The sequence below is a fragment of the Candidatus Pantoea edessiphila genome, assembly GCF_002933355.1.
Lineage (GTDB): Bacteria > Pseudomonadota > Gammaproteobacteria > Enterobacterales > Enterobacteriaceae > Pantoea_C > Pantoea_C edessiphila.
In genome coordinates this window covers 57,672-115,342 of record NZ_PDKU01000001.1, presented here as the reverse complement: position 1 = coordinate 115,342, position 57,671 = coordinate 57,672, and the positions used below count along the sequence as shown (strand labels likewise).

The following is a 57,671-nucleotide window of genomic DNA, read 5'->3' as shown; positions in this document are numbered from 1 at the left end:
ATAAACCATCTAAAATAAACTTAATACTAACATTAAAATTATTGATATGTATCCAATTCCACAATACTTGTGTATATGGAATTTGATTGTTAATAAAAAAACTATACCCTATTAATATAGTTACTATACTTGATAAGCCTATAGAACCTACACCAATCAATGCTGATGTTTTATCTGACCAATATCCACAAGAGAAAGATAATAATAAAAAACCTAATAGCGGAAAAAGTATAGTTAAATAAATAAGATTCATCCGTGCATCTCACTCATAGAATCAATATTTAAAGATTTATATCGATGAAGTTGTATTAATAAAGCTAAACCAATACTGGCTTCAGAAGCAGCAAGACTGACAGCCATTATATACATTATTTGACCATCAACTTGTCCCCAAGAACTACCAACACATACTAATGCTAATGCTGCAGCATTAATCATTATCTCTAATCCAACTAAAGTAAATAACAGATTACGACGTATTATTAGGGAAGTTAATCCAATTATAAATAGTATTATGGCAAGGATTAATCCATGTTGTAAATTAATCATGAAGACTCCTTGTGATTTTTTAATCTAAAAATTACTTATTAAACAATTTATATTCTTTTCTTCCAATATGTAATGAAACTATCAAACTAGCTAAGAGTAATATTGATACTAATTCCACCACTAACATATAGTGATTAAACAAACTAATACCAATTTCTTTTGCATTAAACACTTTTCTAACGATCATTTTATCGTCAGTTATGATTATAAAAAATATAAATACAGATAATAATAAAACAGATACAACAGTTGGAATGATCCATTTAGAAGATTTTAACCATTTACGTTCTTTTTGTTCAGTAATTTTACCTAAATTTAACATCATTACAACAAAAACGAATAAAACCATAATTGCACCAGCATAAATAATCACTTCTAAAGCACCAATAAAATAGGCTCCTATTAAAAAATAAATACAGGAAATTGACAACAATGAAGTGATTAAATATAATAGCATATATATTGGATTCGTATGAAAAACAGCACACAAAGTAGTTGTAACTGCTAAAATGCTAAAAAAGTAAAATATTAATTGCTCCATTACCTATTACCCCCGTTATTAAGGTAATAAATTTTTAATATCAATTGGAATTTCCTCATTTTCAGCTTCACCTTTACTTTTTCCCTTTATTGATATACCTGTCATTCTATAAAAATTATACTCTGGATATTTACCAGGACCAGAAATGAGGAGATCATCTTTTTCATATACTAAATCTTGACGTTTAAATTCACTTAACTCAAAATCAGGTATTAATTGAATTGCAGTTGTTGGACAGGCTTCTTCACATAAGCCACAGAAAATACATCTTGAAAAATTAATTCTAAAAAATTCTGGATACCATCTACCATCTGAAGTTTCATTCTTTTTTAACGCAATACAACCGACAGGACATGCAACTGAACATAAATTACATGCAACACATCTTTCTTTACCATCAGGATCACGAGTTAATACTATTCTTCCTCTATAACGAGGTGGTAAATATACTTTTTCTTCAGGATACATCTGTGTTTCTCGTTTTGCAAACGCATTCATGGCTGTCATAAATATACTTCGTATTATCGTTCCTAAGCCAACGATAATATTTCTAAAAGTCATTTATTATTATCCTTCTTCTATATTACCGTGTATAAAGAACTAATGCACCAGTTGCCAATAAATTTATTAAAGTTAAAGGTAAACACAGCTTCCAACCAAATGATAATATTTGATCATACCTTGGACGTGGTAAGGATGCGCGAATCAAAATGAATATAGTTGTACAAATCATAGTTTTAATTATGAACCATAAGCAAGGTAACAAGTATGGACCTTGCCAACCACCAAAAAACAAAGTAATTATCATAGCTGAAATAGTAGTCATTGATATATATTCACCAATAAAAAATAGGCCAAATTTCATACCAGAATATTCAATATGATAACCATCAGCTAATTCTTGTTCAGATTCTGGTTGATCAAAAGGATGACGGTGACAAACTGCAGTACCAGCAATAAAGAAAGTTAAAAAACCAAAAAATTGAGGAATAATATTCCAAATATTTTTTTGATTGTTAACTATATCATTTATATTAAAGGAACCTGACTGTATAATTACACCCATAATTGATAAACCAAGAAATACTTCATAACTTAATATTTGTGCACAAGATCTTACTGATCCAAGTAAAGAATATTTATTGTTACTTGACCATCCTGCAAATAAAATTCCATAAACTGATAATCCGGCCATCATTAAAAAAAATAAAACACCAATGTTTAAGTTAATAACTACCCAATCAGGTGAAATAGGAACTATAACAAAAGTTAGCAGCATAGACGCAAAAGTAATAATTGGTGCTAATATAAAAAATAGTCGATCACAAAAAACTGGAATCCAATCTTCCTTAAAAAAAATTTTGATCATGTCTGCAAACAATTGTAGCGAACCACCCCAACCAACCCTATTAGGCCCATAACGATTCTGAAATAGACCCAATACTCGGCGTTCATAAAAACTCATAGATGCACCATAAACCAGCACCATAAAAAAAATGATAGTAGCTTTAATAACAGAAAATAGTATAACAGAAATATTAGTTGAAAAAACCATCACTCTATTTTCCTTAAATTAGAAATTTTCTTGTTTATTAAAAATAAGGGTATTCCAGGCATACCTAAAGGCAATCCTACTAAACCAGATGGCAAAGTAGAAGAAATTTTGATTGGGAAACGCCATGTTTCATTTATACAAATAAATTCAACAGTTATACCTTGATGGAAACCTAGTTTAATAGCATCTTTTTGACTAAAAATAAGCATAGGTTGTACTTGAATCTTATTAAAAATTGAAGAACGCTGAGACATTTCCTGGCTTAATATAAGTTGATAAGTAGGGGTCAACCGTAAACTATCAGTAATAAATGAATCAGGTATGATATTAAACCAACGAATCTTTTTACTATTATCATTATTAAATAGACGTATACCAGGATTACCGTTAAGCAAATTTCCCCATATTTTATCTTGAAATTTATTCCAAGCTTGAGCAGAATTCCAACCAGGAGACCAAGCAAAAGGAATTTGAGAACTTGATGTTTTTAATTGATTATTTCCTTCCATGGAAAAAGTAAACATAGTATCTAAGTCTTGAGGTTGACGCGGTTCGTGAATACTTATATGGGCTCTTGTTGCTGTACGTCCACTAGCACGGCATGGAATTCTTGCTATTTTTTGCCCTTGAATACGAAAATTAGAATCAGGTGCTGCATTTTTAATTTTATTCAAATGAGGTAATTCAGTAGTTATTGAATCAATTACATCATCTAAGTTTGTCCAGGTTTTATCTTTATTTTGAATTTTACTATGTATAGAATGCAACCAATTCCAACTTGTGGGAATTATGATTTTATCATCATCATAATAATAAGATGGATTATAAACTTGAAAAAAACGCTGTGCTCTACCTTCATTATTAATTACAGTTCCACTACTCTCAGCATAACTAGCTGTAGAAAGTACTAATCCAGCTTTTTTTACTGTAAGAGTATTTTGATGATCAACAACAATAACATTACTAGGGTTTGCAAGTACAGTTTCTAACAATAATTTTGGTGCATAACGATATAAATCATTTTCCATCACAATTAATAAATTAGCTTTATTATGATTAAATTGTTCCAAAGCCTTATCTAAAGTATTTCCGCCTAATAATTGAAGACCAATACTATTCACGTTACTAACTAATAATGTTATTCCAACTTCACTACCTCTACACTTTAAAGCTTTGGCTATATTAGCAGCAGCTTCTATTATTGCCGTATTACCCGAATGAGTACCAGAAATAATTAACGGTTTTTTTGCGTTTATTAACGCTTTTACTACCTTATATATTTTATTTTGTAAATTTATTTCTAAATGATCAACTGATGGAGCATTTGAATTTAACGCATTAGCAACAGCAAATCCAAAACGCGCTTGGTCTTCAATAGATGCGTAATAGCTCCAATCTGCAATATCGTCAAGTTTTGTTCTTTTTATATTAGTTAAAAATAAAGGATATTTACTGTTTTGACCAATATTAAAAACTGCTGCCATATGCCAATCAGGTATTTTATAATCTTTAGCTAAGCTTCTAACTTTACCTTTAACTGCTTGACGTATAGAAAGAGCAAGTCTTGCACCTACTTGAGTAATATCTTCTCCCAATACCAATATAGCATCATAACTTTCAATTTCGCGTAGAGAAGGAGTATGAATACCTCCATCACGTAATATCTTTACCACTGTTTCAACACATACTTGTTCAATATCTAAAACACCAGTAGAAAAATTTTCAGAACCCACTAATTTTTTCAATGCAAAATTACTTTCAATACTAGCACGTGAAGAACCAATACCAATGACTCTATTAGCTTTTTTTATAAGATCAGCACTTATATTAATTGCTTGTTCTAAATCAAGTGTAATCCAATTGTTTTCTCTTAAGTATTTAGGTTGGTAAGGTCGATCTTTACGATTTATATAATCGTATCCAAAACGTCCAAGATCACAAATAAAATAATGATTTATAGAACCATGGTAACGATTATCAATTCTACATAATTTACCATAACGCTCTCCAACGCTAATATTACAACCAATACTACATTGTTGACATATACTCGGTGCAAATTGTATATCCCATTTACGATTGTAATTTTGTGAACTAATTTTATCTGTAAACACACCAGTTGGACATACTTCAATTAAATTACCAGAAAATTCATTTTCAAGAACTTTACCTTCTACACAACCAAAATAAATATTACTATTAGCTCCATAAACTCCTAAGCATTTTCCGTCAGCATAATCGTTGTAATAACGTATGCAACGATAACAAGTAATACATCGATTCATTTCATGAAACATAAAAGGACTTAAATTTTGATTATTATAAGTACGTTTTTTAAAGCGATAACGGCGTAATTTATGACCAGTCATGACTGTCATATCTTGTAGATGACAATTTCCACCTTCTTGACAAACAGGGCAATCATGCGGATGATTAATCATCAATAATTCGATGATATCTTTGCGAAATTGTTTTACTTCAATATCATCAATTGAAATGATACTTCCATCACAAGCTGGAGTCATACAAGACATTACAACTCGGCCAATTTTATCATCAGTATTTTGGAATTGTTTTATAGCACATTGACGACAAGCACCAACACTTCCAAGAGCAGGATGCCAACAAAAATAAGGAATGTTAAGACCAACAGATAAACAAGCTTGTAATAAGTTGTCTGTTTCTTTAACATTATATTTTTTACCGTCTACATGGATTATAGCCATAGTGACGTTCTTCCATAAAGATTATTAGAATAATTATTCATAATATTTTTGTTTAAAAAACATTGAAAAGATATTTATTTATATAAAATATTATATTAAATACCAATAATAGATTTAACGTTACTAAAAGATTGTAATGAGATTCCTTCTTCAAATTCTTCACGAAAGTATTTTATTGCACTTTGTAACGGTTCTATAGCACCTGGAGCATGTGCACAAAAGGTTTTACCAACGCTTAGTTGATGACACATCTGTTGTAACATTTCTATGTCTCCTGGTTGACCTTGTTTATTTTCTATAGCTATTAAAACTTTTACAATCCATGGCAAACCTTCTCGACACGGTGTACACCAACCACAAGATTCTCTAGCAAAAAATTTTTCAATATTAATTAATAAAGAAACCATATTAATTTTATCATCCACAACCATCGCTATAGCAGTTCCTAAGCGACTACCAGCTTTACTTATACTAGAAAACTCCATAGGTAAATATAGATGTCTTTCAGTTAAAAAATCTGTACTAGCACCACCAGGTTGCCAAGCCTTACAATTTAAACCATCTTGCATGCCTCCTGCATAGTCTTCAAGTATTTCTCCAGCTGTAATACCGAAAGGTAGCTCCCAAAGACCAGGATTTTTAAGTCTTCCAGAAAATCCCATTATTTTAGTACCAGTATCTTCACTTTTAGAAATATTTCTATACCACTTAACACCATTTAATAAAATTGCTGGTATATTTGACAATGTTTCAACATTATTAACACAAGTTGGTTTACCCCAAACACCTACGTTTGCTGGAAAAGGTGGTTTAGATCTGGGATTAGCACGTTTTCCTTCTAATGAGTTAATTAAAGCCGTTTCCTCACCACAAATATAACGACCTGCACCTGTATGAACTATTAATTCAAAACTAAAATCAGTATAAAAAATATTTTTTCCTAAAAAATTTACTTCATTTGCTTCAATAATTGCACGGCGTAAATTAGCTGCTGCTTCAATGTATTCAAAACGCAAAAAAATATAACCTCGATATGCTTTTAATGCAAAAGCAGCAATAATCATACCTTCTATCAATTGATGAGGAATTTGTTCCATAAGTAAACGGTCCTTATAAGTACCAGGTTCCATTTCATCAGCATTACATATTAAATAGCGTATATTCATTAACTCATCTTTTGGCATTAAACTCCATTTTAGACCAGTAGGAAAACCAGCTCCTCCTCGTCCCTTTAAACCAGATTCCTTAATTAAGGATATTATATCCTCTGACGTCATGTTTTTTATAGTATTTTTAGCAGCTAAATATCCATTTTTATTACAGTATTCATTAATCCATACCGGTTCCCTATCTTTACGTAAGCGCCAAGTTAAGGGATGTGTTTCAGAAGTATAAATAACTTTTTTTGTGTTCATTGATATCGTTCCAATAAAACATCAATATCTTCTGGTTTTAACTTAATATAAGTTTCTTCATTTATCATAATAGTTGGTCCTTTATCACAGTTTCCTAAACAACAAACAGGTAATAAAGTGAAACATTTATCTAAAGTAGTTTGACCAGGTTTAATATTTAAATTTTGTTCTAACTTTAATTGAATATCTTTATAACCATTAATATAGCAAACTACACTATCACAGTAACGAATTATATTTCGACCAACTGGCTTTCTAAATATTTGACTATAAAACGTAGCAACTCCTTCTACTTCACTAGATGGAAGATTTAGTATTGCAGCTATAGACTCAATTGCGCTATCACATATCCATCCTCTTTTTTGTTGCACTATTTTTAGTGCTTCAATACATACAGAGCGGCTAGTTTCATAATATTTTTTTTCTTTTATAATAGCATGATATTCTTCATCACTTAGTATCAGTGATTTATCAGTATGAATTGTCTTAACAGATATTTTTTTATTATGCATAATTATCTATCCACATCTGACATAACAAAATCAATACTACCTAAATAAACAATTAAATCGGATATTAAACTACCACGAATTACTGAAGGGATCTGCTGAAGGTGAGCGAAACTAGGAGTACGTATTCTAGTGCGATAACTCATTGTTCCACCATCACTTATTAGATAATAGCTATTAATTCCTTTAGTAGCTTCAATCATTTGAAATGATTCATTTGCAGGCATAATAGGTCCCCAAGAAACATGAAGGAAGTGCGTAATAAGAGTTTCTATATGTTGCAAAGTATGTTCTTTAGGAGGTGGTGTAGTAAGTGGATGATCTGCTTTAAAAGGTCCTTGCGGCATTTCTTTTAAGCATTGCTCTAAAATAGATAATGATTGCCACATTTCTTCTATTTTTAACTTAACTCTAGTATAAGCATCACTAATTCCGTTTCCAATGGGAATTTCAAAATTAAAATTTTCATATCCTGAATATGGACGCCATTTTCGCACGTCAAAATCAAGTCCAGTAGCTCTTAAACCTGCACCTGTCGTACCCCATTCTAATGCTTCTTTTTTATTATATGCAGCAATACCTTGAGATCTTTGCATCAAAATTTTGTTGCCTAATGCAACTAGGCTGTATTCTTTTAGTCTTTTTGGAATCCATTTAAGAAAGTTTTGTAAAAGTTGTTCCCAACCCTTAGGAAGATCATGAGCTAAACCACCTATGCGAAACCAGGCAGGATGCATACGAAAACCAGTAATAGCCTCGATTATATCATATATTTTTTGTCGATCAGTAAATGCTAAAAATACAGGTGTCATTGCACCAACATCTTGAATAAAAGTAGAAATATATAATAAGTGGCTATTAATACGGAATAATTCTGAAAGCATTATTCTAATTACTTTTACTCTATCAGGTACTACAATACCTGCTAATTTTTCTACTGCAAGTACATAAGGCATTTCATTAACACATCCACCTAAATATTCAATACGGTCTGTGTAAGGAATATAACTATGCCAAGATTGACGCTCTCCCATTTTTTCAGCTCCACGATGGTGGTAGCCTATATCAGGAACACAATCTACAATTTCTTCTCCGTCTAGCTGAAGAAAAATACGAAAAGCACCATGAACAGAAGGATGATTAGGACCTAAATTTAAAAACATAAAATCTTCATTATCAGTACGGCGCTTCATACCCCAATCTTCTGGATTTAATGCAAGAGCTTCCATTGCTAAATCTTCTTTATTTTTAGTTAAAACAAATGGTTCAACTTCAGTAGCACGTGCTGGATAATCTTTACGTAGAGGATATCCTTTCCAATTTTGCGGCATAATAATTCTAATTAAATGTGGATGTCCATCAAAAACAATACCAAACATCTCCCATGTTTCACGCTCATACCAGTTAGCATTAACAAAAATGCTAGTAATAGTAGGTAAATGTAAATCTTTTTCAAATAAAGCTACTTTTATTATTATATCTCGATTACGTTCAATAGATAATAGATGATAAAAAACACAAAAATCAGCATCAGGTAAGTTATTACGTTGCATACGTAATCTTTCATCTATACCGTGCAGATCATAAAGCATAACATACCCATCAGATATATTATTTAAAAATTCAATCATTTTCAATAAATTATCTCTATTAATCCAGATTACTAAAGATCCAATAATAGTAGATTGAACATTAAAAGAATTAAATCCAAATTTATTACATAACTCATTAATGATAGGATCATCTAAATGATCAGGGGTTTGTCGCATAGGAAAAAGCGAGCTATTTTTGGCTACATGTATCATGTTCCAATCACCATTTTACCTATAAATAGAATAATTTAATAAGATTATAGTTGTACATAAAAAAACAAAATATTATTAATTTATTTTTTTAAATTTCATCAGGTGATCTTAAATTAACAACTGCAATATTTTCTTTTTGTTTTCTCTCTTTTTCAGATTTCATATTAGGACGGTAAATTCCTTGATCTCCTATTTTCCATGAAAGAGGTCGACGTTCTTTTCCAATAGATTTTTGAAGTAATCTTAATGCATGTATATAAGCTTCAGGACGAGGCGGACAACCAGGAATATAAATGTCAACAGGCAAAAATTTATCAACACCTTGAACTACTGAATATATATCATACATGCCACCAGAATTAGCGCATGATCCCATAGAAATAACCCATTTTGGTTCTAACATTTGATCATATAAACGTTGAATCACAGGAACCATCTTTATAAAAGGTGTTCCGGCAATAACCATAAAGTCAGCTTGACGTGGAGAAGAACGCATAACTTCAGAACCAAATCTTGCTACATCATGTACTGCAGTAAAAGATGTGGTCATTTCCACATAACAACAAGAAAGACCAAAATTATATGGCCATAATGAATTTTTTCTGCCCCAATTAACTATATTATGTAAAACTTGTTTAAGCTTGCCCATATATACATTACGATCATGTTTTATAGGATCACTAACAATTTGTCGTTGTTGTAAAGGGTAATGATCATTTTCATTACTATGTGGATTGATTTTAGTTAGTGTGTAGTCCATATATATTCACCTTTATCCAATTTTTTCATATTTATAATCATTATTCGAAATCATAATATAATTTCAAATTTAACGATATTTTGGAGTCAAATTAAACACTCCGAATCTAATAATATATATTAAACTTATTAAAAGTGTTGTAATAAACATTAAAGCTTCTATAAAACCATACCAACCGTTTTCTCTTACCGAAATAGACCATAAATATAAAAAAAGAGATTCAACATCGAAAATCACGAACAACATAGCAACTAAATAGAACTTTATTGATAATCTGATATGTGAATTACCAACTGATTCAATGCCTGATTCAAAAGGTTTGTTTTTATAACGACCATTTGATTTACCACCCAGTAACCAACCTCCAAGTAGCATTAAAAAACAAAAAAAGCATGTAAGAAAAATATAAAAAACAAAACCACAGTACTTAGATATAAGTATACTATTAATCAACATCTTATTTTACTCCTCATGTTATATGTGAGGACATTATTTCTGCTTAATTTCTAAAATCAAATTTGAATATAAACATACAAAATATGTTAAGCATTTATAATCTATATTAAAAGGAAAACATTATTGTTATGGATTATGAAAAACTATTTTACAGTATTAATCATTAATAAAAATCTAATAATATTTTTATATCATATAACATATGTTATTATCTATTTCTAATTCATAAAAAAACAAAAAATGTTACTGAAAGTTATTTTTCTCAACTCAATAGATTAAAATCTTAATTTTTTATTTAAAATCGTTTTTTTATATCTAATAAATATCATTCATTATTATAAATATTATAACTTATAAAAAAATTGATTAAATATTTGAATAATATATTTTTATCAAAAAATTTCAATACATATTAAAGATGTAAAATATTTTTTCATGTTAAGTAAAACTATAAAGGTATAGTTTAATAACCAATGTTTGTTTTATTAAATAATAATATTTATAATTAAGAATCTTACAAATTAAAAAAAATGCATTAGGATGTACGCGGAGTACTCTTAATAAAGAAGCTATGTATATTGAAAAGAAAGTAATAATATAATAAAGTTAAACATAGGAAAATCCTGTTCATTTTGATTTTAAGAATCTCGTTGATATTATAATAGACACAGCTAGTAATTTATCAAATGCTTAAGGTTATTGTGATTCTAAAGGTTTATATTCAATAAGCAAAAAAATTATGCACTATTACTATAAACATGATATCAATGATATTACAATTGAAGATATATATATTGGCAATGGAGTTTCTAAATTAATTATCCAATCAATACAAACACTTTTAAATATCATTGATGCAATGACTAGCACCAGCTCCAGATTATCCATGTTGGACGACTGCAATATCTCTTGCAAATGGTACACTAATATATTATTTATGTAATGAAGATTCAGATTGATTTTCTGATCTTAATTATATTATTAATAAAATAACAAAATACCCTAACTAGGGATTATAATTATTAATCCTAATAATCCTACAGGATCAGTATATAGTAAAGAATTACTGCCGAATATAGCAACAATAGCACGTAAATAAAATTTGATCATCTTTTATGATGAAATTTGTAATAAAACGCATTATTACTCTATTGCTTTTTTAGTATCTGATATTCTTATCTTTATATTTAGTGGATTATCAAAAAATTATTTTATAGCTGGATTTCGTCAATACTAGACAGTTATGGACGGACCTAAAAATATGCTAAAGATTATATTTAGATAGATTGGAAGTTTTGACTGCAATGTGAATATATACTTGTGAATATATGCTAATGTTCTTTCACAGTATGCTATTAAAGCAGAATTGACAAAGTGCTAAAATGTTAATGATTCCATCCTGCCAGGTAGGCTTCTTGATGAATAACTTAAAATTTCTTGGAATTTAATTAATAATATACCTGGTATTACTTGTGTAAAACCAAAAGGATCATTTTATATGTTGCTACGCATTAATATTAAAAATTTTAATATTTATAGCTATTTTAAGATGATATTAGATTTGTTATTGCAGGAAAAATTTTACTAGTATACAGAACTGTATTTAATTAGCTATTGCATGATCATATAAGTATAGTAATACTGCCATGTATTATCGATTTAGAATTCGCAATTAATAGGTTTTATTGTTTTTTAAACAATTATCGACAATAATATAATTATTGTATTTTAAATAAATACTTCATGTATAACTTTATAAGTTTGAGTGTATTTATATGGTTGTTTTTTATTAATAGCAACCAGTAATTATATTAAAAATATGATAAAAATAAATATCTTAATAAAAATTAAGATCATGTTATATACATCAAATAAATATAAAAAAATACTAATTATATAAAAACTTTTTAATTTGTTATATTCAATCTTGTTTCATTAATTATTAAAAATTTTTGTTTTTGCATAAAAAATTTTATTTAAAATTAATTGATTTTTTTATAAAAGGCAATGCCATGTCAAACAAATTAATATTGGTTTTGAATTGTGGAAGTTCTTCAATTAAATTTACTATAATAAGTGCTAGTACAGGTAACAAGTATCTTACAGGTATAGCTGAATTTAACAATTTATCTAAAATAAAAATTACATGGCAATCTAATGACCAAAAACAAGAAAAAACATTTGATGTCAATGTTCAATATGAAGCAATTCTTGAATTTATCATTTCAGTTATATTAAAACAAAATAAAAAAATTGTAGATAATATTATTGCAATAGGACATCGTATAGTACACGGCGGTAAAAATATAGTTCAATCTGTGATAATAAATGAAACAATTATTCAGAATATTAAAAAAGCTACTGCATTTGCCCCTTTACATATTCCAGCCCATTTAATGGGAATTGATGTTATAATGCAAAAATTTCCTCATCTTTGTCAAAAAAATGTTGCAGTGTTTGATACTACTTTTCATAGAACTATGCCTGAATCTTCATATTTATATGCATTACCATACAGATTTTATAGAGATTATGGAATCCGTCGCTACGGAGCACATGGTATTAGCCATTGTTATGTAATGCAGCAATCAGCAAAAATTTTAAAAAAAAGAATAAAAAATATTAATATAATTACTTGTCATTTAGGAAATGGTAGTTCTATCTCTGCTATCCGTAACGGTATGTGTATCGATACATCAATGGGATTAACACCATTAGAAGGATTGGTAATGGGTACTCGTAGTGGTGATATTGATCCTGCAATTATATTTTTTATGTATAATTCATTAGGAATGGATATTGAAGAAATAAATAAATTATTAACGACAGAATCAGGTTTACTAGGTCTAACTGAAATTACAAGTGATTGTCGTTATATAGAAGATAATTATACAACAAAGAAAGAAGCTAAACGCGCTATGGACGTATTCTGTCATCGTGTGGCAAAATATATTGGTAGTTATAGCACATTAATGAATGGTAGACTTGATGCTTTGATTTTTACTGGTGGCATCGGAGAAAATTCTGCAATGGTACGTAATTTTGTTTTAAAAAAACTAAAAATGCTAAATTTTAAGATAGATAATGATCTTAATTTAATTAATAGATTTGGAAAAACTGGATTCATAAATAGAAAAAATTTTTGTCCAATATTAGTAATTCCTACAAACGAAGAATTAATAATTGCTAAGGAGACATTAAATTTAATACAATAAAAATTTCTCAATTTTAAATGATAAATGTATAATACCTAAAATTTAAGGATTCGATGTTGTCACGTGCAATCATGCTTGTTCCCATCTGCAATAACGTAGGTCTTCAAAGCGTTGGCCTAGGAGTAATTAGGGGTATGGAGCGGGAAGGCATTAATATAAAATATTTTAGACCTGTTTTACAAAATGATAAATATAGCATATCTGATGATATTTTTAGCAAATATAACTTAGTTCCTATAGATCAATCGTTGAAAACAACAATTGTTGAATTAGCATTAATTGCTAAAAAACAAGATATGTTAATAGAAGGAATAATAGATAAGTATTATTTACATTCACAAAACACAGAAGTAGTGTTAATTGAGGGTATAATAACAAAATATCAATTTTCTACTTCATTAAATTATGAGATAGCTAAAGCGTTAAATGCAAAAATTATTTTTGTACTTAAAATCAATAGCAATGATTTATTACAAGCACAAGATTATATTAAATTAACTCAAAATAGTTTTGGTGGAATGAAGAATAAAAATATAGTTGGTGTTATATTTAACAAAATAAATGCTCCTATTGATCATGAAAGTTATATTTTTTCTAACGTTTTAAAAATTATTGATAATTGCCAAGTTAATAAAGGTATTGATAATAATTTAAAAAAAACATTTATTGATAGTCCATTACCCATAATTGGTAAAATACCCTGGAATTCTAATCTAATTAAAATTAGAGCAATAGATATATATAATTATCTTAATGCACGCATTATTAATCAAGGTGATATTAAAACACGCAGAATTAAATCCATAGTTTTTTGTTCCTATAGCTTACATAATATAATAAAATATTTTAATCCTGAAACCCTACTAGTTATTTCTGCAGACCGTCAAGAAATAATTATTGAAATATGTTTGGCTGTCATGAATAGGATTAAAATTTCAGCTATCTTATTAACCGGAATATATAAAATTAATAAATATATTAATAAATTATGTAAGCATGCCTTCCAAAATGGATTACCAGTTTTTATGGTAAATCATAATATTTGGCAAACATTTCTTCATTTGCAAAAATTAAATATAACAATACCAAATGATGATGTTTATCGTATAGAACAAACTCAAGAATATATAGCTAATTTTATCAAACCAAGTTGGATTAAGTCATTAACGTTAACTTCCAATCATTCTATTTATTTATCGCCAGCAGCATTTCGTTATAAATTAATCGAATTATCACGTAAAGCAAAAAAATGTATAGTTTTACCTGAAGGTAATGAACCACGTACAATTCAGGCAGCAATAATTTGTGCTGAACGAAAAATAGCAAATTGTATTCTATTAGGATGTCCACAAGAAATAAGACGTGTATCTATTTCACAAGGAATTAATTTGAATAATGCTATCAAGATCATTAATCCAGTTACAATAAAGGAAAAATATATAGCAAGGTTAGTTGAATTGCGTAAACATAAAGGAATGAATTCACTAATCGCAAAAACACAACTTGAAGATAATGTAGTACTAGGTACTATGATGTTGGAAAAAAATGAAGTAGATGGTTTAGTTTCTGGTGCTATTCATACAACTGCAAATACTATTAGACCATCATTACAAATTATAAAAATGTTACCTAATAGTTCATTAGTTTCGTCAATATTTTTTATGTTGCTTCCTGATGAGGTACTTATCTATGCAGATTGCGCAATCAATCCAAATCCTAATTCTATACAATTAGCTGATATAGCTATTCAATCTGCAGATTCAGCTATATTATTTGGTATTGAACCACGTGTTGCAATGATATCTTATTCAACTGGTAATTCTGGTGTAGGTAGTGATGTTGAAAAAGTACGTCAAGCTACACTGATTGCTCAAAAAAAACGCCCAGATTTAATTATTGACGGTCCCTTACAATATGATGCAGCAATCATTGAAGATGTAGCAAAACTCAAAGCACCAACTTCTAAAGTAGCTGGTAAAGCAACAGTACTTATTTTTCCAGATCTTAATACAGGAAATACTACTTATAAAGCAGTACAACGCTCAGCTAATGTAATATCGATTGGTCCAATGTTACAAGGAATAAGAAAACCAGTAAACGATTTATCAAGGGGTGCTTCAATTGATGATATAGTTTACACTATTGCTTTAACTGCAATACAAGCGGCACAAAATAAAAAATAACGATTCATTTTTATATACCATTCCAACGCACAAATAAATCTTGAGATAGTATGATATCAAATTGATCAATAATACGGTTAACTGTTTGGTTTATTATTTGATCCAAATTATTAGGATAATGATAGAAAGCCGGAACTATTGGCATTATAATAGCACCTAATTGAGCAGCAGTTATCATCATATTTAAATGTCCAATATGTAAAGGGGTTTCTCTTAAACATAATACTAATTTTCTTTTTTCTTTTAGTACAACGTCAGCAGCACGAGTTAAAAGTGAATCACTGTAGCTATTAACTATGCTTGATAAAGTTTTAATTGAACAGGGTAGTACAACCATACCAATAGTTTTAAAAGAACCTGATGAAATACTAGATGCTATGTTTTGTACATTATGTACTACATCTGCTAATTCTTGAACGTGACTTAAACTAACATTACTTTCTATTTTTAGTGTTGTATATGAAGACTGGCTCATTATAAGGTGAGTTTCTATTTCTTCTACTGTTTTTAAGATCTGTAGCATACGTATACCGTATATTATACCACTAGCTCCTGAAATACCAATAATTAGTTTTTTCATTGATAAACCTTAAATAAAAAGTATTTTCGGTATTTATTAATTTTCTTCATTATATAACTCAAGATTTTCTACTTCATGATATGAAGAAGAAATTCCAGTGCCTTTACTACCTTGGTAGTGGTTGTTATTTAAATAATTATTATCAATATCTTTAGTAATATAAATGCCATTAAATACTGAACATTCAAATTGAGTAATATTTGGATTTTCTTCTTGTAATGCTTCAATCAGATCGTTAAGATCTTGAAAAATTAACGCATCTGCTTTTATTAACTTACATATTTCTTCTACTTCTCGTCCATGTGCAATAAGCTCTGTTGCAATTGGCATATTAATACCATAAAAATTTGGAAATCTAATTTCCGGTGCAGCAGAAGCAAGATAAACATTTTTTGCACCAGCTTCACGTGCCATTTTTATTATTTGTTTTGAAGTAGTTCCTCGTACAATAGAGTCGTCTATTAACAATACATTTTTATTAATAAATTCAGCGCGATTTGTATTTAGCTTACGTTTAACAGCTATTCTTCTTGAATTATTACCTTGCATAATAAATGTACGGCCAACATATCTATTTTTTACAAATCCCTGACGATAAGGTTTATTAATAATATGTGCAATTTCTAATGCAATATCAGTAGAAGTTTCTGGAATTGGAATTACAACATCTATATCTAAATTATTCCATTCTTTAGAAATTTTTTTACCAAGTTTAGTTCCCATCCTTACTCTTGCACTATAAACAGATATTTTATCTAAACAAGAATCTGGTCTAGCAAAATAAACATACTCAAATAAACATGGATTATTTTTTGGATTTTCAGCACACTGATAATTAAATAATTGTCCTTGTTGATTTATGTAAATAGCTTCTCCTGGTGCAACATCTTTAACAAATTCAAAACCAGTTGTATCTAAAGCTACACTTTCAGATGCAACCATGTATTCAATATAATTACTAACAATGCGTTTACCTAGTACAAGAGGGCGAATTCCATTTGGATCTCTAAAAGCTACTATTCCGTGACCAATAATCATTGAAACTACTGCATAAGCACCTCTTATTTGCTTATGGACAAAAGTAATTGCTTTAAATATATCATTAGCTGAAAGTATAGAGCAGTGTTGAAAACGACTCAGTTCTTGGGCAAAAATATTTAATAATACTTCAGAGTCTGAATCCGTGTTAACATGACGTCTACTGTTTTCAAATAGATGTTTACGTAATTCATTAACATTTGTTAAATTCCCATTATGTGCCAAGGTAATGCCGTATGGTGAGTTGACGTAAAACGGTTGTGCTTCGGAAGCACTAGAATTACCTGCTGTTGGATATCTTACATGGCCAATTCCTATATTTCCTTGTAAGTATTGCATATGTTTCATTTTGAAAACATCTTTTACTAAACCATTAGCTTTTCTCAAACGAAAACAACTTGACTTGTCTATTGTACAAATACCTGCAGCATCTTGTCCGCGATGTTGTAGTACTGTTAATGCATTATATAAAAACTGATTTATTGGTGTAAAACCAACAATACCAACAACACCACACATTATATTTTTTCCTTAATTAGGATATGTCTTCAATTTTTTATCAATACGAAAAATTCTATATGCTTTAAAATAGTCAAAAAAAATCTTAATTACATAATTAAAATGAGGAATTAATTGAGATTTTCTCCAATCTGTACATTTAGAAATGTCAGTAAAAATATTTAAACAAAAAATAACTAATGCTATTATTAGTATACCCCGTATTGCTCCAAAACAAATTCCCAGAACCTTATCAGTACCCGATAACTTATTTTTTACTACTAAAGTTCTAATGAAATAATTTAATATTGTTCCTGCAATCATAGTAAGAATAAACGGTAATAATATAGAAATAAACTTTCTAATCAAATTGTTTCCATAAGTAAGCGGAAGTAACATCATAACATACTTATGAGATTGATTTGATACAAAGAAAGCAGATATCCAAGTAGTTAAAGATAAAGCTTCGTATACAAAACCAAGATAAAAACTTCTAATCATTGAAAAACCAATTACAATAAGGATAATATAGTCAATCCAAATCATTTTATTATATAACCTCGATTTAAAATTTTTATTACTTGCTAAATCACAAAAATAATATTTAAAAATAGATATTTAATATAAAAATTAAAAAATTGAATATATTTTCTTACCACTCAATATAAGTTCTTCAAAATCCGTATGCCTTAACCTTATATCATTTAATAATTAATTTTGAAAACTCTATAATAAAGTTATATTAATTTATTAGACTTAGTTTTAGTGAGTTAGAAAAAATAAAAATTTATCGTTTACAATAATACACATAAGTTATATTATTTATATTCTTTTTCAAGTTAAATTTAATTTTTTTTAATAAATTAAATTATTAGATATATAATTAAAATTGATATATGCTATAGACAAACTTGAAATAATACTTTTATCAACAAAACATATTTTTAATATTATTACACTATGAGTCATACAATTATCTGTAATAATTAAATATTATTAGTTTTGAGTTCAATGCTATTTATTTTATTAATTGATTTTGATATTTAAGTTAGTATCAAAAATTTTATTGATTGATAATAATTTCATAATTTGAGATACAGTAACAAATGAACCACATACTAAAATAATATCATATGCTGTTACATTTTGAATCACTGTTTTCCATGCCATTTGAATATTTGGAAAAGAATAAGCATTTTTCAAATACAAGGTCAGTTGTTCAGCTTTAGCACCTCGAGGAGGAGATAAACTTATACAATACCAATAATCTACTTGAGGAGTTAAAGCCATTAATGTTCCTTTAATATCTTTATCTCGTAACATGCCTATCACTGCATGTACTTTTCCTTTTCTATGTAAATTTTTTAACCTATTGGACAAATAATGTGCTGAATGTGGATTATGTGCTACATCAAGAATAATGTGTGGAGAATAACCAACTGTCTGAAATCTACCAGGTAAGTTTATATTAGGTAAGTTTTCATAAATATTTTTGTTTGTTATTTTAAATCCTGCAGCTTTCAGGGCTACCAAGGCAATAGCAACGTTAGATACCGGAATATATGGGTATGGTAAATTTTCTAACAAATTAAATCCATTATATAAAGACCATGTATCATTTTTTTGATAATAAGACCAATTTTTATTTATTTGTAATAGTTTTACTTTTTTTTGTTTTGCGATCATTGAGATATTCAAAGAAGTATCATCTTCACCTACTATTGCTAATTTACCTTCACGAAAGATTCCAGCTTTTTCAATTCCAATTTTTTCTCGATCTGTTCCTAACAGATCTGTATGATCAAGAGCTATATTAGTAATAATTGCAGTATCTGCATCAATTATATTAGTAGCATCAAGTCTACCACCAACACCTACTTCTAAAAGTATTACATCAAGATTTGAATGTTTAAATAATTCTAATGCTGAAAGCGTACTAAATTCAAAATAACTTAATAAAATATTATCACGTTGTTTTTCAATTTTTTTTAAACTATCAATGTGTTCTATTTCTGTTAACATTTTTCCTTGAACACGTACTCTTTCTATGTAACTTAAGATATGTGGTGAACTATAAACGCCAACACGATAACCAGCTTTTATGAGTAAAATTTCTATTGCACGGCAAGTAGTACCTTTACCGTTAGTGCCTGAAACAATAAAAACAAATTCTTTAGGTTTTAATAATTGCAAACGTTTTGCTACTAATTTTATTTTATTTATATCTAGACATATTGTTTTATGCCTGTGTTGAAGATAATCAATCCAGAATTTTAACGAGTCTTTTGGATTAGAAGAACTAAAACTATTCATTATTATTGATTTTTAAATGAATTAATAAAATTGAATTTTTCACCTTCATCAATAGAAGGTGCAGGTAAATTCATCATTTTTGATAAAATATTTGCCAATTTGTAACGCATTTGCGGTCTTCTAATTATCATGTCAATTGCGCCTTTTTCGATTAAAAATTCACTACGCTGAAAACCTAACGGAAGTTTTTCTCTTACTGTTTGTTCAATAATACGAGGACCAGCAAATCCTATTAAAGCTTTAGGTTCTGCTACATTAAGATCACCGAGCATTGCAAAACTAGCAGAAACACCACCCATAGTTGGGTTAGTAAGAACCGATATATAAGGCAATCCTAAAGTTCCCATTTTAGCTAACGCAGCACTAGTTTTAGCCATTTGCATCAATGATATTAAAGATTCTTGCATTCTAGCACCACCACTAGCAGAAAAACAAATTAACGGGCAATTATCTTTCATAACCTGTTCGACTGCACATACAAACCTGGATCCAACTACTGAACCCATGGATCCACTCATAAAATTAAATTCAAAGGCTGCAGCTACAATTGGAATATTGTGTAATTTTCCTTTCATAACAACTAGTGCATCTTTTTCACCAGTTTCTTTTTGAGCAGCTTCTAATCTATCTTTATATTTTTTAGAATCATTGAATTCAAGTATATCTTTAGGTTCAAATTCTTTGCCTAATTCTGTTACAGAATTAATATCCAATAAACTCTTTAGACGATCTCGAGCTTTAACTTGCATATGGTAATCACATTTTGGACATACTCTTAAATTACGTTCTAGTTCAATTCTATATAATATTTGATTACAACTTTCGCATCTAGTCCATACACCATCTGGTATATTAGTACGACGTAAAATAGGGGTAATCTTACTTTTTTTAAGTATACGTTCAAGCCAGCTCATTTATGACTTATCCATCTATAACCCATAAACATTTAATGTTATACCCATAAACATTTAATGTTATTAAAAATAATTATTGTTCTTTTATATAAATATTTTAAACCAATATATTTTTTTATTAAAGTATATAAAAATAATAATATAATAATAAATAACTTTAATAGCAAATTTAACAAACCACTCTCATTCTAAATGAATATTAAAATTTTTCATATTATGAAGAAAAAGCGGTCCTATTGATAATTTAGGTAAACAAAAATGTGCAGGATAATCTACTTCTACTAAATATAAACCATTAGCTTTAGCCGTAGCTGATCCGAGTTTTCTATTTTTTGATTCAAGAAGTGTTTGAATCCATGATATTGGTTTTTTACTAAGACCGATATCGATTAAGTTTCCTACAATATTACGTACCATATGATACAAGAAAGCATTTGCTTTAATATCAATAATTATGTAATGTCCTTGACGAATTATATTAATATGCATCAAATTACGACAATAATTTTGTATTTGAGAAGACGAATCACAAAATGATTTAAAATTATGTTCTCCTAGTAAGCACGTACTAGCATATTGCATTTTTTGAACATTTAAAAGATTATAAGAATGTGTTAAACCATGAATTAAAATAGCTGGACGAAGAGGATAATCATAAATAATGTATCTGTACCTACGTGCTATAGCACTAAATCTAGCATGAAAGTTATTAGATACAAATTTTACCCAAAGTATAGAAATACTATCTGGTAAAATTGAATTAACTCCCGAAGTCCAAGCGTCTATAGTTCGAATTTTGTTTGTTTCAAAATGTACTACTTGACCAGTACTGTGCACTCCTGTATCTGTCCGTCCAGCACAAAATACACTAATTGAATGGTCAGCTATTTTCGACAAAGCATTTTCTAATTTTTGTTGTATACTAGGTACTTTTTGTTGACGTTGCCATCCATGATATTTACTACCATCATACTCAATACACATTGCTATTTTTAACACTACTATAGATACCTTATTTATTTAATTCATTTATTGTAGTATTGAATTAAAATTAAATTAATTTTTAATAGACATTAATCTCTTTTAATTTCAAATTTTATTAAAAATTTTTTGATAATATCAATAATTTAATTTGAGAATAGCATTAAAACCAATTCCTTTTAAAATCTTATGAGATTTATAATTATCACAAACAACCTTTAAAGAATACCATTCACGTCGTTGTCTGTAGTTATTCCGTAATTTTTCAAATGAAAAAGATTTTGATATTATTGCATTCCGTAATAAACTATCATCTATGTGAATATCATAAATTAAATAAACTAAGTTTTTCAATACTGATTGGTTAACTTTACCATGCAAATAGATATTATTAAATATCGGCATAGGTAATAACTTATTTAATTTTGTTTTTTGAGGTTTATTAACTATTTTACACCATTCCTGATATAGCTTAATTATTGCACGCATTTTCCCTTCTAATGTATGTCCTGCAATATGCGCAGTACCGATACTTATTTTATTAAGTAAACGAGAAGATAATTTTGGTTCTTTTTCCCATACATCCATTACCACCTTTATATCTTTCCTAAGATGCAATACTTCTAGCAATTCTTTATTATTAATTATTGGACCACGGCTGGAATTAATTAAAATAGTATTTGGTTTTAAAGATAAGAGCAGATTTTTATTGATCATGTGTAAAGTTTTATATTTACCCTCATACAATAGTGGTGTATGCAACGTTATTATATCAGCTAATTTAATTATTTGAGTTAATGAATAAAATTTATCGTTTGCACCACAATCAAAACGTGGAGGATCACATAATAAAGTTTTAATACCCCAAGCTTTAAATATTTTATTTAAATACGAGCCAATATTTCCAACACCAATGATACCTACAATTCGATCTTTAATTTGGAAATTATTATTTTCAGCTAAAAAAAGTAAGGCAGAAAATACATATTCCGCAACTGCAATAGCATTACATCCTGGAGCTGAAGAGAAAAATATACCCGATTTTTTTAACCACTCTTGATCAATATGATCTATACCTGAAGTAGCTGTACCAATAAATTTTACTAAACTTCCTTTGATTAAGTTTTTGTTAATTTTAGTAACAGAACGTATTATTAGACATTCTGTATCAATTATTTCTTTACCTAAGATTTGTGTATGCGGAACTTGAAATATATTACCTGTATTTTTAAATAATTCATATACGTAAGGGATAGCTTCATCAGCTAAGATTTTCACAACATTTTCCTAAATGTATAAAATTAAAGTTATTATAATTTATATCAGTATTAAAGTATTAAATTAAAGGGAACATAATATATATTATGTTTTATACTTAACCATTAACCAATAAAGAACAAGTAACAAATTAATATTTACGCATTATTAAAGTAGCGTTAGTACCACCGAATCCAAAACTATTTGACATAGCTGTTTTAAGGTTGTTTTTTGTAGTTTTAGTTATAATATTTAACCCTTTAGCGAATGAGTCTAAAGATTCAATATTGATACTGGGTGCTATAAATCCATATTTTAACATTAATAAACAATAAATGACTTCATGCACTCCAGCTGCACCTAATGAATGCCCAGTTATAGATTTAGTTGCTGATATTTTTGGTGTAGTTGTACCGAAAACTTTACGAATTGCTTCTAATTCTATTTTATCACCAATGACTGTCGAAGTACCGTGGCTATTTAAATAATCTATAGGATTTTTAGCATATTGTAGTGCTTTATTCATACAACGGACCGCACCATCACCTGAAGGATTAACCATATCTACACCATCTGATGTAGCTGCATAACCAATAATCTCAGCATAAATAGGAGCATCTCTATTTAATGCATGCTTTAGTTCTTCGACGACAATTATGCCTCCTCCTCCGGCAATTACAAAACCATCTCTCTTTGTATCATAAGTACGAGATGCTTTTTGGGGATTATTATTATAGTTTATAGATAAAGCACCCATTGCATCAAACTCACATGCCATTTCCCAACTTAGTTCCTCTCCACCACCTGCAAAGACAACATCTTGTTTTCCAAATTGGATTTGTTCTACTGCATTGCCAATACAATGTGCAGAAGTAGCACATGCAGAACTAATAGAATAATTTACACCATAAATTTTAAATGATGTAGCAAGACAAGCGGATATACCTGAAGCCATAGCTTTAGTAACAATATATGGACCTATTGCTTTCAATCCGCGCGGACTTCTCATGGCATCAGCTCCAAATACTTGAAAACGTGGAGATCCTCCTCCAGAACCAACAATTAAACCTACACGAGGATTATTTTGATATAACTGATCTTTCAATTGGGAATCTTGGATTGCTTCTTTCATTGCAAGATAAGCATAAATAGATGCATCACTCATAAAACGTAAAATTTTACGATCAATTAAACCTTTAGTTTCTAACTTAATATCACCCCAAACATGACTACGCATGCCTGAATCTTTCATTTCTTGCGAAAAAGTTATACCAGAACGACCTTCAAGAAGAGAATTCAATACTTCCCGTTGATTATTTCCAATACTAGAAATTATTCCTAAACCAGTAATCACAGCAGATTTCATTAAATAAACCTTTACTTTAAATAAGTTATAATTTTTTTTAAAAAATCTAAGTCATTAAAAATGATTTCTTATCTTTCTTGGGAATACAATGAACAATCCAATTTCATAAATTTAATTATAATATTATTTTATAAATTATTATAACTACATTTAATATGAATTAAAAATAAGCATGTATTGATACATTTTTAAATAAATATGATTTTTATAATCAATATTATATGCTTTATGGAAAGCACTTGAATTAATGAAAAAACTCAATATTTATTGAGATTATCATAGCTGATAAATAAGTATTTTACATTATGTAAACATCAGCAAAACAATTTTTAATATTTAAAGTATTTTTCAATAGAAAACATGTATAATAAATCAGTCAATATTTTATAAAAAATAAATTAATTATAAATTTATTTTTTAATTATATTAATATCAGGACATTGTGCTTGATATCTTAATAAATGATCCATTAATACAATAGCAGTCATCGCTTCAGCAACGGGAACAGCACGAATACCAACACAAGGATCATGACGACCTGTAATTGTTATTTGTACTTCTTTACCATCTTTATTAATAGTTTTTCCTGGTTTTATAATACTAGAAGTAGGTTTCATTGCCAATTTCAAAGTGATAATTTGACCACTGCTAATACCTCCTAAAACCCCACCAGAATGGTTACTTTTAAAACCATTAATTCCCATTTCATCTCTATGTTGACTCCCAAGTTGATTCACTACTTCAAAACCATCTCCAATTTCTATGCCTTTTACTGCATTTATGCTCATAAGTGCATGTGCTAAATCTGCATCTAATTTATCAAAAACTGGCTCACCTAAACCAAGAGGTACATTTTCAGCAATTACTGTTACTTTAGCTCCAATGGAATCTCCATCTTTTTTTAGAGAACGAATTAATTTATCTAATAACTCTAATTTATTAGGGTCAGGACAAAAAAATGGATTGCTATCAACAACACTCCAGTTTGTAAATTGACAATTAATATTTCCAATCTGTGATATATAACCTCTTATTAATATACCATATTTTAAGTTTAAATATTTTTTTGCAATTGCCCCTGCTGCTACACGCATAACAGTTTCTCTAGCTGATGAACGTCCACCACCTCGATAATCACGTATTCCATATTTCTTTTCATAAGTATAATCAGCATGTCCAGGACGAAATAAATCTTTAATATCAGAATAATCTTGTGAACGATAGTCAGTATTTTCAACTATCAATCCAATAGGAGTTCCAGTAGTAATATCTTCAAATACACCTGAAAGTATTTTTATTTGATCTGATTCTTTACGTTGAGTAGTAAAATTAGAAAAACCTGGACGACGACGATCAAGATCATGTTGGATAATAGCTTTATTTAATGGAATACCAGGGGGAATACCATCAATGATACACCCTAAGGCTGTTCCATGAGATTCGCCAAATGTAGTTACTCTATAAAGTTGACCAATACTATTTCCAGCCATGTTATTTTCCTGTGCAATTATAATCTATAAAAGAAAAATGATGTTCTACATTAATAAGTTGTTTTCGTGTGATCATAAATACTCCTTCACCACCATTATCAAATTTTAACCAAGTAAAAGGTACATCTGAGAATTGTTCGATCATTTTAACCATATTGTTACCTACTTCACAAATAAGAACACCATTATCATTAAGATATTTAGTAGCACTAGCTAAAATACGAATTATTATCTTTAAGCCATCACTTCCAGCTACCAATCCTAGTTTAGGTTCATAATGATATTCGTTAGGTAAATTGGCTATTTCTTCCTCACTAACATATGGTGGATTAGCAATAATCAAATCATATTTTATATCAATCAATCTATTAAATAAATTAGATTGAATAAAATTTACATTTTGAACTGAATGATATTTTTTGATATTTTTTTTAGCAACCGATAAAGCTTCTTCAGAAATATCTACTGCATCAATTTTAGTATGTGGAAAAGCATAAGCACAAGCTATCGCTATACAACCACTACCAGTACACATGTCGAGAATACAATCTGGTTGGTTTTTAATGATACCTACAAAATGATTTTCTATCAATTCACCAATTGGTGAACGTGGAATAATCACGCGATTATCAACATAAAATTCATAACCACAAAACCATGATTTATTTGTAATATAAGCAGAAGGAACACATTCTTTAACACGCCGACTTACGTATTTAATAATACGCTTACGTTCACTAGTAGTTAAACGCGCATCTCGGATATCTTCATTAAGATCCATTGGTAAAAATAAAGAAGGTATAATCAATTGAACAGCTTCATCCCAAGGATTATCTGTGCCATGTCCATAACAAATATTAGCAGATACAAAACAACTTACTGCCCAACGAAGCATATCTTGAATAGTATAAAGTTCGTTTAAAGCCTCCTCAATAAAAATCTGGTCCATTTAAACTCCTTTTTTCGAGTTATTTAAATATATATAGATAAAATACAAAAACAAAAATTATCTATTTTTATAAGCAATAGTAATTAATACATTAATATTATCCTTAAATTATATTAAAATTTTATATATATTTTTTATTAATATCAGATGAATTAATATCCCAAAGTAATTTACATTGATCATTAAAAACGGAAAAATGCATACAGGTAATAGAAGAAGTTTGAAATAAAATAACGCGTTCTTCATTAGGACAGAGAATTTTAACTAAGTTACTCATAAAAGGTAAATGTGAAATCAATAATACCGATTCTGTTTTATTTAATACCATAGTTTTTAAATATTGAATAACTACCGAAGGTTTACCTTGTGGCTTTAATTCAGATAATATATTACGGTATCTAATATTTAGAATACTATTTATTTGTAATAAAGTTTGTATTGTTCTTCTGTAAGGACTGGTCAATACACAATCAATATAAAATTTTTTATCTTTGAGCCATTTTGCAATTTGACGTGATTCATTAATTCCGTTCATTGTCAATGATCTATTTATATCATCTTTTGTTTCTCTTACAGAATCACCATGACGCATCATTAAAATTTTCATGGAACCACCTAATTGTAAAATTATATAAAAATTTTTTATAAACATTTTTGTATAATATGATAATCATCTTTGTATAATATGATAATCATCTAAGATGATATAAAAATACAACAATTTTGTAGTTGAAATAAAATAACGAACATTATTAATGTTTGTCTCTTCCAATACATTAATTTATATATATGATTTGTTAAATAATATAATTGATACAATAACGATACAAACATACTTGATATATTACAAATATACTTGATATAGTAAGAAAGCAGTCCCCTTAGTTAAACGGATATAACGAACCCCTCCTAAGGGTTAATTACAGGTTCGATTCCTGTAGGGGACATATACATAATAAACACTAACTCTGCTAATTGATAAATCTTACAAATAATAAGCACCTAGCTTTTAATAATTTTTTAAAAATTATAAAATTAAAAAACAATTTGCTTAAAATCAGTGTAATTTATATCACAATAAAGGATAAAAATCAAAAATCCTATTTTTTATGTTGGAATTATATTACCCATACATTCTCCTACTATAAGATAAACATTTAATACAAATACAATTACAGTAATCAATTTGGCTATGTTTTGTAACAAGCATGAATTGACCATTTTATCACCCATGATTTCACGGTTTCCTGTAAAAACAATCAAAGGTACTAATGCTAATGCAATGCCAAAACTTAAAACAACTTGACTTAATATTAAAATATGTGCTAAATCCCAACCTACACAAACAACGATAAAAGATGGAAGCATAGTTATGATTCTTCTCAACCATAATGATATTCTAAAATGAACAAATCCTTGCATTACAACTTGACCTGCCATTGTACCCACTACAGTTGATGATAAACCAGCAGCCACTAAACTTAAACTAAAAATTGTCGCAGCAGCCTGTCCTAAAACTGGTTTTAAAATTAAATAAGCTTGGTCTAATTGGGTTATTCCAGTATATCCACCAGTATGAAATACTGCAGCTGCAGTTGCCATCATAGATAAATTTACAAAACCAGCAATAGTCATAGCAATAATTACATCTAATTTAGCAGCTGCATAACGTTCTTTTACACTACTTTTACCATCACTTACTTGAGTTAAAGCCGAATGTAAATATATTACATGAGGCATAATCGTTGCACCTAATATAGCAGCAGCCAAAAATACTGTCTCAAGATTAGGTAAAACAGGTAAAGCAACACCAATCATTAGTTCATTAAATTTCGGTTTTGAGAGAAATAATTCCATAGCATAAGCACCTGCTACGAAAATTAGTAAAGCACCAACTATTATTTCAATAGATTTTTGACCATAATTTTGAAGTAATAGAATTAGAAAAGTAGCTAACGCAGTTAATACTGCTCCCTGAAAAAGAGGTATGTTGAGGAATAGCTTAAAACCAAGCGAAGCTCCAAGAAATTCTGCTAAATCTGTTGCTATTGCAATAATTTCAGCTTGAATCCAATAAAACCACACTGCAGGACGTGGAAATCTATCTCTGATGTGTTCAGCTAGATTTTTACCTGTTACGATACCTAATTTGGCAGACATTAACTGGATTAGCATTGCCATAATATTTGCCCATACTATCACCCACAATAATTTATAACCATAAGCTGTACCAGCTTGAATATTTGTTATAAAGTTACCAGGATCGATATAGCCTATTGCAGCAATAAATGCTGGCCCCAATAGAGCTAATTTTATTTTTTTTGCTCCTTTAATAAGGTTTTCAATCACACTCATTTCAAACATATTCAGTTTCCTATCTGAACATTTATTAAAATTTAAAATGTTATATTATAGTAATTATTTTATTTTTATATAAACTATAAACAATTAATCATTGCTATAAATTTTAATTAAAATAAAAAGTTATAGTTTTTGTTATAGTATTTATACACGAAAAAATACTCGTTAATTAATTTTATTAAAATTATTAAAATAATTAACGGTATTACATTGTTTTAATTTTTTTATTTTAAAAATCTTATCATTAACATAATGAATAACACATCTAAGTATAGTATAAAAAATATATAAAATTTAAAATTAAAAAATTTGATTTTCTGGAGCTAAGCGGACTTGAACCGCTGACCATTTACATGCCATGTAAATACTCTACCAACTGAGCTATAGCCCCTTTATCAATCAATTTAATACACTATAATTTTACACCTATTATTACATATTAATCTAATGATATAATAATTTAATTATTAACTCAAAAATATAACAATCTTGATAAAGATTGATTTGTACTTTTTAAAAACTAAATAATTATTATTAGAATACAATAATAATATAATTTTTGCTTAGATTTGTATATATTGATCTAATAAAATTTATTTTAAATTAAAATACATTGTTATTAATAAAAGTAAGAGCTTTTTCAATTCTTGATATTGTTGTATTTAAACCAATTATTTCAATGATATCATTAATAGCAGGTGAGTAATGAATACCAGTAATAGTTAAACGTAGAAGCATGTATATTTTGTTTACATTTACATTAAATTTATTAGCTGTACTTAAGATTGTATTTTGAATGTTTTCACTATTCCAATCGGAAATTAAAAGTAATTGATTACGAATATATTCTAATAATGGATAATTAATATTATTTAAATATTTTTTAGCATGATTACTATCAAATTGAGAAAATTCTTCATAACAATAACGACAAGAAATAGCTATATCTTTTAAAGTATTACATCTTTTACTGAATAACTTTACTACTTTTGTTAAATTTAGACCGGCATTAATGTTAATTTTTTGATTGTTAATGTGTTTATGTAAACATTTCGCTATATATTCTACAGGTAATCTATTAATATATTGATGATTCATCCATTTAAGTTTTTTTATGTCAAATATACTAGGAGATTTGTTTACACTACTTAATGTAAATAAATTTATCATTTCAGATATACTGAAAATTTCTTTATTATTGTGAGACCACCCTAGTCGGACTAGATAATTTAACATAGCCTCTGGCAGATAACCTTCATCTCGATATTGTAAAATACTTAATGCAGCATTACGCTTAGACAATTTTTTTCCATCAACACCAAAGATCATAGAAATATGTGCATAAATTGGTATATTGGCACCAATAGCTTTCAGTATATTAATCTGTCTTGGAGTATTATTAATATGGTCCTCACCACGTATTACATGCGTAATATTCATATCATAATCATCTATTGCTACACAAAAATTATATGTATATGAACCATTAGTACGTCGAATGATTAAATCATCTAATTCTGCATTATTAAACGTGATTTTACCTCTAATTTGATCATGAAAAGTTGTGTGTCCAGATATTGGATTACAAAATCGTACTACATAAGATTTATTTTCCAATGATTTAAAATTTTTTCTACAAAATCCATCATATTTAGGTTTTTTTCCAGCTAAAATTTGAGATTTACGTAAACACTCTAATCTTTCTTTAGAACAAAAACATTTGTATGCTGTACCATTTTTTAACATATTATTCATTATGTCATTATAACGATCAAATCTTTCCGTTTGATAGTATGGACCTTCATTCCAATCTATATTCAACCATCTCATAGCATCGATAATAGAATTAATAGATTCTTTTGTAGAACGACCTAAATCTGTATCTTCTATTCGTAAAATAAATATACCGTTATTACGACGTGCAAACAACCAAGAATATAGAGCTGTACGGACACTACCAAGGTGTAAATTACCAGTAGGACTTGGGGCAAAGCGAGTTTTTATTTGCATTAAATAAAACCTTAAATTAATTTTTGTTAAACAATTATTTTATATTAAAATTTATTTTTCATAACAAAATTTAAAAAATATATTTTAATACAAAAAACTTGTTTTTCTAAAAAAACCGTTATATTATATGCACACAGAGGTTTTTAAAATAAATTGTATTTATTAAATCTCAATTGACAGTTATGGGTGATTAGCTCAGTTGGTAGAGCACCTCCCTTACAAGGAGGGGGTCGGCAGTTCGAGTCTGTCATCACCCACCATAGCCTGGGTCGTTAGCTCAGTTGGTAGAGCAGTTGACTTTTAATCAATTGGTCGCAGGTTCAAATCCTGCACGACCCAAAAAGTATAAAAATGACCATATATTTCTTAATTGTGTTTTTTCATTAAAACTTGTTTTAGTGCCATCAATATAATCTTCGCCTACAACTTTTATAAAAATTTTCTTAGATAACAATCATATTTAAACTCATCTTTGTTTTGTTAAGTTCATAACAATTAATATAATGAAATTTTTAAAATTTGATTCAATGCTTTTTAAAATTATAATCACCGTAGTATTAGCTTCATTTATACCACTAAAAGGTATTTTTATAACTTTATTTAAGTACTTAACAGGTATATCTATTGCTATACTTTTTTTTATGCACGGTGCTAAACTATCTCACAAAAAAATCATACTAGGAAGTAATAACTGGAAACTCCACATTTGGATAATGTGTAGTACTTTTATAATTTTTCCATTTTTAGGATTAATTTTAGTATGGTATGATCCCTTATCAGTAAGTTCAGAAATTAATAATGGTTTTTTGTATCTATGTAGTATGCCTGCTACAGTACAATCAGCAATTGCTTTTACATCAATAGCTGAAGGTAATGTTGCAGCTTCCATATGTAGTGCATCTGCGTCAAGTTTACTTGGAATATTTATTTCCCCATTAATTATTAATTTGATATTAGGTCTACATATTAATATCATAAACATAGATAAAGAAATACAACAAATAGCTAAAATAATATTACAGCTTTTTATACCATTTTTACTAGGTCATATATCTCGTTATTGGATAAGTCAATGGATTGACCAAAATAGTAATTTAATTAATAAAATTGATCAAATATCAATTTTGTTTGTAGTTTACTCTGCTTTTAGTAAAGCAGTAACAAATGGAATATGGTGTCAAGTAAGTGCATTTACCATTTTATGGATTGCAATTCAATGTACGATATTGTTGTTTTTTGTATTGATGATCAATTATTTTGCAGCAAAATTATTAAATTTTAATAGACAAGATGAAATAGTAGTACTATTTTGTGGTTCTAAAAAAAGTTTAGCAAACGGTATTCCTATGGCTAATGTTCTATTTCCTACTAGTACAGTCGGAATAATAATATTACCTTTAATGATATTCCATCAGGTACAGCTAATGGTTTGTTCATATATAGCTCAATGTTATAAAAGAAATAATAAAATTTAAAAAATGTGATAATTTATGGAAAAGAATTAACTTATATCTGATTATTAATCATGTCGATCATTTCTTTTTCATTTATAATTTTAGTGCCCAATGCTTTTGCTTTAATAAATTTGTTACCAGTTATTTTATTAGAAATTAAAAAATCAGTTTTTTTAGATATACTATCTCTAATTAGTGCACCTAATTTCATTAACTGTAATTTAAATTCATTGCGTTTCATAGTAAAGAAAGAACCAGAAAAAACTACAATTTTTTTATGAAACAAATTACTTTCATTTTTCTTATATATTATTTTATTATTTAACCAGTGAATACCGATTTCGTTAATAAGTTGGTATATTATTGTACGATTACTTTCTTCTTGCATAAAATTCAAAATATGATTGGCTGTTTTACAACCAACATTTTCTACATTAGTTAATGTATTCAAATCGGCTTTTATTAATTTATTTAAATCACCGAAATAATTTGCTAAATTTACAGCAGTTGATTCACCAACATCTCTAATACCAAGTGCATAAATAAATCGTGGAAGACTTGTACTTTTAGCTTTATTTAAAGAATTCAATATATTTTGAGCTGATTGCGATCCTAAACGATCAATATTTACTAAGTCTTGTTTTTTAAGCAAAAATAAATCAGCAGCTGTTTTAATGCATTGTTTCTTTATTAATTTATTAATCAATTGACCACCTATTCCTTTTATATCCATAGCTTTACTAGAAACAAAATGCTTAAGTGAATTATTTTTTTGAGCACTACATATCAAGCCACCTGTACAACGTGAAATTACTTCTCCTTGTAAACGTTCTATAGAAGATCCACAAATTGGACAATTGACAGGCAATACAATTTTTGCTGCATTTTTAGTTCTTTTAGATAAAATTATTTGCATAATCTGTGGAATAACATCTCCGGCTCTACGAACTACTACTGTATCTCCTATGTGTAATCCAAGACGTTTAATTTCTTCAAAATTATGTAAAGTAGCTCTTTTAATGTTAACTTCAGCAATTTTAACTGATTGAAGAATAGCAACTGGTGTAACTATACCAGTCCTTCCTACTTGGAATTTTATGTTTTTAACAACAGTTAGTTTTTCCTGAGCTGGAAATTTAAATGCTACTGCCCAACGTGGCACTTTTGTGATATATCCTAAACGCTCTCTTAATTCTTGTGAATCTACTTTTACAACTATACCGTCTATGTCAAAACCTAAATTGTAACGAATTTTTTTGATTTTTTGATAAAAATCTAATACTTGGTTAGTATTATTAGCAGTACACACGTAATCATTGATAGGTAAGCCCCATTCTTTTAACTGATATAAGTTCTTGATATGACTAGATGATAATTTACCTCCTTGTATATATCCTAAACCATAGCAAAAAAAGCTTAAGGAACGATTAGCAGTAATACAGGGATTTAATTGTCTTAAGGAACCAGCAGCAGCATTACGAGGATTTGCAAATGTTTTTTTATTACTGTTTCTAGCTTCTTCATTTAGCTTTTCGAAATCTATTCTATTCATGAACACCTCACCTCTTACTTCTAATATTGTAGGCAAGTTATTACCATAAAGTTGTAAAGGAATAGATTTAATTGTAAGGATATTAGAAGTTATGTTTTCTCCATTAGTACCATTACCTCTAGTTGCAGCTTTAAATAACACGCCATTTTTATATGTTAAATTCACTGCTAAACCATCAATTTTTAATTCACAGCAATATTTTAATATATTATTATGGTTTAATCTACTTTGTATACGTTGATCAAATAACAAAAAATTTTTTTCGTTGTAAACATTATCTAATGATAGCATTGGCATTATATGTTCTACTGTATTAAATTTTTTTGATATTCCTCCCCCAACTTTTTGTGTAGAAGAATTCAATGTAATCAATTCTGGATGATTTTGTTCTAATTTTTGTAATTTAGTCATCATTTGGTCATAATTTATATCTGGAATCTCTGGTGTATTTTCTACATAATATAAATGTTCATGATAACTTAAAGCTTTTTTAAGTTTAGAAATTTTCTTTTTTATTGATTTCATAATTCTCTACTGTTTTTAAAATTTTAAATGAACTCATAATAAATAATATACAAAACCATTAAAACAATATTGTTATTAATACTAATTCATTAAGTTTGTGATTATATATAATCATTCACTATTAAAAACAAAATTTAACAAATTTGATTATATATCTTTAATACTATTAATTTTTTGATTTGAAATCACTGATCTATTTTTTATAAGCATTTACAAATGTATATTAAATTTATGTTACAATATCTAGTTATCAAAATATGTATCATTAAACCTTGTAATATTACTATTACTCATAAATATTATAAATAAAAATATAAATAATATAAATTAAATTATTATTCATAATTGGTATTAATCTAAATATCAATATAAATAATTTTATATTAATCATTGATTTTAATATGACTTTTTTCTAAAACAGCAATTGTTTATCTGATAATTGTTTTTTATATAAAGATTAATTTTTTATTTAATATTATGTAAAATCAGAACACAATAATAATGTGTTATTAATATTTTTATTATTACTTTGTCTATACATAGATAATATTTTTCCTTTATGATAGGAATATAAAATGTATGCTAAAACTTTTAAAACATCATTATTGTTTAATTTAATTGAATATACTATATGAATAAAATTTATAGTGATAACTCTTTTACAATTGGTAATACACCATTAGTGAGATTAAATCGCATCGGAAAAAGTTCAATATTTGTAAAAATAGAATCAAGAAATCCTAGCTTTAGCGTAAAATGTCGAATAGGCGCTAATATGGTATGGGATGCAGAAAAACGTGGGATTTTAAAACCTAATACTGAATTGGTAGAACCTACAAGTGGTAATACAGGTATAGCATTAGCTTATGTTTCGGCTGCCAGAGGTTATAAATTAACTTTAACTATGCCAGATACTATGTCAATAGAACGTCGTAAATTGCTCAAAGCATTAGGAGCTAATCTTGAGTTAACAGAAGGTATTAAAGGAATGAAAGGTGCCATTGCTAGAGCTGAGGAAATTGTTGCAAGTAATCCAGATAAATGTTTATTACTTCAACAATTTAGCAATCCAGCTAATCCTGAAATTCATGAAATAACTACTGGTCCTGAAATTTGGAAAGACACTAATGGAGAAATAGATGTTTTTATAGCTGGTGTAGGTACTGGCGGTACTTTAACTGGAGTGAGTCGTTATATTAAAAATAAAAAAAACAAAAAGAAATTAATATCTGTTGCAGTAGAACCAACTGATTCTCCAGTAATAACGCAATTTTTATCTGGTAAAAACATTATAGCTGGTGCACATAAGATTCAAGGTATTGGTGCTGGTTTTATCCCAGAAAATCTTGATTTAACCCTTGTTGATCGTGTTATTACTGTTTCAAATGATGAATCTATAAAAATTGCTAGAAAATTAATGGAAGAAGAAGGTATTTTATCTGGAATTTCTTCTGGTGCTGCTGTAGCTGCTGCAATAAAACTTCAAGAGGAAAATAAATTTACTAATAAAAATATTGTTGTTGTACTTCCATCTTCTGGAGAAAGATATTTAAGTACTACCTTGTTTTCCGGAGTATTTAATGAAAAAGTATTAATTTAATACGATATATTTGTTTGTTATGTTAACAATGTAATTATAAATATCCTTAATAAACATTTATTTAAAAATATGATAGTTTATTTGAAAGTAAAGAAAACATAATTAAAAATTAATTTTATTATCTAAATTAAATTAACAATTAAATTTAACCAAAATATTAGGGAAGTATGATGTTCCAACAAGAAATTACTATTAATTTGTTAAACGGTTTACACACCAGACCAGCTGCTCAGTTTGTAAAACATGCTAAGAATTTTCTATCTGAAATAACAGTTATATCTGAAGGTAAGTCCGCAAATGCAAAAAGTTTATTTAAATTGCAAACATTAGGTTTATCTCATGGTACTGTTATTACTCTCACTGCAGAGGGTGTAGATGAAAAAATAGCAGTTGAACATCTAGCAAAATTAATCAATGAATTAAAATAAATTTTCCATGATCACAAAAATCATTTTTTATAAAAAGTAAATTTTTATCGCAATTTGCTTTAAAATATTCTGACGATGGTGCAATACCTACAATAAAGTTAGTCACCCTCGTGATAAAAAGGTAAGATTATGATTTCAGGTATTGTAGTTTCACCAGGTATCGCTTTTGGTAAAGCTGTTTTACTAAAAGAATATGATACAGATATCAATTATAAGAAAATTCCTCAGAAGCAGATAAAACAGGAAATTCAGACTTTTTTAACAGGCCGTAGTAAAACAGAAAAACAATTGCAAACAATTATGAATAAAACTAATAAGTCTTTTGGTGAGGAAAAAGCAGCAATCTTCGAAGGACATATTATGCTGTTGAAAGATGAAGCTTTAGAGCAAGAAATCATAAATTTAATAACTCAAGATAGTTTAAACGCGGCTGCTGCTACGAAAAAAGTTTTGGATAATCAGATAGAAGCATTAGAAAAATTAAAAGATGAATATCTTAGAGAACGCATTATTGATGTCAGAGATATAGGTAAACGTTTGTTAAAGAATATTTTAGGATTAAATTCTGATAGTTTAATTGAAATACAAGATAAATCAATTTTAATAGCAAGAGATTTAACCCCTTCAGAAACTGCACAGTTAGATTTAAATATGGTATTAGGATTTATTACTGACTTAGGAGGATTGACTTCTCATACTTCAATAATGGCTCGTTCTCTTGCAATTCCCGCCATCGTTGGCACTAAAAATGCCACTTCATCTATTAAAAACGGAGATTCAATAACCCTTGATGCTTTAAATAATTGTATTTATATTAATCCATCTAAAATAATCATAAATCAAGTTAAAAAAATTCAAACAAAATATACTAATGAAAAAAGTGAATTAAATAAATTAAAAAATTTATCAGCTGTAACTTTAGATGGCCGTAAAGTTAAAATATGTGCGAACATCAGTACACTTAAAGATTTAATAAATGTTGAGTTAAATGGTGCATCAGGAATTGGATTATATCGCACTGAATTTTTATTTATGAATCGTAATTCATTCCCAACTGAAGAAGAACAATTTGAAGCATATAAATCAGTTACAGAAGTTATGGGTTCTCAGTCAGTTATAATACGTACTATGGATATAGGAGGAGATAAAGCTTTACCTTACATGAATTTACCAAAAGAAGAAAACCCTTTTCTCGGATGGCGTGCGATTCGTATTGCAATGGATCGTAAAGAAATTTTACATACTCAATTACGTGCTATCTTACGTGCTTCTGCCTTCGGTAAACTACGTATAATGTTTCCAATGATAATATCAGTTGAAGAAGTGCGTATTTTAAAGGTAGAATTAGAAAATTTAAAATTAAAATTGCGTGAAGAAGGTAAAAGTTTTGACGAATGTATTGAAATTGGGATTATGATTGAGACTCCTGCATCTGCAGTAATTGCAAATCACTTAGCCAAAGAAGTTGATTTTTTTAGTATTGGAACTAATGATTTAACACAATATACATTAGCTGTTGATCGTGGTAATAGTTTAATTTCACACTTGTATAATCCAATGACACCATCAGTACTGAATTTAATAAAAAAAGTGATTGATGCTTCTCATGCTGAAGGTAAATGGACAGGTATGTGTGGTGAGCTTGCAGGAGATGAACGTGCTACATTATTGTTATTAGGAATGGGATTAGATGAATTTAGCATGAGTTCAAATTCCATTCCAATTATTAAAAAAATTATTCGTAGTGCTAACTTTAACGATTTAAAATTGTTAGCAGAAAGAGCTTTGAGTCAACCTACATCAAAGGATTTGATAAAACTGCTTAATCAGTTTAAAAAATAAAATTTCTATTATGATGTATGATACTAGCCTAAAATTGTTATCTAGGAGAAAATCATGGGTTTGTTTTCTAAACTTTTTGGTGAAACAAAAAATAGAGATATAATAATTAATATTGTTGCACCTCTATCTGGTCAGATTATTAATCTTGAAGAAGTACCAGATGTAGTGTTTTCCGAAAAGATTGTAGGTGATGGTATCGCAATTAAGCCCAGTGGGAATAAAATTGTTGCTCCTGTTAGTGGAAAAATAAGTAAAATATTTGAAACTAATCATGCTTTTTCAATGATATCTAATGATGGTATTGAATTATTTGTTCATTTCGGCATTGATACAGTTGAATTAAAAGGCGAAGGTTTTAAACGTATTGCCACAGAAGGTCAGGAAATTAACATTGGAGAGGTTGTTATTGAATTCAATTTATCATTACTGGAAAAAAAAGCAAAATCTACAATTACTCCTATAGTAATATCTAATATGGATAGAATTGTAACATTGGCTAAAATGTCTGGACAAGTAATATTAGCTGAAACAACAATAATGCGTGTTAATATGAAATAATAAAACAAAAGACGATAACATTATTTAAATAATGTTATCGTCTATTCTAATATAATATACAGTAAATTTTCATTATAATAACTAATAATATGTATAATATATCTAATATAAAAAGTTTTCTACTAAAATTACAAGATGAAATTTGTGCTTTTTTAGTTCAAGAAGACAATAATATAGAAATTAAAAAAGATAAATGGAATTATAAAGACTATAATGGTCTGAGCTATATATTTAAAAAAGGTACAGTATTTGAACAAGTTGGGGTTAATTATTCTTTCATCAATAATCGTAAAATGCCAAAATCAGCAACCGTATGTCATAAAAACCTATCGGGTTATACTATTCAAGCATTAGGTTTGTCAATCATAATTCATCCACTTAACCCTTATATACCAACTAGTCATGCTAATATACGCTTTTTTCTGGCAGAAAAATTGTATGAAAAACCTGTTTGGTGGTTTGGTGGAGGATTTGATATGACACCTTTTTATGGTTTTAAAGAGGATGTAGTTCATTGGCATAAAACAGCATTTGATATTTGCTTGCCATTTGGTAAATGTGTGTATAAAAAATATAAAAAATGGTGTGATGAATATTTTTATATTAAACATCGTAATGAACAGAGAGGAATTGGAGGTTTGTTTTTTGATGATCTTAACAAACCAGATTTTAAATATTGTTTTGAATTTGTACAAGCAATAGGCAATGGTTTTTTAATTGCTTATCAACCAATTGTAGTACGTCGCAAAAATTACCTATGGGGAGAAAGAGAACGTCAATTTCAACTTTATAGAAGAGGTAGATATGTTGAATTTAATTTGATTTATGATCGTGGTACAATTTTTGGACTTCAAACCAATGGTAGGATTGAATCTATCTTAATTTCAATGCCTCCTTTAGTTCGTTGGGAATATGATTATAAGATTGATGAAAACTCGGTAGAAGCCTCTTTATACAGAGACTTTCTACCTGTTAAAAATTGGTTGCTCTAAATTAATATAAATTATACAATCAGGGTTTTTTCTGAGCTTGTACCACTGATAATGCTACCATATTTACAATTCTTCTGACAGAGGCGATATTAGTTAATATATGTACCGGTTTTTTCATGCCTAATAAAACAGGACCAACAGTTACTCCTTCAGAACATGATACACGTAATAAATTATAACTTATTCTTGCTGCTTCTATATTAGGCATAATAAGTAAATTAGCTGCATTTTTAAGAGGGCTATCTGGCATTATTTCATGACGTATTTTTTCAACCAGAGCAGCATCTCCATGCATTTCACCGTCTATTTCTAGTTGAGGAGCAAGTTGTTTTATAATTTTTAATGCATTTCGCATTTTTTTAGCACTAGGTGCATTAGAGGTTCCAAAACTAGAATGAGATAATAATGCTACACGTGGTTCTATACCGAAAAATTTAACTATTTCTGCTGCCATTAAAGTAATATCTACTAATTGTTCTGATGAAGGATCTTCATTAACGTAAGTATCTGCAATAAAAATATTACCGCTAGGTAATAATAAAGCATTTATCGTAGCTGCTACTTTAACATTCTTTCGTAAACCTAATATATTTTCTATTATGCTGTAATGTTCATTATAGTTACCGATAGTACCACAAATTAATGCATCTGCTTCTCCTCTACGTAACATAATTGTTCCAATTAAAGTGGGATTACTATTTATTATGTATTTGGCTTGTTCTAGAGTAATACCTTTTCTTTTCATAATTTGATGATATTCTTTCCAATATATTTCAAAACAAGCATTTGATTCATTGTTAACTAAGTTAAAATCCTTTTCTATTTCAATTTTTAATCCCTGTTGTTGCAAAAGCATTCTAATCACATGAGGACGACCAATTAAAATTGGCTTAGCTAAACCCAATGTTACTATTTCTTGCGTTGCATGAAGTACTCGTATATTTTCTCCCTCTGCTAATATCACACGTTTTTGGAGTTTACATGCTTGAGAAAATATAGGTTTCATCAATAAATTAGTTTTGTAAATAAACTCAGTAAGTTTTTCTTGATAAGCTATAAAATCTTTAATAGGTCTGGTAGCAACACCAGATCTCATAGCTGCTTTAGCAACAGCAGGTGCTATCTGAACAATTAAACGAGGATCAAATGGTTTAGGAATTAAATATTCAGGACCAAACACTAATTTTTGGTCTTCATATGCTGATGCAACTATTGCACTTTGCGCAGCTTGAGCAAGTGCTGCAATAGCATGAACTGCAGCAATTTTCATTTCTTCATTAATAGTTGTAGCTCCTACATCTAAAGCGCCACGAAAAATAAAAGGAAAGCATAAAACATTATTAACTTGATTCGGAAAGTCCGAACGTCCAGTACAAACGATTGCATCAGATCTTATAGATTTAGCTAATGGAGGCATAATTTCTGGTTCAGGGTTTGCTAGAGCTAAAATAAGAGGATTTTTTGCCATTTTTTCAACCATCATTGGTGTAAGTACTTTAGGACCGGAACAACCAATAAATATATCTGCACCATGAATGATTTCATCTAATGTTCTTGTACCATTATCTTGAACAGCATATTCAATTTTAGTTGCTGTCATATTTTTTTCGCGTCCATGAAAAATTAATCCTTTAGAATCACATACTTGTATGTTATTTTTGGATAAACCCAAAGTAACTAATAGATTCATGCAAGCAATAGCTGATGCACCAGCTCCAGAAACAACTAATTTAACTTTAGAAATACACTTGTCAACTATTTTTAATCCATTGATAACTGCTGCAGCACAAATAATTGCAGTACCATGTTGGTCGTCATGAAAAACAGGAATTTTCATGCGATTACGTAATTCTTTTTCTATATAAAAACATTCAGGTGCTTTAATATCTTCTAAGTTAATACCGCCAAAAGTCGGTTCTAATGAAGTAATGATATCTATGATTTTATCAGGATTTTCTTCATTTATTTCAATATCAAATACATCTATTCCAGCAAATTTCTTAAATAAAACTCCTTTACCTTCCATTACTGGTTTTGCAGCTAAAGCACCAATATTTCCTAATCCTAATACTGCTGTACCATTAGATATGACAGCAACTAAATTACCGCGAGCAGTATATTTATATGATTCTAATGGATCAGAAGCTATTTTGATACAAGGTGCAGCAACTCCTGGTGAATACGCTAGAGCTAAATCACGTTGAGTTGATAAAGGTTTAGTAGGTGATATCTGAATTTTTCCGGGTACTGGATATTGGTGAAAATCAAGTGCATTTTGTTTTAATTTGTCATCCATTTGATATCCTTAATTTTAAAATAATAATATGGTAAAAATAAACATTTAAAAATTTATCTTATGAAATATAAATATATCATTTAAAAATATTATTTTTACTTAATTACTATTAGATATACTTTTTAAATTGAAAATTAATAATACATAAGATATGTAATAAGATAGTATTTAGATATTTTATATAATTTATTTTATTTTTAAAGGATTTTACATGAATCAACTAGAAGCTATAAGACAATTTACTAAACTAGTTTTAGATAGTAGTGATATAGAATCCATCAGAAGTTATCGTCCAGAAGACGCAACCACTAATCCTTCAATTATACTTAAATCTATTAACACAGATAACTATAAACATTTAATTGATAGTGCAATGAATTATGCTGAAAAACAAGGTGGTAGTAAAGAGATTAAAATTATTAATGCAAGTGATAAAATTACCGTTGATATTGGTACAGAAATATTGAAATATATACCTGGTCGTGTATCTACTGAGATAGATGCTAGACTTTCTTTTGATACAATAGGATGTATTAAAAAAGCAAAAAAATTAATTAAATTATATAAAGAAAATGGAGTTGATTGTTCTCGTGTTTTAATTAAATTAGCATCAACTTGGGAAGGAATTTGTGCTGCTGAAATTTTGGAAAAAGAAGGTATTAAATGTAATTTAACATTAATATTTTCGCATACACAAGCTTGTGCTTGTGCTCAAGCAAATGTATTTCTAATCTCTCCATTCGTTGGTAGAATTTATGATTGGTATAATAATCATAATAAAAATGTATTTGATAATTATTCACCTGATAAAGATCCAGGAGTCATGCTAGTTCAAAATATTTATAACTATTACAAAAAATATGATATTCAAACTATTATTATGGGAGCTAGTTTTCGCAGAATAGAACAGATAACTGCCTTAGCTGGTTGTGATTATCTAACAATATCTCCTAATCTATTTAAGGAATTACAGAATAGTCATGAACCTTTAGAAAGAAAACTTAAACCACTCATGAATCAAAATGCATGTAAATTAAATTTGCTTTCAGATGCTGAATTTCGTTGGAAACATAATCAAAATCAAATGGCTGTAGAAAAATTATCTGAAGGAATTCGTACATTTTCTGATGATCAAGATAAATTAGAAATTATATTTAAATCTAGATTATAAATTTTAATATTAAGGCGGATTTAGTGCTCCGCCTAGTAATGCAATTAGCAGTTTGCAATTAGCAATTGTGTAGTAAATTGTAAAAATATTTCATTATTCTATAAAATATATATACAGTGAAAACAAGTACTTATATTTTATATATTGTTTAATATAAATTAATATTCGTTATACTACAATAGAAAAATAAATCAAAAATTTTTATTAATCTATTGATCTAATTTTGCTTCATATATATTAATTTCTTTTGATTGTTCTTTAGAAATTTCTTGAACACGTTTTCGTACTCCAAACCATCCAAGTACTAAAATTAATGCAATCAAAGGAATAGATGCAATAGTGTAAGTTCCATTTGGATAATCAAAAGCCATGAGAACTAAAACACCAAATAAAAACAATAGTGTTAACCATGAAGTAAAAGGGTAACCTGGTAATTTAAAACTAACATCTTCTGCTTTACCTTCTTTAATAGCCTTACGTAGACGTAATTGACATATCATTATAAAGGTCCAAGAAGAAATAATTCCAAGTGAAGCATAATTTAATACAATTTCAAAAACTTTTGAAGGTAGACTATAATTTAACAATACTCCAATTATGTAAATGCAAATAGTTGATATAATACCAGCGTATGGTACTTTCTGATCATTCATTTTTGACATAAATTTAGGTGCTGATCCCCCCATAGACATAGATCTAAGAATACGTCCTGTAGAATATAAACCAGAATTTATACTAGAAAGAGCAGCACTTAAAACCACAATATTCATGATACTACAAGTATAGGGGATGCCTAGCTTAGATAAAAAAGTAACAAAAGGACTTTGACTTTCATGATAAGCATTCCATGGTAATAAAAGGACTAATAATAATATTGAACCAATATAAAAAATGCCTATTCGCCATATTATACTATTAATTGCTTTTGGTAATATGGTTTTTGGATCCTTACATTCACCTGCAGCAGTACCAACTAATTCAATTGATGCAAATGCAAATACTACTCCTTGTATTAACACTAAAGCAGGTAATAGTCCATGTGGAAAAAATCCTCCTTTGTCAAGGATTAAATGAATGCCAGTGACATGACCATCTATCATTTTTCCACTAATTAAAACTACTAAACCAATAATTAAGAAAATGACAATTGCTAACACCTTAATTAAAGCACACCAAAACTCCATTTCTGCAAACCATTTAACTCCAACCATATTCATAACACCAACAATTGCTAGAGCTGTAAGAGCAAAAATCCATTGTGGTATACCATCAAATATTTTCCAATATTTCATATATAGTGCAACAGCTGTTATATCAACTATACCAGTCATAGCCCAGTTAGTAAAATACATCCAACCTGCAATATATGAAGCTTTTTCTCCAAAAAATTCTCTTGAGTAAGACACAAAACTACCACTAGAAGGACGATTTAAAATTAATTCACCTAATGCTCGTAAAATAAAGAAAGAGAAAATCCCACATATGATATAAATGAGTACTAATGCAGGTCCTGCTACTTGTAAGCGACCACCAGTCCCCAAAAATAAACCAGTTCCTATAGCACCTCCGATAGCAATCATTTGAACGTGTCTACTACCCATGGATTTATGGTAACCAGTATCATGAGAATTTAACCAACGTCTTTTTGCTTCTCGAGCTTCAGTTAATTTTTTTTTTTCATGTATCATAATTTTCCTGTCTATCCTAATGAATACAATCAAATTTTTTATTAAATTATTAGGAATATAGCCTTTTTATTTATTTATCTTTTAAGATATAAATAAGTAATATAAAATTTAAATAATAACAATTTTTCAAATTATTTATGTAACATATTAATTAATTCAATATTTTATTACTGTTAATAAAAAAACTAATAACTAAATAATAAAATTAGAAATAATTATTTTTTAAACTTTTAATTCTAATTAATCTGTAATATAAATTTAGATGATTTTTATAATTATTATCAGAAAACTTAGAATGAAAATGATATTAAACATGTGGTTTTATCAATATTGATACGGGTTATTAATTGAATTAATAAATATTGTGATATAGTATATGATATATTTAATCAATCAAGATTATCCACTAAAAATTTTTGATTGATATTAATTAAATAATATATTTTTATCATAATTAAATAATAACGTTTATTAATTAATAATTTATTTTTATTGATCATTACTAAAATAAATATATCATAATATATAATGATTAACTATTAATTTAATAATTAGTTTAAATATTACATTAAATACTATGTGAAAATAATTAAATTGATAATTATTGGTATTAAGTTTTCAAATAAAAATAATTATTATTTATTTTTACTAAATTTTATATTTATAATATCCATTCTGTTATAATGTATTATCTCTAGTACAAACATAGAAACAAATAAATCATCCTTAATAAAAATTCAAGTTAAATATTATCTTAAATAAATAAATCTATGTAAAGTAATATAATTATATTACTTAATGTTCGATCAGAATAAAATTACTTGTTATTAAATGCATATCATTTTACCTTATTACTAGTAATTTTACTATTAAAATGAAAAAACACAAAGGAGCAATAACTAATGTTATGTCCAATTGTTGAACTTACAAAACAACTTATTCGATGTCCTTCCATTAGTCCTCATGACGCTGGATGTCAAGATTTGATAATTGCTCGTCTGGAATCAATCGGTTTTTGTATAGAACGTATTGATATTAATGATACCAAAAATTTTTGGGCAACACGTCGTGGTGGAGAAAAATTAGTATTTGCTGGTCATACAGATGTAGTACCACCTGGTGATCTGAATAGTTGGCATCATTTTCCTTTTGAACCGTTTATTTATAGAGATATGTTATTTGGTCGTGGTACTGCAGATATGAAAGGTGCATTGGCTGCAATGGTAGTGGCAGCTGAACGTTTTGTGAAAATATATCCAAACCATAAGGGTTGTTTGGCCTTTCTTATAACTTCAGATGAAGAAGCTACTGCAAGTAATGGTACGGTAAAAGTGATTGAGAGATTAATTGCAAGAAATGAACGATTGGATTATTGTTTAATAGGTGAACCTACAAGTGATGAAATAATAGGAGATGTAGTAAAAAATGGGCGTCGAGGGTCAATGAATGCTAGTTTAATAATTCATGGTATACAAGGACATGTTGCCTATCCTAATTTAGCAAACAATCCTATACATAGTGGAGTGAAAATATTAAATAAATTAATTAATATGGTTTGGGATAAAGGAAATGACTTTTTCCCTCCAACTATTATGCAAATTACCAATGTTAAAGCAGGTGATGGTAGTAATAATATTATTCCTGGAGATTTTATTATTAAGTTTAATATTCGTTTTAGTACCGAGTCAAGTTATTCAACAATTAGGAAACGTATTGAATTACTTCTATCAAGTAGTCAATTAGACTACTCTATTGAATGGGAACTTGCTGCTAAACCTTTCTTAACTGCAAATGGAAGATTAATTGATACTGTTATAAATACAGTTCTACATTATAATAAAATAAAACCTAAACTTTTGACAACAGGTGGAACTTCAGATGGACGTTTCATTGCCTGTACAGGAGCACAAATAGTTGAATTGGGTTCAGTAAATCATACAATCCATAAAATTAACGAATTTGTCAGAATATCTGATTTACAAATCTTAAGTAAGATGTATCAATTTATAATGGAACAGTTAATTGCTTAAGATTATAGATGAATGTTGAATCTATTTTTTGTATTAATTAAATTCTATACCTAAACGATATCCAACTGATTCATATGCCTGAATTATTTCTCCAGAATCTTCCCTAAATAAATCTTTATCCATTTTTTCCATGTTTTCTTTATTCCATAAACGTGCGGTATCTGGAGAAAATTCATCTCCTAATACTATTTGATTATCTATCATCCCAAATTCTAACTTAAAATCAACTAATATAATGCCAATATCACTAAATAATTTGCTTAAAACTTTGTTAATTTTTAAGGTAATCATATGTATATCAATTAAAGTATTTTTGTTAATCCAACCAAAAGTCTCACAGTAAGACTCATTAATCATTGGATCACACTGAACATCATTTTTTAAAAAAAGCTCAAATATTGGAGGATTCAAGATAGTACCTTTTTGTATATTTAGACGTTTTACTAAAGAACCTTCAGCAAGATTCCTTAAGACGAATTCAACAGGTATCATCTTTAAATTTTTAACCAACACTTCATTTTTTGATATTAATTCCTCTATGTGAGTTGGTATACCATTTTCTTGTAATTTAGTCATAATAAAATAATTAATTTTATTGTTTAATGTTCCTTTACGACTTAATTGTTTAACTTTAATGCCATTGTTTGCTGATATTTCATCTCTAAATTTAATTATCAGATAATCTTTTTTTTCTGTATGATATACAGTTTTTGATTTTCCACGATACAATTCAGATTGTTTTTGCATTTTAATATCCATATAAAACAGCTTATTACTGCATTATTAATAATGTAGTAATATACTTTTCTTCTTCATAAGAATAAAAGAATATTTGCGTAGATCAGTTCTAAAAATGTACTACCTCTAAAACAACTTATTTCTATTCTAATAATTTCTTGTCAATAGTATGCACTAATAATCATGTGAATGAAAGGTTGTTTTAGACAACTGGTTTCCAAAATGAATCATGTATTTTTTTATAAACTTTATTAAAACTACTTTTGATTTGTTCACAATAATTTATTTTTGCTTCTATAAATTTTATAATATTTCCTAACCGATGCCACATCGTATCTAAAATATTATCAATTTTTAACATAATCAATTTGTGTTCATCAATAATTTGCGTTTTATTAACTTTTGTATAGTGTTTATCTTGATGTGTTAAATATGTGATAAAATTATTAAGCATCTGTGTAGTATAATACGTAGTATGTATAGGTGATGAAATAATATCTCCACCTTTCTTTAATTCTATTAAAGTTATATCTAATAATAATTGAGAATTATGCATATGTAAACTAAAATGATATTTGCCACTATATGTTCTATTATCATAAAATACAGGCAATTTTATCAAATCCGTTGTAATATTACACAATTTTTCATTAATTGATATAATAGGGAAATTATAATGTTTCACTAAATCAATAATTTTTGAACAAATAAATACAGTTTTTTTATGATTGATAAACAATAAACCCTTATTTCCATGCACATTAATTTTTAAGCCATTAGTTGGTTGCAATGGCTGCATTGGCGGATACAAATAACTAGGTCTATTTCTATCTTGGTTGTTATTGAATGTATTGTTAAAATTTTGTATATAAGAAACATCTTTATTAACAGGTAAAACTACAACTTGAGGAGATTTTAATGTAGATAACTTGTCAGTTTTTAAATAATATTGATCAAATTGATTGTAAGAACATGATGATAAAACCAATATAATAATAAAACATTTTGCTATTAAAATGCAATTCGAATTCTTTAATAAGTAATTCATTCAAAATTCCTAATTATTAAAATTTCTAATTATTATTATTGTAAACCCGATTTCATTAACGCTTTCTCTACTTTTAATTGATTTTCAATTGTTAATGAAGTCATTGGTAAACGTAGTGTATCGTACTTAATCAAACCAAGTTTCTTAGCAGCCCATTTTACTGCAATAGGATTTGATTCACAGAAAAGAGCCTTATGTAAAAAAATCAAACTTTGATTTAATTTATAAGCTTTAGTAAATTCTTTTCTATTTGCTAAAGTACATATTTGAACCATTTCTTTTGCAGCTATATTTGCTGTGACTGAAATGATGCCCGTACCTCCTAATTTCATAAAATCTAATGCAGTAATGTCATCACCACTGATCAAAATGAAATCTTTTTCAACTAAAGAAGCTATCTGATTAATTCGTGATAAATCTCCAGTTGCTTCTTTAATACCAATAATATTTTTAATTTTTGATAAACGAGCTATAGTTTCGGGAAGCATATCACAACCAGTGCGAGCTGGAACATTATATAATATTTGCGGTAAGTTAGTACTATTAGCAATTGCTTTAAAATGTTGATATAGTCCTTCTTGTGTAGGTTTATTATAATATGGTGTTACAGTTAGACATCCTATGACTCCAGAGTGCTCAAAACGATTAGTAAGGGAAATAGCTTCTGCTGTATCATTTGAACCAGTACCTGCAATTACTGCAATATTCCCATCTGCAAGCTCTAAAGTTTGCATCACTACATCCCCATGTTCTTCATGACTTAATGTTGCAGATTCACCGGTAGTTCCAACAGAAACAATAGCTGAAGTTCCACTATTAATATGGTAGTTAATTAAATTTTTTAAACTAGAACGACAGACTTTACCTTTAATATCCATTGGAGTAATAAGGGCAACGATGCTTCCCGCAAACATTATGCATTTTCCTTAATAATTATAAATAATTATAAATAAAATTAATCTAACTTTGCTGGTTAATAAAATAACAAAATTTTACGTAATTAAAAATACATAATTTGTTTATTTGGCTAGTTATCAATTATAATATAAAGGATAATTTTAATTAAAACCATATTTTTTACATAAATTATTTTTATATAAAAATAATAAACTGAAATATATATTTTATAAGATGATAAGTGGAGCAATCACTATTATACTAAATATTAGTTAATTTATAAAGATTAAATTAAATATAAATTATAAAATTAATATAATAAAATTTTTCATTAGTTTTATACTATAAATAATTACCGTATACTTATCAAGTTTTAATATTATAATATAATTAATATGATACTTTTAAGTGCATATGAAAATTCATTGTTTAAAAGGATAGTTTATTTGAACGAATATGCCTAATTTTATTAGGAATAAATAAATTTTAATGCTATTTTTATTCTCGAATAAAATAATTAAGAAAACAAGTTTTGTAGCAATTAATAATAAAGATACTTATATTAAGTATTTAAGTAAATAATAAACATTATGATTTAACAATCATTTCACTTCATTGATTATGTTATTGCGTTCCAAACATTTTATCTCCTGCATCTCCAAGACCTGGAATAATGTAACCTTTGTCGTTTAATTTTTTATCAACTGATGCTGTATATAATTCAATATCTTTATGTATTTTTCCTAATTCACTAATACCTTCTGGTGCGACTATAAGGGCTAAAACTTTAATGTTTTTACAACCAGCTTTTTTTAAAAGATTAATAGTTGCAATCATTGATCCTCCAGTAGCTAATAAAGGATCTACTACTATTGCCATGCTTTCTTCAATATTCGATGCTAACTTCTGAAAGTACGGTATTGGAGCTAAGGTTTTTTGATCACGATACATACCAACTATACTAATACGAGCACTAGGCAAATATTGTAGTATACCTTCTATCATACCAAGTCCAGCTCGTAAAATAGGAACTATTGTAATTTTTTTATGGTTAATTTTTTCAACTTGTACTAAACTGTTCCAACCTTTTATAATAACTTTTTCAGTCTTTATGTCTGATGTAGCTTCATAAGCAAGTAAACTACCTATTTCAGATGCTAATTCACGAAAACGTTTAGTATTGATATCATGAATACGCATTAAACCTAATTTGTGTTTAATTAAAGGATGATTTACTTCAACAATTTTCATTAATTGTTCCTAAGGAAAATTTATATTAAACTGTACTATAATACTACTTTCTTTTCTGTTTATTATCTATTTAAATAACAAAACTTTACTATTAATAAGCAAAATATAAGTTGTATGTATTTAATAGAAAATTATATTACAATATTAAATTTTTTATTCTATGAACAAATGATGTTATTTTATATTGCTAATTAATAACTTGAGGCAAAACATTGATAAATAAATTATCTATAACATATCAAGATGCTGGTGTTAACATTGAAAATAGTAGTACGTTAATTCAACGAATAAAAAAAATAGTAAAAAAAACAAATATGCCTGAAATAATAAGTCAAATAGGCGGTTTTAATTCCTTATGTGAATTACCAAAAAATTATACCGAACCAGTATTGGTTGCAACTACCGACGGTGTAGGCACTAAATTACGTTTAGCTAATTACACGAAGAATTATGAAAATATTGGTATAGATTTAGTCGCTATGTGTGTCAATGATATAATAGTTTGTGGTGCAAAACCTTTATTTTTTTTGGACTATTATTCAACGAGTAAATTAGATGTGGAAATTGCTACTTCAGTAATAAATAGCATTGTTAAAGGCTGTACAATTTCAGATTGTGCGTTAATAGGCGGTGAAACTGCGGAAATTCCTGGAATCTATACAAATCAAGATTATGATATGGCTGGTTTTTGTATTGGTGTAGTTGAAAAATCTAAAATTATTGATGGAAAAAAAATTCAAGAAAATGATATGCTAATAGCCCTAAGCTCAAGTGGACCACATTCTAATGGTTACTCTTTGATACATAAAATCCTTGAAACAAATCAAATTAATCCTTTAATTAGTAAACTTAATGAAAAACCTTTAATAGATTATCTAATTGAACCGACCCGTATATATGTAAAAAATATATTAAAATTAACAGAAAAATTTGATATTAAAGGCATTGTACATATAACTGGAGGTGGTTTTGTAGAAAATATCCCTAGAATATTACCAAATAACACTCAAGCTGTAATTATTGATAGCACTTGGACATGGCCTCCTATATTTCAATGGATACAAAAACAAGGTAATATAAAAAAACGTGAAATGTATCATATATTTAATTGTGGTGTCGGTATAATAGTGATAGCTAATCAAATAGAAGCAAACGAAATAATTTCATTTATGAAAAAAATTAATGAAAAGTCATGGATAATTGGTACAATTAAAAAATCTAATTCTAAAGAACGCGTAATATTTATAAAATGAAAAAAATAGTTACATTTATCTCTGGTGTAGGAAGTAATCTTAAAGTTATTCTTGATGCTTGTCAGAATAGCATAATTAATGCTAGAATAGCTTCTGTATTTAGTAATATATCTTGTGCTTATGGTCTGACCTATGCTAAAAAATCAGGAATACCAATTAATATAATTGATGTAAATAGATTTATAAATTTTGAAACATTTGATTTTATGCTAACTAAAGAAGTTGATAAATATAAACCTGATTTAATTGTATTAGCAGGATATATGCGTATTTTAGGTAGTTTTTTTGTAAATTATTATAAAGGTAGAATAATGAATATTCATCCTTCTTTATTACCTAAATATCCTGGTCTAAACACGCATTGTAGAGTTTTAGAAAACGGTGAATTAGAACACGGATCTTCAGTACATTTTGTTACTGATAAATTAGATAGTGGTCCAATTATTATACAAAGTAGAGTTCCTGTTTTATCTACAGATGATAAATTTTCTTTAAAAGAACGTGTTAAAAGTCAAGAGTATATCATATATCCAATTGCAATTAAGTGGTATATAGAAACAAGATTGATCATGAAAGAAGAGAAAGTTTGGTTAGATGGCAAAACATTACCTCCGCAAGGCTATACAGGTAACATTGATAATTTAATTAAAAATTAAAAATGATTGAAATTTAATAATTAAATTCAGTGATAGGGTTTAAAATTGTAACCGATAAAATGAATATAGGTTATGTAGTAATGCTTTATATTGATAAAGAACTTAGTTGGTTATCTTTTAATGAGCGTGTCTTACAGGAAGCAAAAGATAAAAGAAATCCATTAATAGAAAGAATACGGTTTTTAGGTATTTATTCAAACAACTTAGATGAATTTTATAGAGTTCGTTTTGCAGATTTAAAAAGACATATCTTAATAGATGAAGAAAGAAAATCATCAATTACACCACTATACTATCTTTTTAAAAAAATTCAAAAACAAGTTATAAAATCTGATCAAAATTTTAATGCTATATATAATAATTTAATAATTGAATTAGCACGTAATCAGATATTTTTAATTGATGAAATGCAATTATCTAATACTCAGCAAATTTGGCTTCGTCAATTTTTTAAAAACAAATTAAGACAACATATAACTCCTATTATTATTACTACAGATACTGATTTAACCAAATTTCTGAAAGATGATCATACTTATTTGGTAGTTGAAATAATTTATAAAAAAAATAATTTTCATGCATTATTAAAAATTCCTTCAGATAAATTATCCCGTTTTATTCAAATTCCTGATGAACCACCATATAGACGTAAGCTTATTATTATATTAGATAATATTTTAAGATATTGTTTAGACGATATTTTTAAAAGTTTTTACGATTATGATTTATTAAATGCTTATTCGATGAAAATAACTCGTGATGCTAAATATAATTTAGCATCAGAAATAAAATCAAGTTTACTAGAATTGATGTCATCTAGTCTAAAACAGCGTTTAACTTCAGAACCAGTACGTTTAGTATATCAATACGATATGCCTATTAGTATAGTAAACCTTTTATGCCGTAAACTTTCTATTACAAGTCTAGATTCAGTAATACCCAGTGGTCGTTATCATAACTTTAAAGATTTTATTAAATTTCCTGATATTGGAAAAAATAAACTTATTAATCATTACTTACCTCCAATTCGTCATATTGGTTTTAATGGTTTTCGTAATTATTTTGATGCAATTCGATATAACGATATACTTTTATATTATCCTTATTACACTTTTGAACATATATTAGAATTATTACAACAAGCTTCTTTTGATCCTAATGTTTTAGCAATAAAAATAAATATTTACCGAGTTGCAAAACATTCTAGAATAATAGATGCAATGATTCATGCTGCTTATAATGGTAAAAAGGTTACAGTAGTTGTTGAATTGCAAGCTCGTTTTGATGAAGAAGCAAATATTTATTGGTCTAAACGTCTTACTGAAGCCGGTGTGCATGTGATTTTTTCTACACCAGGTTTAAAAATTCATGCCAAACTTTTTTTGATTTCACGTCTAGAAAATAATGCAGTAGTTCTTTATGGACATATAGGAACAGGTAATTTTAATGAGAAAACTGCACGTATTTATACAGATTATTCCCTATTAACTTCTGATATAAGAATTACTAATGAAATACATCTTGTATTTAATTTTATTAAAAATCCATATCTTCCAGTGACATTTCAATATTTAATTGTATCTCCACAAAATTCTCGCCGTGAACTTTATAAATTAATTGATAATGAAATTGCTAATGCTAAAAAGAAATTACCAGCATCTATTGTTTTAAAATTAAATAATCTAGTAGATAAAGGTCTTATTAATAAACTATACACAGCATCTAGTTTTGGAGTAAAAGTAAATTTATTAGTAAGAAGTATGTGCTCACTAATTCCAAATTTACCTGGAATTAGTGATAACATTCGTATTATTAGCATTGTTGACAGATATTTAGAACATGACCGAGTTTATATTTTTGAAAATAAAGGTAATAAGAAAATATTTTTATCTTCTGCGGACTGGATGACACGTAATATTGATTATCGTATTGAAGTTGCTGTAGCTATTCTTAATCCAGATATAAAAAAACGTATTTCAAAAATACTTGCCATTCAACTAAACGATACAGTAAAAGCACGTATTATTGATAAAGCATTAAGTAATTCTTATGTCAAGTGTCGGAATAAAATAAGATCACAATTAACTGTGTATAATTACATTAAAAATCTAGAACACGTTAAGTAAATTGATAATTATAAAAAATATTTTAGTTTAATTTTATTATTCCCATTCAATAGTAGCAGGTGGTTTACTACTTATATCATAAACAACACGAGAAATACCATGAACTTCGTTAATGATACGATTAGAAACAGAAGCAAGTACATCATAAGGTAAACATGCCCAACTTGCAGTCATAAAATCAATAGTTTCAACTGCACGTAATGAAATAACCCAATCATATTTACGATTATCACCCATCACACCGACTGAACGAATAGGTAAAAAAACAACAAACGCTTGACTTAATTTATCATAGAGTTTATGTCTTCGTAATTCTTCTATAAAGATAAAATCAGCTTTACGTACTATATCACAATATTCTTTTTTTATTTCACCCAAGATTCGTATACCTAATCCTGGTCCTGGAAATGGATGACGATATAGCATTTTATGAGGCATACCTAATTCTATACCAATTTTTTGAACTTCATCTTTAAATAATTTTTTGATTGGTTCAATAAGAGACAAACTCATTTTGTTAGGTAACCCTCCTACATTATGGTGTGATTTTATCACATTTATTTTACTGGTCAATGAAGGGGTTGTAGATTCAATCACATCTGAATAAATAGTTCCTTGAGCTAACCATTTAACATTATTTAATTTATTAGCTTCCTCATTAAAAATTTCTATAAAAATAGAACCAATAATTTTACGTTTTTTTTCGGGATCTTCAATACCTATCAATGCATTTAAGAATCTTTCTTCAGCTGAAACATATATAATATTTAAATTAAAATTGGTCTTAAATGTATTTATAACTTCTTCTGTTTCATTTAAACGTAATAACCCATTATTAATAAATATACAAGTTAGCTGACTACCAATAGCGAAATGTAACAGCATAGCTACAACAGAAGAATCAAGACCCCCTGATAAACCTAAAATTACTTTTTCAAGACCAATTTTTTTACGTAATTTTTTAATTAAATGTTGAATAATGTGTTTTGCTACCCAAGAAGGTTTACATAAACATATATTGATAACAAAATTTTTTAAAATATTAATACCTTGATCAGTATGTGTAACTTCTGGATGAAATTGTAATCCGTAAAAATGCTTTTTCTCATTCACTACTATAGCAAAAGGACAACTGTGAGTTTTAGCTACTATGATAAAGTCATCAGGTATAGAATTTACTTGATCTCCATGACTCATCCACACATTTAATGTAGATTTGTCATATGAATTTACATCGTATTTTATATTTTTCAATAGAGCTATTGAATTTATTATTTCAATTTTAGCATTACCAAATTCACGTTTTGTAGCTGGTACAACTTCTCCACCTAATTGTAAAATCATAGTTTGCATACCATAGCATATACCTATTATTGGTACTTGCATATTAAAAATACAATCAGGTGCACGAGGGCTATTGGATTGAAAAGTACTACTAGGACCACCAGATAGTATAATGCCATTGGGATTAAATTTTTTAATCTTATTTTCACTAACATTATATGGATAAATATTACAATAAACTCCTATATCACGTACTCTTCTTGCAATTAATTTGGTATATTGAGAACCAAAATCCAGTATTAAAATACGATATTTATATATATTTTTTATCGTCATTGTAAATTATTCTTTTAAAAAATTAGTTGTTATAAAATTCAGCTTATGATTTCATGCTATAATTAGGAGATTCTTTAGTAATAGTTACATCATGAACATGACTTTCTTTCATTCCTGCCTCACTAACTTGAACAAAATTAGCTTTGTTACGTAGCTCATTAATATTTAAACAACCCGTTAATCCCATACAAGAACGTAAACCTCCCATCTGTTGATGAACTATTTCTTTTAAATTACCTTTATATGGCACTCGTCCTTCAATACCTTCTGGAACTAATTTTTCATTAGATTGAAAATAACGATCAGATGATCCTTTTAACATAGCGCCTAAAGAACCCATACCTCTATATGACTTAAAGGATCTACCCTGATATAATTCAATATCACCTGGAGATTCTTCAACGCCAGCCAACATAGATCCAACCATTACACAAGAAGCACCTGCAGCAATTGACTTTGCAATATCACCTGAAAA

Annotated in this window: 46 protein-coding genes and 4 tRNA genes (2 of these 50 cut by a window edge); 16 read left to right on the top strand and 34 right to left on the bottom strand. The window is 28.0% G+C overall.

Translation table 11 applies throughout. From position 1 onward, the window contains the following. The 11 genes from nuoL to ndhC all read right to left on the bottom strand — a co-directional run. Positions 1-253 carry the 5' end (the start) of an NADH-quinone oxidoreductase subunit L gene (gene nuoL, locus CRV10_RS00610; RefSeq protein ID WP_136129890.1) on the bottom strand. 1,580 nt of this gene lie to the left of the window's left edge, so the window shows 253 of its 1,833 coding nt (coding positions 1-253); its start codon is at positions 251-253; its stop codon lies beyond the left edge, outside the window. Then, entirely contained in the window at positions 250-549 is a 300-nt protein-coding gene (nuoK, locus tag CRV10_RS00605) for an NADH-quinone oxidoreductase subunit NuoK (RefSeq protein WP_136129889.1), read from the bottom strand. Before nuoK ends, nuoL begins: the two co-directional genes overlap by 4 nt. A gap of 31 nt (positions 550-580) precedes the next feature. Further along, complete coding sequence (nuoJ, locus tag CRV10_RS00600) at positions 581-1,090, bottom strand: NADH-quinone oxidoreductase subunit J (RefSeq protein ID WP_136129888.1); 510 nt, start codon at positions 1,088-1,090, stop codon at positions 581-583. Between the two features lie 18 nt (positions 1,091-1,108). Beyond that, positions 1,109-1,651 (bottom strand): NADH-quinone oxidoreductase subunit NuoI, encoded by a 543-nt coding sequence (gene nuoI, locus CRV10_RS00595; protein WP_136129887.1) that lies wholly within the window; start codon positions 1,649-1,651, stop codon positions 1,109-1,111. A 22-nt stretch (positions 1,652-1,673) separates the two neighbouring features. Next, positions 1,674-2,645, bottom strand: a complete 972-nt coding sequence (gene nuoH, locus CRV10_RS00590; RefSeq protein WP_422386878.1) for an NADH-quinone oxidoreductase subunit NuoH — start codon at positions 2,643-2,645, stop codon at positions 1,674-1,676. Continuing rightward, a complete protein-coding gene (gene nuoG, locus CRV10_RS00585) occupies positions 2,645-5,371 on the bottom strand; it encodes an NADH-quinone oxidoreductase subunit NuoG (RefSeq protein ID WP_136129885.1) in 2,727 nt (908 codons plus the stop codon). The genes nuoH and nuoG overlap by 1 nt, the downstream gene beginning before the upstream one ends. A 95-nt stretch (positions 5,372-5,466) precedes the next feature. Next, positions 5,467-6,786 (bottom strand): NADH-quinone oxidoreductase subunit NuoF, encoded by a 1,320-nt coding sequence (gene nuoF, locus CRV10_RS00580; RefSeq protein WP_136129884.1) that lies wholly within the window; start codon positions 6,784-6,786, stop codon positions 5,467-5,469. Then, positions 6,783-7,298 (bottom strand): NADH-quinone oxidoreductase subunit NuoE, encoded by a 516-nt coding sequence (gene nuoE, locus CRV10_RS00575; RefSeq protein WP_136129883.1) that lies wholly within the window; start codon positions 7,296-7,298, stop codon positions 6,783-6,785. Before nuoE ends, nuoF begins: the two co-directional genes overlap by 4 nt. A 2-nt stretch (positions 7,299-7,300) precedes the next feature. Further along, the gene (nuoC, locus tag CRV10_RS00570; RefSeq protein WP_136129882.1) at positions 7,301-9,100 is read right to left on the bottom strand and encodes an NADH-quinone oxidoreductase subunit C/D; all 1,800 of its coding nucleotides are present in this window, start codon (positions 9,098-9,100) and stop codon (positions 7,301-7,303) included. 88 nt (positions 9,101-9,188) lie between these two features. Next, positions 9,189-9,860 carry an NADH-quinone oxidoreductase subunit B gene (locus tag CRV10_RS00565; protein WP_136129881.1) on the bottom strand — a complete coding sequence of 224 codons (672 nt, stop codon included), beginning with the start codon at positions 9,858-9,860 and terminating at the stop codon, positions 9,189-9,191. 69 nt (positions 9,861-9,929) lie between these two features. After that, a complete protein-coding gene (gene ndhC / locus CRV10_RS00560) occupies positions 9,930-10,316 on the bottom strand; it encodes an NADH-quinone oxidoreductase subunit A (RefSeq protein ID WP_136129880.1) in 387 nt (128 codons plus the stop codon). Between the two features lie 2,012 nt (positions 10,317-12,328). Here ndhC and CRV10_RS00550 point away from each other — a divergent pair. Further along, positions 12,329-13,531 (top strand): acetate kinase, encoded by a 1,203-nt coding sequence (locus tag CRV10_RS00550; protein ID WP_136129879.1) that lies wholly within the window; start codon positions 12,329-12,331, stop codon positions 13,529-13,531. 56 nt (positions 13,532-13,587) lie between these two features. After that, a complete protein-coding gene (pta, locus tag CRV10_RS00545) occupies positions 13,588-15,714 on the top strand; it encodes a phosphate acetyltransferase (protein ID WP_136130092.1) in 2,127 nt (708 codons plus the stop codon). A 10-nt stretch (positions 15,715-15,724) separates the two neighbouring features. Here pta and CRV10_RS00540 read toward each other — a convergent pair whose 3' ends face one another. From CRV10_RS00540 to sixA, 11 genes are all read right to left on the bottom strand, one after another. Beyond that, on the bottom strand, positions 15,725-16,294 hold the full coding sequence (locus tag CRV10_RS00540) for a UbiX family flavin prenyltransferase (protein WP_136129878.1): 570 nt from the start codon (positions 16,292-16,294) through the stop codon (positions 15,725-15,727). Positions 16,295-16,330: 36 nt separating this feature from the next. After that, positions 16,331-17,851 carry an amidophosphoribosyltransferase gene (gene purF / locus CRV10_RS00535; protein ID WP_136129877.1) on the bottom strand — a complete coding sequence of 507 codons (1,521 nt, stop codon included), beginning with the start codon at positions 17,849-17,851 and terminating at the stop codon, positions 16,331-16,333. Between the two features lie 12 nt (positions 17,852-17,863). Continuing rightward, positions 17,864-18,376 carry a CvpA family protein gene (locus CRV10_RS00530; protein ID WP_136129876.1) on the bottom strand — a complete coding sequence of 171 codons (513 nt, stop codon included), beginning with the start codon at positions 18,374-18,376 and terminating at the stop codon, positions 17,864-17,866. 480 nt (positions 18,377-18,856) lie between these two features. Then, a complete protein-coding gene (folC, locus tag CRV10_RS00525; protein ID WP_136129875.1) occupies positions 18,857-20,143 on the bottom strand; it encodes a bifunctional tetrahydrofolate synthase/dihydrofolate synthase in 1,287 nt (428 codons plus the stop codon). Between the two features lie 2 nt (positions 20,144-20,145). Further along, positions 20,146-21,057, bottom strand: coding sequence for an acetyl-CoA carboxylase, carboxyltransferase subunit beta (accD, locus tag CRV10_RS00520; protein ID WP_136129874.1), 912 nt, complete (start codon positions 21,055-21,057; stop codon positions 20,146-20,148). Between the two features lie 183 nt (positions 21,058-21,240). Continuing rightward, a complete protein-coding gene (gene truA / locus CRV10_RS00515; RefSeq protein WP_136130091.1) occupies positions 21,241-22,041 on the bottom strand; it encodes a tRNA pseudouridine(38-40) synthase TruA in 801 nt (266 codons plus the stop codon). 135 nt (positions 22,042-22,176) lie between these two features. Next, entirely contained in the window at positions 22,177-23,316 is a 1,140-nt protein-coding gene (locus CRV10_RS00510; RefSeq protein ID WP_136129873.1) for a 4-phosphoerythronate dehydrogenase, read from the bottom strand. A 130-nt stretch (positions 23,317-23,446) separates the two neighbouring features. Beyond that, positions 23,447-24,661, bottom strand: a complete 1,215-nt coding sequence (gene fabB, locus CRV10_RS00505) for a beta-ketoacyl-ACP synthase I (RefSeq protein WP_136129872.1) — start codon at positions 24,659-24,661, stop codon at positions 23,447-23,449. Between the two features lie 410 nt (positions 24,662-25,071). Further along, positions 25,072-26,151: a chorismate synthase gene (gene aroC / locus CRV10_RS00500; RefSeq protein ID WP_136129871.1), complete on the bottom strand. Its 1,080-nt coding sequence runs from the start codon at positions 26,149-26,151 to the stop codon at positions 25,072-25,074. 1 nt (position 26,152) lies between these two features. Further along, positions 26,153-27,100, bottom strand: coding sequence for a 50S ribosomal protein L3 N(5)-glutamine methyltransferase (prmB, locus tag CRV10_RS00495; RefSeq protein ID WP_136129870.1), 948 nt, complete (start codon positions 27,098-27,100; stop codon positions 26,153-26,155). Positions 27,101-27,221: 121 nt separating this feature from the next. Beyond that, on the bottom strand, positions 27,222-27,707 hold the full coding sequence (sixA, locus tag CRV10_RS00490) for a phosphohistidine phosphatase SixA (protein ID WP_158675172.1): 486 nt from the start codon (positions 27,705-27,707) through the stop codon (positions 27,222-27,224). Between the two features lie 268 nt (positions 27,708-27,975). On the opposite strand from sixA, the gene CRV10_RS00485 reads away from it, so the two are divergent. Beyond that, a tRNA-Arg gene (locus CRV10_RS00485) sits at positions 27,976-28,047 on the top strand. Positions 28,048-28,207: 160 nt separating this feature from the next. On the opposite strand, the gene CRV10_RS00480 is transcribed toward CRV10_RS00485, so the two are convergent. The 3 genes from CRV10_RS00480 to gltX all read right to left on the bottom strand — a co-directional run bounded on the left by CRV10_RS00480 (position 28,208) and on the right by gltX (position 31,471). After that, a complete protein-coding gene (locus CRV10_RS00480) occupies positions 28,208-29,464 on the bottom strand; it encodes an Nramp family divalent metal transporter (protein WP_136129868.1) in 1,257 nt (418 codons plus the stop codon). Between the two features lie 315 nt (positions 29,465-29,779). Further along, positions 29,780-29,852 (bottom strand) — tRNA-Ala (locus CRV10_RS00475). Positions 29,853-30,064: 212 nt separating this feature from the next. Beyond that, entirely contained in the window at positions 30,065-31,471 is a 1,407-nt protein-coding gene (gene gltX, locus CRV10_RS00470) for a glutamate--tRNA ligase (protein WP_136129867.1), read from the bottom strand. Between the two features lie 184 nt (positions 31,472-31,655). On the opposite strand from gltX, the gene CRV10_RS00465 reads away from it, so the two are divergent. The 3 genes from CRV10_RS00465 (at position 31,656) to CRV10_RS00455 (ending at position 32,946) form a co-directional block, all read left to right on the top strand. Continuing rightward, positions 31,656-31,731 (top strand) — tRNA-Val (locus CRV10_RS00465). A gap of 6 nt (positions 31,732-31,737) precedes the next feature. After that, a tRNA-Lys gene (locus CRV10_RS00460) sits at positions 31,738-31,810 on the top strand. A gap of 164 nt (positions 31,811-31,974) precedes the next feature. After that, positions 31,975-32,946, top strand: a complete 972-nt coding sequence (locus CRV10_RS00455; protein WP_136129866.1) for a bile acid:sodium symporter family protein — start codon at positions 31,975-31,977, stop codon at positions 32,944-32,946. A gap of 31 nt (positions 32,947-32,977) precedes the next feature. Here CRV10_RS00455 and ligA read toward each other — a convergent pair whose 3' ends face one another. Continuing rightward, positions 32,978-35,002, bottom strand: a complete 2,025-nt coding sequence (gene ligA / locus CRV10_RS00450; protein WP_136129865.1) for an NAD-dependent DNA ligase LigA — start codon at positions 35,000-35,002, stop codon at positions 32,978-32,980. A 631-nt stretch (positions 35,003-35,633) separates the two neighbouring features. On the opposite strand from ligA, the gene cysK reads away from it, so the two are divergent. The 5 genes from cysK (at position 35,634) to hemF (ending at position 40,422) form a co-directional block, all read left to right on the top strand. Next, entirely contained in the window at positions 35,634-36,602 is a 969-nt protein-coding gene (gene cysK, locus CRV10_RS00445; protein ID WP_136129864.1) for a cysteine synthase A, read from the top strand. Between the two features lie 170 nt (positions 36,603-36,772). Beyond that, a complete protein-coding gene (locus CRV10_RS00440; protein WP_136129863.1) occupies positions 36,773-37,030 on the top strand; it encodes an HPr family phosphocarrier protein in 258 nt (85 codons plus the stop codon). Between the two features lie 129 nt (positions 37,031-37,159). Then, a complete protein-coding gene (gene ptsI / locus CRV10_RS00435; RefSeq protein ID WP_136129862.1) occupies positions 37,160-38,872 on the top strand; it encodes a phosphoenolpyruvate-protein phosphotransferase PtsI in 1,713 nt (570 codons plus the stop codon). 54 nt (positions 38,873-38,926) lie between these two features. Continuing rightward, positions 38,927-39,430 (top strand): PTS glucose transporter subunit IIA, encoded by a 504-nt coding sequence (crr, locus tag CRV10_RS00430; RefSeq protein ID WP_136129861.1) that lies wholly within the window; start codon positions 38,927-38,929, stop codon positions 39,428-39,430. An 89-nt stretch (positions 39,431-39,519) separates the two neighbouring features. After that, entirely contained in the window at positions 39,520-40,422 is a 903-nt protein-coding gene (hemF, locus tag CRV10_RS00425) for an oxygen-dependent coproporphyrinogen oxidase (protein ID WP_136129860.1), read from the top strand. Positions 40,423-40,441: 19 nt separating this feature from the next. On the opposite strand, the gene CRV10_RS00420 is transcribed toward hemF, so the two are convergent. Continuing rightward, positions 40,442-42,718, bottom strand: a complete 2,277-nt coding sequence (locus CRV10_RS00420; RefSeq protein WP_136129859.1) for an NADP-dependent malic enzyme — start codon at positions 42,716-42,718, stop codon at positions 40,442-40,444. Positions 42,719-42,929: 211 nt separating this feature from the next. Here CRV10_RS00420 and tal point away from each other — a divergent pair, with 211 nt between their 5' ends. After that, the gene (tal, locus tag CRV10_RS00415; protein WP_136129858.1) at positions 42,930-43,889 is read left to right on the top strand and encodes a transaldolase; all 960 of its coding nucleotides are present in this window, start codon (positions 42,930-42,932) and stop codon (positions 43,887-43,889) included. A 209-nt stretch (positions 43,890-44,098) separates the two neighbouring features. Here tal and ansP read toward each other — a convergent pair whose 3' ends face one another. Next, a complete protein-coding gene (ansP, locus tag CRV10_RS00410) occupies positions 44,099-45,577 on the bottom strand; it encodes an L-asparagine permease (RefSeq protein ID WP_136129857.1) in 1,479 nt (492 codons plus the stop codon). Between the two features lie 902 nt (positions 45,578-46,479). Here ansP and dapE point away from each other — a divergent pair. After that, positions 46,480-47,607: a succinyl-diaminopimelate desuccinylase gene (dapE, locus tag CRV10_RS00405; protein ID WP_136129856.1), complete on the top strand. Its 1,128-nt coding sequence runs from the start codon at positions 46,480-46,482 to the stop codon at positions 47,605-47,607. Positions 47,608-47,640: 33 nt separating this feature from the next. On the opposite strand, the gene purC is transcribed toward dapE, so the two are convergent. From purC to upp, 4 genes are all read right to left on the bottom strand, one after another. After that, entirely contained in the window at positions 47,641-48,354 is a 714-nt protein-coding gene (gene purC, locus CRV10_RS00400) for a phosphoribosylaminoimidazolesuccinocarboxamide synthase (RefSeq protein WP_136129855.1), read from the bottom strand. 193 nt (positions 48,355-48,547) lie between these two features. After that, entirely contained in the window at positions 48,548-49,393 is an 846-nt protein-coding gene (bamC, locus tag CRV10_RS00395) for an outer membrane protein assembly factor BamC (protein ID WP_136129854.1), read from the bottom strand. Between the two features lie 35 nt (positions 49,394-49,428). Continuing rightward, positions 49,429-50,307, bottom strand: coding sequence for a 4-hydroxy-tetrahydrodipicolinate synthase (gene dapA / locus CRV10_RS00390; RefSeq protein ID WP_136129853.1), 879 nt, complete (start codon positions 50,305-50,307; stop codon positions 49,429-49,431). A gap of 607 nt (positions 50,308-50,914) precedes the next feature. Continuing rightward, positions 50,915-51,541: a uracil phosphoribosyltransferase gene (gene upp, locus CRV10_RS00385; protein WP_136129852.1), complete on the bottom strand. Its 627-nt coding sequence runs from the start codon at positions 51,539-51,541 to the stop codon at positions 50,915-50,917. Between the two features lie 212 nt (positions 51,542-51,753). On the opposite strand from upp, the gene purM reads away from it, so the two are divergent. Genes purM through ppk1 form a run of 3 tightly spaced genes read left to right on the top strand, consistent with a single transcriptional unit; the run spans position 51,754 to position 55,576 of the window. Continuing rightward, positions 51,754-52,794, top strand: a complete 1,041-nt coding sequence (gene purM / locus CRV10_RS00380; RefSeq protein WP_136129851.1) for a phosphoribosylformylglycinamidine cyclo-ligase — start codon at positions 51,754-51,756, stop codon at positions 52,792-52,794. Next, positions 52,791-53,450 (top strand): phosphoribosylglycinamide formyltransferase, encoded by a 660-nt coding sequence (gene purN / locus CRV10_RS00375; RefSeq protein ID WP_136129850.1) that lies wholly within the window; start codon positions 52,791-52,793, stop codon positions 53,448-53,450. Before purM ends, purN begins: the two co-directional genes overlap by 4 nt. A 59-nt stretch (positions 53,451-53,509) precedes the next feature. Further along, positions 53,510-55,576: a polyphosphate kinase 1 gene (gene ppk1 / locus CRV10_RS00370; protein WP_136129849.1), complete on the top strand. Its 2,067-nt coding sequence runs from the start codon at positions 53,510-53,512 to the stop codon at positions 55,574-55,576. Positions 55,577-55,612: 36 nt separating this feature from the next. On the opposite strand, the gene guaA is transcribed toward ppk1, so the two are convergent. Further along, on the bottom strand, positions 55,613-57,196 hold the full coding sequence (guaA, locus tag CRV10_RS00365; protein ID WP_136129848.1) for a glutamine-hydrolyzing GMP synthase: 1,584 nt from the start codon (positions 57,194-57,196) through the stop codon (positions 55,613-55,615). 43 nt (positions 57,197-57,239) lie between these two features. Beyond that, positions 57,240-57,671: the 3' portion of an IMP dehydrogenase gene (gene guaB / locus CRV10_RS00360; protein ID WP_136129847.1), read on the bottom strand. It continues 1,029 nt past the right edge of the window; only the last 432 of its 1,461 coding nucleotides appear in the window; its start codon lies off the right edge, out of view; the stop codon is at positions 57,240-57,242.

What these genes read in the sequence shown, in the direction of transcription:
- nuoK (WP_136129889.1), bottom strand. Translation starts at nt 549, where the DNA reads ATGATTAATTTACAACATGGATTAATCCTTGCCATAATACTATTTATA.
- nuoJ (WP_136129888.1), bottom strand. Translation starts at nt 1,090, where the DNA reads ATGGAGCAATTAATATTTTACTTTTTTAGCATTTTAGCAGTTACAACT.
- nuoI (WP_136129887.1), bottom strand. Translation starts at nt 1,651, where the DNA reads ATGACTTTTAGAAATATTATCGTTGGCTTAGGAACGATAATACGAAGT.
- nuoH (WP_422386878.1), bottom strand. Translation starts at nt 2,645, where the DNA reads ATGGTTTTTTCAACTAATATTTCTGTTATACTATTTTCTGTTATTAAA.
- nuoG (WP_136129885.1), bottom strand. Translation starts at nt 5,371, where the DNA reads ATGGCTATAATCCATGTAGACGGTAAAAAATATAATGTTAAAGAAACA.
- nuoF (WP_136129884.1), bottom strand. Translation starts at nt 6,786, where the DNA reads ATGAACACAAAAAAAGTTATTTATACTTCTGAAACACATCCCTTAACT.
- nuoE (WP_136129883.1), bottom strand. Translation starts at nt 7,298, where the DNA reads ATGCATAATAAAAAAATATCTGTTAAGACAATTCATACTGATAAATCA.
- nuoC (WP_136129882.1), bottom strand. Translation starts at nt 9,100, where the DNA reads ATGATACATGTAGCCAAAAATAGCTCGCTTTTTCCTATGCGACAAACC.
- CRV10_RS00565 (WP_136129881.1), bottom strand. Translation starts at nt 9,860, where the DNA reads ATGGACTACACACTAACTAAAATCAATCCACATAGTAATGAAAATGAT.
- ndhC (WP_136129880.1), bottom strand. Translation starts at nt 10,316, where the DNA reads ATGTTGATTAATAGTATACTTATATCTAAGTACTGTGGTTTTGTTTTT.
- CRV10_RS00550 (WP_136129879.1), top strand. Translation starts at nt 12,329, where the DNA reads ATGTCAAACAAATTAATATTGGTTTTGAATTGTGGAAGTTCTTCAATT.
- CRV10_RS00540 (WP_136129878.1), bottom strand. Translation starts at nt 16,294, where the DNA reads ATGAAAAAACTAATTATTGGTATTTCAGGAGCTAGTGGTATAATATAC.
- purF (WP_136129877.1), bottom strand. Translation starts at nt 17,851, where the DNA reads ATGTGTGGTGTTGTTGGTATTGTTGGTTTTACACCAATAAATCAGTTT.
- CRV10_RS00530 (WP_136129876.1), bottom strand. Translation starts at nt 18,376, where the DNA reads ATGATTTGGATTGACTATATTATCCTTATTGTAATTGGTTTTTCAATG.
- folC (WP_136129875.1), bottom strand. Translation starts at nt 20,143, where the DNA reads ATGAATAGTTTTAGTTCTTCTAATCCAAAAGACTCGTTAAAATTCTGG.
- accD (WP_136129874.1), bottom strand. Translation starts at nt 21,057, where the DNA reads ATGAGCTGGCTTGAACGTATACTTAAAAAAAGTAAGATTACCCCTATT.
- truA (WP_136130091.1), bottom strand. Translation starts at nt 22,041, where the DNA reads ATGTGTATTGAGTATGATGGTAGTAAATATCATGGATGGCAACGTCAA.
- fabB (WP_136129872.1), bottom strand. Translation starts at nt 24,661, where the DNA reads ATGAAATCTGCTGTGATTACTGGTTTAGGAATAATTTCTAGTATTGGA.
- aroC (WP_136129871.1), bottom strand. Translation starts at nt 26,151, where the DNA reads ATGGCTGGAAATAGTATTGGTCAACTTTATAGAGTAACTACATTTGGC.
- prmB (WP_136129870.1), bottom strand. Translation starts at nt 27,100, where the DNA reads ATGGACCAGATTTTTATTGAGGAGGCTTTAAACGAACTTTATACTATT.
- sixA (WP_158675172.1), bottom strand. Translation starts at nt 27,707, where the DNA reads ATGAAAATTTTAATGATGCGTCATGGTGATTCTGTAAGAGAAACAAAA.
- CRV10_RS00480 (WP_136129868.1), bottom strand. Translation starts at nt 29,464, where the DNA reads ATGTTTGAAATGAGTGTGATTGAAAACCTTATTAAAGGAGCAAAAAAA.
- gltX (WP_136129867.1), bottom strand. Translation starts at nt 31,471, where the DNA reads ATGCAAATAAAAACTCGCTTTGCCCCAAGTCCTACTGGTAATTTACAC.
- CRV10_RS00455 (WP_136129866.1), top strand. Translation starts at nt 31,975, where the DNA reads ATGAAATTTTTAAAATTTGATTCAATGCTTTTTAAAATTATAATCACC.
- ligA (WP_136129865.1), bottom strand. Translation starts at nt 35,002, where the DNA reads ATGAAATCAATAAAAAAGAAAATTTCTAAACTTAAAAAAGCTTTAAGT.
- cysK (WP_136129864.1), top strand. Translation starts at nt 35,634, where the DNA reads ATGAATAAAATTTATAGTGATAACTCTTTTACAATTGGTAATACACCA.
- CRV10_RS00440 (WP_136129863.1), top strand. Translation starts at nt 36,773, where the DNA reads ATGTTCCAACAAGAAATTACTATTAATTTGTTAAACGGTTTACACACC.
- ptsI (WP_136129862.1), top strand. Translation starts at nt 37,160, where the DNA reads ATGATTTCAGGTATTGTAGTTTCACCAGGTATCGCTTTTGGTAAAGCT.
- crr (WP_136129861.1), top strand. Translation starts at nt 38,927, where the DNA reads ATGGGTTTGTTTTCTAAACTTTTTGGTGAAACAAAAAATAGAGATATA.
- hemF (WP_136129860.1), top strand. Translation starts at nt 39,520, where the DNA reads ATGTATAATATATCTAATATAAAAAGTTTTCTACTAAAATTACAAGAT.
- CRV10_RS00420 (WP_136129859.1), bottom strand. Translation starts at nt 42,718, where the DNA reads ATGGATGACAAATTAAAACAAAATGCACTTGATTTTCACCAATATCCA.
- tal (WP_136129858.1), top strand. Translation starts at nt 42,930, where the DNA reads ATGAATCAACTAGAAGCTATAAGACAATTTACTAAACTAGTTTTAGAT.
- ansP (WP_136129857.1), bottom strand. Translation starts at nt 45,577, where the DNA reads ATGATACATGAAAAAAAAAAATTAACTGAAGCTCGAGAAGCAAAAAGA.
- dapE (WP_136129856.1), top strand. Translation starts at nt 46,480, where the DNA reads ATGTTATGTCCAATTGTTGAACTTACAAAACAACTTATTCGATGTCCT.
- purC (WP_136129855.1), bottom strand. Translation starts at nt 48,354, where the DNA reads ATGCAAAAACAATCTGAATTGTATCGTGGAAAATCAAAAACTGTATAT.
- bamC (WP_136129854.1), bottom strand. Translation starts at nt 49,393, where the DNA reads ATGAATTACTTATTAAAGAATTCGAATTGCATTTTAATAGCAAAATGT.
- dapA (WP_136129853.1), bottom strand. Translation starts at nt 50,307, where the DNA reads ATGTTTGCGGGAAGCATCGTTGCCCTTATTACTCCAATGGATATTAAA.
- upp (WP_136129852.1), bottom strand. Translation starts at nt 51,541, where the DNA reads ATGAAAATTGTTGAAGTAAATCATCCTTTAATTAAACACAAATTAGGT.
- purN (WP_136129850.1), top strand. Translation starts at nt 52,791, where the DNA reads ATGAAAAAAATAGTTACATTTATCTCTGGTGTAGGAAGTAATCTTAAA.
- ppk1 (WP_136129849.1), top strand. Translation starts at nt 53,510, where the DNA reads ATGAATATAGGTTATGTAGTAATGCTTTATATTGATAAAGAACTTAGT.
- guaA (WP_136129848.1), bottom strand. Translation starts at nt 57,196, where the DNA reads ATGACGATAAAAAATATATATAAATATCGTATTTTAATACTGGATTTT.